We start from the raw sequence: 56627 nt of genomic DNA, 5'->3' as shown, positions 1-56627 counted from the left end.
AGCGTACGCCTGTTGCCCGCCCAGGCACTGACCCTCAATCGCCGCCAGGAACCTTGAGCATGCATGGCCTCAACCTTTCCGCCCTGGCGGTCAAGCACCGCGCCGTCACGCTGTTCCTGATCCTGGCGATCCTCGCCGCGGGGATTTTTTCCTTCGCCAAGCTGGGGCGCGCCGAAGACCCGCTGTTCACCGTCAAGGTCATGACCATCACCGCCGCCTGGCCCGGTGCCACGGCCCAGGAGATGCAGGAACAAGTGGCCGACCGCCTGGAAAAGCGCCTACAGGAACTGGACTACTACGATCGCGTGGAAACCATCGCCCAACCGGGGTTTGTGTCGATGCGCATGACCTTCCTCGAGTCCACACGCCCCAATGAAATCCAGGACCTGTTCTACCAGACCCGCAAAAAACTCAGCGACGAGGCTGCCAAACTGCCCAAGGGCGTGATCGGGCCGTTCTTCAACGATGAATATTCCGATGTGTACTTCGCCCTGTACGCCCTGGAAGCCGAACACCTGCCCCATCGCCAGCAGGTGCAGATGGCCGAAACGATGCGCCAGGACTTCCTCAGGCTGTCAGGGGTGAAGAAGGTCAATATTCTCGGCGAACAGGCGCAGCGGGTGTTTGTCGAGTTTTCCTATGAGCGCCTGGCGACCCTGGGGATCAAGCCCGAGCAGATCTTCACCGCCCTCGCCGCGCAAAACGCCGTGGCGCCGTCGGGGTTTGTCGAAACCGCCGGCCCCCGCGCCTATATCCGTATCGACGGCGCCTTCGACAGCCTGGCGCTGATCGAGAACGTGCCGCTGCCGGTGGACGGCAAAGTGTTGCGCATCGCCGATGTCGCCACCGTCAGCCGTGGCTATGAAGACCCGCCCAGCTACCGTATCCGGCACCAGGGCGACCCGGCCTTGATGCTGGGCATCATCATGGAGAAACACTGGAACGGCCTGGACCTGGACAAGAGCCTCAAGGCCCAGGAGGGCAAAATCCAGGCGGACTTGCCCTTGGGTGTCAACTTCGCAAAAGTCTCCGACCAGGCGAAAAACATCAGCCTGGCGGTCGATGAGTTCATGCTCAAATTCTTCGTCGCCCTGGCCGTGGTGATGGTCATCAGCCTGCTGGCCCTGGGCTTTCGTGTCGGTTTGGTGGTGGCGGCAGCCGTGCCGCTGACCCTGTCCATGGTGTTTGTGATCATGCTGCTGACCGGCCGCGAATTTGACCGCATCACCCTCGGTGCGCTGATCATTTCCCTGGGCCTGCTGGTGGACGACGCGATCATTGCCATTGAGATGATGGTGGTCAAACTCGAAGAAGGTTTCGACCGCATCCATGCTGCCACCTTCGCCTGGAGCTCCACCGCCGCACCAATGCTGACCGGTACCCTGGTGACGATCATCGGCTTTCTGCCGGTGGGTTTTGCCCGTTCGGGCGCGGGCGAGTATGCCGGCAATATCTTCTGGATCGTCGGTTTTGCCCTGATCGCCTCCTGGTTGGTGGCGGTGGTGTTTACCCCGTACCTGGGGGTCAAGCTGCTGCCCAATATCAAGCCGGTACCCGGCGGCCACGACGCGATTTACGCCGGCCCCTGGTACCAGAAACTGCGCCACCTGGTGCAAACCTGCGTGCGCCGGCGCTGGCTGGTGACCGGGCTGGTGGTGTCGGCCTTTGTACTGTGCGGCTTGGGCCTGGGCGTGGTGAAGAAGCAGTTCTTCCCCAACTCCGACCGCTCCGAGCTGATTCTGGAGGTGTACATGCCGCCGGGCAGTGCCTTCAAAAGCACCGAGGCGGTGGCGGCGCAGTTGGAAAAGGCGCTGCTGCAAGAGCCGCAGACCCGCATGGTCGATACCTATGTGGGCGGCGGTGCACCACGGTTTTTCCTGTCGCTGAACCCCGAGTTACCCGACCCGGCGTTCGCCAAGCTGATCGTACAAACCCCCGACGCCCATGCCCGGGACGCCTTGAAACTACGCATGCGCGAGCGTATCGCCAGCGGCGAATTCCCCGCCGCGCGGGTGCGGGTCACGCAATTGCTGTTCGGCCCGCCGGTGCCCTTCCCGGTGGTGTTTCGCGTGTCTGGCCCCGACGTGAATGTGTTGCGCAGCCTGTCCGAGGAAGTACGCCAGGTGGTTGCCGCCAACCGCCTGACCAAGGACGCGTTCCTCGACTGGGGCGAGCGCAGCAGCGGTTATCGCCTGGTGCTGGACCAGGATCGCCTGCGCCTGCTGGGTTTCACCCCCAACGAAGTGAAATCCCAGCTCAACGCCCTGCTCAGCGGCAACCCCATCACTGAAGTGCGCGAAGGCAACCGCACCGTGTCGGTGGTGGCCCGCGCCCAGGGCAGCCAGCGTGAAGACCTCGGCAACCTCGACAACATGACCCTGACCAACAGCGCCGGGGTATCGGTGCCCCTGGCCCAGGTCGGGCATTTCCAGGCGGTGATGGAAGAGCCGATCCTCAAGCGTCGCAACCGCGCGAGCACCGTCGAAGTGCGCGCCGACATCATCGACGGCGTGCAACCGCCCGACGTGGAGATGGCGGTCTACAAAGACCTGCAACCCCTGATCGCGCGGCTACCGGCCGGCTATCGCCTGGACATCGGCGGCCCGGTGGAAGAAAGCGCCAAGGCCAACGTGGCCCTGGCGGCACTGTTCCCGATCATGATCCTGCTGACCCTCACGGTGATCATGTTCCAGGTGCGCTCGTTCGGCGTGATGTTGATGGTCTTCGCCACCGCCCCGCTGGGCTTGATCGGCGCGGTGCCGACCTTGCTGCTGTTCAACCAGCCGTTTGGCTTCAATGCGATCCTGGGCCTGATCGGGATTGGCGGGATCCTGATGCGCAACACCCTGATCTTCACCGACCAGATCCGCCAGAACCAGGAACAGGGCATGGCGAGTGGCGAAGCGATCGTCGAAGCCACCGTACGCCGCGCGCGGCCGGTGATCTTGACCGCGCTGGCGGCAGCGTTGGCGTTTATTCCGCTGACCTTGTCGGTGTTCTGGTCGTCCCTGGCGTATGTGCTGATTGGCGGGGTGTTGGTGGGGACGTTATTGACGCTGCTGTTCTTGCCGGCGCTGTGCAGTTTGGTATTGGGGCGCACGACAACCCTGCACACATCATAAAAACCCCTGGGTGCGGGCGGGCCGCCGCTGGCGCGCTGAGCGCGGATTCAAATCCGGCAGTTCAAACCGACCGCACCCACCCGCCCTGCACCGAACGCACCCGATTGCGCCCGCTACTCTTGGCCTCATACAACGCCTGGTCGGCATCATTCAACCAACTGGTCGCATCACCGTGGGACGCTTGATACGGCGCCAGGCCAATGCTCAGGCTGGCGCGCAAGGTCGGATCCTGGGCGTAGCCCAGGGAGCTGAAGCGGTCGCGTAGTGCGTCCATCACTTCGGTGGCGTGGCCCAGGGGCATGTCCGGCAGGATCACGCAGAATTCGTCGCCGCCATAGCGCCCGGCCAGGTCGGTGGCGCGCAGGTTCTGGCGCAGGATCTTGCTCAGCTGGCGCAGCACGATGTCGCCGGTGACGTGACCATAGGTGTCGTTGATGATCTTGAAATGGTCGATATCAATCAGGGCAATCGCAGCGCCCTGCTGGCCGCCCCGGCAGCGTTCGAACTCGATTTCCAGGTGGTCTTTCCAGGCGCCATGGTTGAGCAGGCCGGACAGGCTGTCGGTGCGGCTCAGGGCCAGTAGTTCACGCTTATGCCGGGCCAGCGTGATGGCCTGGCGATAACAGATCCAGCCCAGGGCCAGCGGATAAAGCATCAGGATCGGCAAGCAGGCGTAAAGCTGGGCGGGCGTGGTCAGGGCGATATAGGCCGGGGCGAACAGCAGCAGCGCCACCCCGATGCCCAGTGCCTGGGCCACCCAGCCCATCAACATGAACCGCAGCCCACCGATGGCGACGTTGTTCATGGTCATCATCGACAGCGTGGTGACGCTGGGCAGCGGGTTGAAGTGCATGGCACCGACCCAGAAGCCGCCACAAAACGAGTCCACCAATAGATGACGGCGTTCGGCGCGCAGGGAGTTTTCGGCGCGGCGTGCCAGTTGGTAGGCCAGGTGCGGCCAGGCGAAGGCGTTGAGCAGCATCCAGGCCCAGACCCAGCCTGGCGGATCCAGCGGGTACATGCCGGCCAATACACAGACGAAACCGAGCGTGAGCCCCAGGGTCCGCGATTTGTACAGGCGTCTGGCGAGCGGAAGTCCTTTTCCTCCTGCGGCTGGCATGATCTGGCTGATCCTGGATGAATGCTGGAAGTCTATCAGGGGACCGGCAAATAGCCACTACCGCTCAGAGGGTTATCCCAGGCGTCCATCACCTTGCCAAACCCTTGACGCCAGGCGCCTAGCTGGAGAATCCACGGGCCAGTAACATCGCCACGGCCAGCAGCAACACCGCCGTGACCTTCTGCAACAGCACCCGCTTGCGCGGCGACTCGAGCACATGCTTGATGCGCTGGCCGAAGTAGCAATACAGGCAGCCGCTGGCGAACTGCAGGACCAGGAAGGTCAGGCCGAGGATCGCGATGTCGCCGGCGGCGCTGTCCTGCCCCACGGCGGCAAACTGCGGGAACACCGCGCTGAACAGAATGATCGCCTTGGGGTTGGACAGGCCGGTCAGCAAGCCCTTGCCGAACAGGCCACGGGGCGTCTCTGGCCCTTGCCCGCTGGTGTTGATCTGCACGCCGCTGCTGGTCCACTGTTTGTAGGCCAGGTACAGAATGTAAGCCACGCCCACCAGTTGGATGCCCTGGGTAATCAGCGGGTAGCCCTTGATCAGCTCGGAAAAGCCCACGGCAAAGATCAGGATCGAAATCAGGTACGACACACTGGCCCCGAACTGTGCCGGCAAGGAGTGGCGCAGGCCGTCCTTGAGCCCCAGGCTCAGCAGCAGCAGGGTCATGGGGCCGGGGCTGAAGGCCAGGGTGCTGCACAACACCAGGAAATACAGGAACGAAGACAGCGTAAGGGCAGTGACCATGGTGGGTAATTTCACGGCGGCAAGGAATGTTGCGCAGTCTAGGGCGCAGATCCGGCGCCGGGCAGGTAAACTCGGCGGTTATTCATGCAGGCTTTACCGGTAAAGTGACCGGCAAACTTCAGGACATCGCGATGGCCCTTCCGCAGATCCACTTTCATGAGCGCGCCCCCAAGGTCCAGCAGATCGTCGAGGCGTTCGCCCGTGCCATCGAACAAGGCGAATTGGCCGCTGGCAGCAAACTGCCGTCGGTGCGTGAGCTGGGGCAACAGTTGGGTGTCGGAAAATTCACCGTCAATGAAGCCCTGGACCGCCTGCGCGGCCAACACCTGCTGACCTCGCGCCAGGGCCGCGGGCACTTTGTGGCCCAGCGCCAGACGCAGCCATCGTCCAGCAACTGGGTGGACCTGCTGCCCCAGGATTTGCTCAGTGTGCTGCGCCGGCCGATGCTGACCGGCCAGGGCGAACTGCGCCCCGGTGGCGGCCACCTGCCCGAAGACTGGCTCGATTCCGAGACCATGCGCCAGGCCCTGCGCAGTGTGGTACGGGCCCCGTCCCTGCGGGTTGCCGGCATGGGCACGCCGGCGGGTTTCCTGCCGCTGCGCCAGGCCCTGCAACAAAAACTCCTGGGCGATGGGCTGGCGGTGCCGGTGGAACAGATCATCACCACCCCCAGCACCCTGCAAGGCCTGGACATGTTGATGCGCCTGCTGGCCCGCCCCGGTGACACGGTGTTGCTGGATGCGCCGTGCTACTTCAACTTCCACGCCAACCTGGCGTTGCATGGGGTCAAGGTGGTGACACTGCCGCGCGGCCCGGATGGTTTCGACCTGGCGGCCCTGGAGCAGTTGCTCAGCGAGGAACGGCCCAGCCTGTATGTGACCACCAGCATCCTGCACAACCCCACCGGCCATTCCTTCAGCGCGGCCCAGGCCTTTGGGCTGCTGCAACTGATGCGCCAGTATCACTGCCATATCATCGAGGACGACCTCTACGGCGACCTGCACCCCAACCCGCCGCCCCGCCTGGCGGCACTCGCCGGGCTGGAGCAGGTGACCTATCTGTCGGGCTTCTCGAAAACCCTCAGCGCCAATACCCGGGTCAGCTATGTGGTGGCGGCGCCGCAATTGGCGGCCAACCTGACCAACATGAAGTTGATGAGCGGCGGCGTGACCTCGGAGTTGTTCGAGCAACTGGTCTACCGCCTGCTCAGCGAAGGCAGCTATGCGCGGCACCGCAAGCGCATGGTCCAGCGCCTGCTGGAAGCCGGTGCGCGGGTGGAACAGTGGTTGCGCCGCTGTGGCTGTGAGCTGCCCATGGGGTATGAAGCGGGGATGTTTATCTGGGCGCGTCTGCCGGCCGGGGTCAAGGGTGAACAACTGGCCGAGGCCGGGCTCAAGCGCGGCATGGTGTTGGCGCCGGGGGCACTGTTTGGGTATGAGCCGGGGCTGCATGATTTTATGCGCTTCAATGTGGCGCATTGTGATGATCCACGGGTATGCAAAGCCATCGAGCAATTGTTGCGCTGATCCAGTGTGGGAGCGGGCTTGCCGTAATGCCGATCAGTCAAGCGAACGCAATGCTCAACGCAGTGAAGATCAAATGTGGGAGCGGGCTTGCTCGCGAAGACGTCGGCCCAGCAAACATTGATGTTGACTGACCCACCGCTTTCGCGAGCAAGCCCGCTCCCACAAGGGATGTGCGTCGGGGCAAAAGCTTGGGCCACACCACAAATCAAAGGTAGGAGCTGGCTTGCCTGCGATGGCGGTATACCGGCCGCCACAAATAGTGGCCGAACCACCGCTTTCGCGAGCAAGCCCGCTCCCACAGGGGATGTGCGTCGGGGCAGTAGTTTGGGCCACACCACAAATCAAAGGTAGGAGCTGGCTTGCCTGCGATGGCGGTATACCAGCCGCCACAAATAGTGGCCGAACCGCCGCTATCGCGGGCAAGCCCGCTCCCACAGGGGATGTGCGTCGGGGCAGTAGTTTGGGCCACACCACAAATCAAAGGTAGGAGCTGGCTTGCCTGCGATGACGGTATACCAGCCGCCAAAAATAGTGGCTGAACCGCTGCTATCGCGAGCAAGCCCGCTCCCACAAGGGATCTGCGTCGGGGCAAAAGCTTGGGCCACACCACAAATCAAAGGTAGGAGCTGGCTTGCCTGCGATGGCGGTATACCAGCCGCCAAAAACAGTGGCTGACCCACCGCTTTCGCGAGCAAGCCCGCTCCCACAGGGGATGTGCGTCGGGGCAGTAGTTTGGGCCACACCACAAATCAAAGGTAGGAGCTGGCTTGCCTGCGATGGCGGTATACCAGCCGCCAAAAATAATGGCTGAACCGCCGCTATCGCGGGCAAGCCCGCTCCTACAGGGGATGTGCGTCGGGGCAGTAGTTTGGGCCACACCACAAATCAAAGGTGGGAGCTGGCTTGCCTGCGATGACGGTATACCAGCCGCCAAAAATAGTGGCTGAACCGCCGCTATCGCGGGCAAGCCCGCTCCCACAGGGGATGTGCGCTTGACTGACTGGTATTAGGGATTGCCGGCGCCCAGAGTCGTGACAATTGAGTGCACACAAAAACGCAACACTGCACCGCTTCGAATGTGATGGTCGCTGCTGCCCAGGGTTTATATAGTCGGGTCCAACAGCCACCCGCCATGAGCCCCAGGGCCCATCACCAGGAAGCGCTCAATGACCGATCTTCACGACCTCACGGCCACGCAATTGCTGGCGCAGTTCGCCAGCCGCCAGCTCTCCCCCATCGACTACTACGACCACCTGCTGGGCCATATCGACCGCTGGGAGCCGCAGATCCGCGCGCTGTACGCCTTCGATCCACAGCAGGTACGCCGGCAAGCCCAGGCCGCCACCGAGCGCTGGAACAAAGGCCAGCCCAACGGCGTGCTTGATGGTGTGCCCGTGACCATCAAGGAACTGATAGCCACCGAAGGCACGCCGATTCCCCTCGGCAGCGCCGCCACCCGCCTGACCCCGGCCCTCAGGGACGCCCCGCCCGCCGCGCGGATGCGCGAAGCCGGGGCGATTGTGCTGGCCAAGACCACTGTCCCGGATTTCGGCATGCTCTCCTCCGGCTTGTCGAGCTTCCATGGCATCACCCGCAACCCGTGGAACACCGCCAACAACACCGGCGGTTCCAGCTCGGGGGCTGGCGCGGCGGCCGCCGCCGGTTACGGGCCGTTGCATATCGGCACCGATATCGGCGGCTCGGTGCGCCTGCCCGCCGCCTGGTGTGGCCTGGTGGGGTTCAAGCCGACCCTGGGGCGCATCCCGATCGACCCGTACTACACCGGCCGCACCGCCGGGCCCATGACCCGCACGGTGGACGACTGCGTCTTGATGATGCAGCACCTGGCCCGCCCCGACGCCCGCGACGCCACCAGCCTGCCGCCGCTCACCAGCGAGTGGAGCAACCAGCCGCTGTCGGTCAGGGGCCTGCGGGTCGGGCTGATGCTCGAGCCAGGTGCCGGCCTGCAACCGGAAGGTTTCGTGTGTGAGGCGGTGGAGCACGCCGCACGCCTGTTCGAAGCCCATGGCGCCAGGGTCACGCTGATCCCGCCGATCATGGACCGCGCCCAGCTCGACGGCCTCGACCAGTTCTGGCGCGCCCGGCAATGGGGCGACTTGTCGGCCTTGAGCAGCGAGCAGTTCGATAAAGTCTTGCCGTACATCCGCGACTGGGCCGCCCCTGGTGCCGACATCAGCGGCGTACAGGCGGTGCAGGGGTTCAACCAGACCTTCGAGATGCGCCGCCGCGCCGCCCAGGCCTTCAGCGACCTGGACCTGATCCTGTCGCCCACCAACCAGGTCAACGCGTTCCCCGCCCAATGGCCATCGCCGAGCAATGACCCGCAATTGCCGTTCGAACACATCGTGTTCACCGTGCCCTGGAACATGGGCGAGCAACCGGCGCTGTCGATCAACTGTGGTTTCGCCGCCGATGGCATGCCCATCGGCCTGCAGATGATCGCCCCCCGCTTTGCCGATATCTGGCTGCTGCAAATCGCAAAAACCTATGAGAGCTGGCGTGGCGCAATCCACCAATGGCCGAACCCGAACTGACCTTGACGCTGTAACTGAACTGCCCACCCACACGCCCGCTCCCTGGCCACAAGGCCGGGGCCTGGGCGACCTATAACTAAAACCGAGGGGCTGGTATGCACACTGAACAATTGACTCGCGAGGGTCCCGAGCACACACCCGAAACGCCATCGCCGGACGCCGGCCGCAAGAGCATCTTCGCCGTGGTGCTGGGCAATGCCGTGGAGTTTTTCGACTTTGGGGTCTACGCGACCTTCGCGGTGATGATCGGCCACACGTTTTTCCCGTCCGACAGCGCCTTCGTCAGCTTGATGCTCTCGGTCACCGCCTTTGGCATCGGCTTTATCGTGCGGCCCCTGGGCGCGGTGCTGATTGGCGCCTACGCCGACCGCGTCGGGCGCAAGCCGGCGATGCTGTTGACCCTGGTGATGATGGCGGTGGGCACCGGCAGTATTGCGATATTGCCCGGCTACGAGACCATCGGGATTGCCGCGCCGATCCTGCTGGTGGTCACCCGCATGATCCAGGGCCTGGCCTGGGGCGGTGAAGCCGGCCCCGCCACCACCTATATCCTTGAAGCCGCGCCAGCGCACAAACGCGGCACCTACGCCTGTTGGCAAGTGGTGGCCCAGGGTGTCGCCGCCATGGCCGCAGGGCTGGTGGGTTATACCCTGACCAAAGTGATGTCCCCCGAAGACCTCAACAGCTGGGGCTGGCGCGTGCCGTTCGTGTTTGGCCTGCTGGTGTTGCCGATTGGGATCTATATCCGCCGTAACCTGGCCGAGACCTTCCACGGCCAGGGCGAAACCACCAGCACCGGCGATCTGGTGCGCGAAGTCTGCGGCAAGCATCGGCGCGCGCTGGTCCTGGGTTTGCTGATCCTCTCGGGCAGCACCATCACCCAGTACTTCCTCAACTACATGACCACCTTTGCCCTGACAGAGCTGAAGTTGCCCACCAGTATTTCCATGCTCTCGACCCTGGTGGCCGGCGCGGCCATGGCGGTGTGCGCGGTGGCCGGCGGCATGTTGTGCGACCGTTTCGGGCGCCGGGTGATCCTGATGACGCCCCGGGTGGTGCTGTTGCTGATCCTGTTCCCGGCCTTGCAATTGATGACCGAACACCCCAGCCCGTCGACCTTCCTCCTGACCCTGGCAGTGCTCTCGGGCCTGCATGGCATGAGCGGCGCGGCGTTGATCGTGCTGTTGGTGGAGAGCTTCCCCAAATCCGTGCGCTCCACCGGTTTCTCCATCGTCTACGCGTTTGGTGTGGCGGCGTTTGGCGGCACTGCGCAGATCATCATCACCTGGTTGATCGGCACCACGGGCGACCCGATGTCACCGGTGTGGTACCTGCTGATCGCCAACCTGGTGTGCCTCACCGCTGCCTGGTTCGCCAAGGAAACCCGGCCCGTGCTGCCCGGCACCCCGGCCCGCGAAACCCGGCTCACAGAAGCCCCGGTTCGCTGAACAGCGCGTATGCACCCTTCATGTAGGAGCGAGCTTGCTCGCGAAGACCGTCAACGATAACGCGCGCATTCTGGATGCACGCGGCGGTCTCCGGCTTTTCGCGAGCAAGCTCGCTCCTACAGTTTCTTCTTTGTGTGGGGATTAACCATGTATCCACGTCTTTTCCTGGCCGCCACCCTGGCGACCGGCACCCAGGCTTATGCGCAAGAAAACGCCCAGGCCAGCGCTCCGGGCTTTATCGAGGGCAGCAGCCTGGACCTGAACCTGCGTCACTACTATTCCAACCAGCACACCCAGCGCAGCACCTACCTGAGCATCAAGAAACCCGGTGGCATCGAACGCACCCGCGTGCGCGAAACCTGGGTGCAGACCGCCATGCTCAAATACAGCTCCGGCTACACCCAGGGTGTGATTGGCGTGGGGGTGGATGTCGGCGTATTCAGTGCGGTCAACCTGCAGCGCGGGCATGGCAAGGTGGCCAATGGCGGCGACCGCGTGCTGGTGGACAGCGACGGCGATGCGATCCCGACCTGGAGCCGGCTGGGGGTGGGCGATGTGCGGTTGCGCCTGTCCAATACCGAGCTCAAGGCCGGGCGCCTGATGACCGACAACCCGATCCTGCGCTACAAGGACAACCGCGCCCTGCCCTCCAGCTTCCAGGGCGTGGGCCTGTACAGCAACGAACTGGAATGGCTGTCGATCCAGGGCGGCAGTTTCGACCGGGCCATCCCGCGCACCGGCACCGGCGCCGAGCGCCTGACCACCACCTTCGGCAACCGCGCCTACAGCGGCGCGCGCATCAGTTACCTGGGGGCCACGCTCAAGCCGGGCTACGGCCTGGAAGCCAGCCTCTACGGCTCGCGCTTCGAGGACATGTGGGACCAGTACTACCTGGGGCTGACCCATCGCATCGGCGACAAAAACACACTTGCCCTCAAGACCGCCCTGCACTACTACCACACCGAGGATTCCGGCCAGCAGCGCCTGGGCTACATCGACAACGACGCCGCCAGCCTGGCCGTGACTGCCAACCACCAGGCCCACAGCCTGACCCTGGCCTGGCAACAGGTGTTCGGCAACGAGTACTTCGACTATGTGTGGGAGTCCACCGGCAACTACATGGCCAACTCGCTGTACTCGGACTACAACGGCCCCAACGAAAAATCCTGGCAACTGCGCTACGACCTTGACCTGGCCGCCTACGGCGTGCCCGGCCTGACCGCCAGCCTGTGGCACGCCAAGGGCTGGGGCATCGACGGCACGCACTACGAGGGTGATCGCAACGGCCACAACACCGGCTACAACGTGCGCGGGCTGGACAACGCCAAGCACAACGAAAACGGCTTGATGCTGGCGTATGTGGTGCAATCGGGGAAGTTGAAAAACTCGGTCCTGCGCACCATCGTCTACAACCACCGCGCCAGTGGCGGGCAGATTGACGGCAGCTATGACGAATTCAGGATCGTCGGCAATTTCCCCATCAACCTGTTCTGACACCCGCCCGTCGGCATCAGCAGTTGCCGACGGGTAAAATTCAGAATTCTTACACCCTACATGCGACTGCTCCGGCATTGGCTCGCCGCCGCCCTTGGTAAAAAGCCTGTTCCCTATGGACGGTTACCCAGGAACGCGGATGAAACCTTTGAAAGCAGCAGCGCTTTGCCTCATCAGTGGATGGATGATGCTCTTGAGTTCTCCCGGCCATGCCGCGGCGCCCGGTATCGAATGGTTGGTGGATTGCCCGCGCCTGCCCGGGCGGGCGCTTGACCAGGAGGTGGTGGCGCGTACCCAGTGCGGCATCGTCACCGTGCCGCTGGACCACCAGGCCCCCGACGCACGCACCTACCGCCTGACCCTCACCCGGGTCGGTGCCCAGCAGCCCCTGGAGCGCCGGGGCGTGATCTTCGCGCGACCGGCCACGGCCCAGGCGAATTTGCATGGGGTGTTCGCGGTGCATCTGGCAACCGTCTGGAAGTACTACAACACCGAGGCATACCGCACGCTGACGCGCCTCTACGACGTCGTTGAACTAAGCCCGCGCAAGGGCGTGGCCAACGAACAATCGGCGTGGGACATGGAGTTTGTGCGCCAGCAACTGGGGGAGCAACGCGTCAGCTTCCTGGGCATTGCCCAGGGCAATCTGTTGGGTGCCGAGTACGCCCAATTGTTTGCCGACCGTGTCGAGCGCATGGTGCTGATCGAGCCCGACGCAAGCACCGCCCAGGCATCCGACACGCTGCCCGCCACCCTGCGGCTCAAGGGCCCCTATCTACAGAGCACCACCACCGATGCCAGCCAGTGCGTGAACCGCTGGGCCGGCATCTACCTGGCCCAGGGCAGACAGCCGCCGTCGTCGACCCGTTGCCTGGCCGATTAGTCCACCAGCGCGCAACGCTGCATGGCGCTGGCCAGCATGTCCTGGCATTTGAGGACCGCCACCGAGCGCGGTCGGTTGCGGTAGCCGCACAGGTCAATGCGAATCCGCCCCAGGTGCTCATCGGCAATTGGCACCGCCACCAGGCCATCACCCAGGTCGCGGGCATCGGCATCCACCTGGGGCAGGATCAAGACCGCCGCCCGTTGCCGGGCCAGGCTTTTCTGCACTTCCAGGGAGCTGGTGGTAAACACCGGCTGGATCGTCACCCCACGCTTTTTCGCCGCCGCCTCCAAGGCCTGGCGCACGCCGTACGCCGAGTCGGGAATGGCCAGGGGCTGGCCTTCAAGCTCGCGCAACTCAATGCTGTCGCGCTGGGCAAACGGGTGTTCGGCGCTGACCAGTACGCGGTGCCACAACTCGCATTGCGCGGTGACTTCCACATCGGCCCGCTCCTGCAGATAGAACGCCAGGCCCAGGTCGGCCTCGCCACTGCACAGTGCATCCAGAGTGGCCGAGGCGCTGGCGATCACGATATTGAACGTGACCTTGGGGTGCGCCCGGTAGAACGCCGCGAGTACCGGCGCCAGTACCGTGGAAACGATACTTTCTGACACATGAATGCTGATGTTACCCGCCACCTGGCTTTGCCGGCTGGCGATCACATCGCGCACCTGATCGAGGCCGCGCAGGGTACTGGTGACCTGCTCGGCCAGGCACTCGCCCTCTACCGTCAGGCGGATACCGCGCGGGCCGCGCTCAATCAGCGCGGCGCCAAAGAAGTGTTCCAGGTGTTCGATCTGCCGGCTGACGGCAGTGGGCGTGACGTACAAACGCTCGGCCGCCTTACGCAACGAGGCGCAGCGCGCCACCTCGTGAAAATACCGCAAGGCTCGTAATTGCATGCTCGGGTGCTCCTGCACAAAGACTGGAGCACCAAGGCACGCAATTACTGCGCCAGGCTCAATCTGCCTAACTCCACAACTCAACTGTAGGAGCTGGCTTGCCTGCGATAACAGTGGCTCAGGCAATATTTTCTCAGTTGATAAACCGCTATCGCAGGCAAGCCAGCTCCCACAGTTGATTTGAGTTGGCCTGCTAGTCCAAAGGTGGTTTACGACCTGTTTTACCTGAAAACGACCCCCGCCGTTGACGCCCCGTCCCAACCCCTATTAAGTGCTATTTATCCGCATTAATACGATAAATAGAAAACCATGCTCAGCCGCCCCCTGCGACGCAAACGCCAGAAGCTTTCCGATGTGATTGTCGAGTCGGTCAAGCGCTCGATCGTCACCGATGCCTTGAAGCCCGGCGACCGCTTGCCCACCGAGCGCGAGCTGATGGAGAGCTTCCAGTGCTCCAAGGGCTCGGCCCGCGAAGCGCTCAAGGCCCTGGAGGTCGAAGGCCTGGTCAGCACCCGCACCGGCCCAACCGGTGGCGCGTACCTGAACCAGGCCGGCACGGAGCCGGCCAGCCGTGCCTTGCGCAACTACCTGCACTTCCAGCACCTGGATGGCGAGCAGGTGTACCAGTTGCGCAAAGTGATCGAGGTGGAGCTGGCCGTGTCGGTGCTGGGGCGCCTGAGCGAAGACGACTATCGCGCCCTGCAAGACAACGTGGACTTTTGCAGCGCCCCGGAAGACAGCGAAGCCGGCCAGCGTGAGCAACGCCTGGCGGAACTGGAGTTCCACAATTTGCTGGCCAGGGCCTGCCCCAACCCGCTGCTGAGTTTCATGGCGCAGTTCCTCAACGACCTGCTGCGCGACCTGGTGGTGCTGAAAAAGGCCTACAAGCCCAAGCGCAAGCAGTTCGACGCGGCCAACCTGGACTATCACAAGCAACTGTTGAGCGCGTTTCGTGCCAACGATGAAGCGGCCGTGCGCAGCCTGATGCATGAACACATGTGCGACGCCGAACACCACATGACCGCGCTGGAAGGCCAGGTCAGCCCGCATTTTTTGCTGGAGTTCGACCACTCCTGAACACACCACAAATCCCTGTAGGAGCTGGCTTGCCTGCGATAGCGGTCGGTCAGGCAAATTTTCTCAACTGATCAACCGCTATCGCAGGCAAGCCAGCTCCTACAGTTTCAACCGTGTTTGACTTCAATAAAAAAGGCCTGCCCACAGGCCGTGCTCCACCGTATCGCCATTGCCACTCCTGCCAATAACTAAACCAGGGAGTCACCCCATGCAGCGTCGTACGTTGTTGAAAGCCAGCCTCACCGCCGCCGCCGCGCTCAGCCTTCCGCTGAGCGTGCGCGGGGCATTCGCCGCCGAACCGTTTACCTTTTACGGCCTCAAGTCCATGTCTGGCGCCTTTGCCAGCTATGGCAAGTTTGCCGACATGGGTTCACGCCTGGCCGTGGCGCAGTACCCCGAGCTCCTCGGGCGCCCACTGAACTACAAGGTGATCGACACCGAAGGCAACGCCGGCAAGGCGGTGCGCAAGGTCCAGGAGGCGATTGGCCAGGACGGCGCGCGGTTCTTCCAGGGCTGCACCCTGTCGTCCTCGGCGCTGGCGGTGGCCAAGGAAGTCGATAAGGTTGGCGGGGTGTTCATGACCCCGGTAGGCGCCGATGAAGTCACCGGCAAGGACTGCAACGGCGCGACCTTCCGCTGGTCGGTGCCCACCTATGGCGCGATCCGCGAAACCCTGGTGCCGCTGATCAAGCTGCTGCCCGAGGCCAAGCGCTGGTACACCATCACCCCCCAATACGTGTTCGGCGAAGCCTTGCTCGAAGGCGCCAAGAGCGTGCTGGCCGAAAGCGGCCTGGAGCACGTGGGCAACAGCTATCACTCATTGCAGGAACAGGAATTTTCCGGCTACCTGACCAACGCCATCGCCGCCCGCCCCGATGTGCTGGTGTTGCTGAATTTCGGCAGCCAGTCCTCCAACACCCTGCGCCAGGCCGTCAACTTCGGTATCAAGGAGCGCATGAAAGTGCTGCTGGTGTGGTCCGCAGGACTCGATCAGTTCCAGGAACTGGGCAGCGATGTGCTCGAAGGCGTGTACCTCGGCGCGCAGTACTGGCACCAGGTCGACACCCCGCTCAACCGCGAACTGGTCAAGCTGACCCAGGCCAAGTACGGGATCAACCCCACCTACCCGCTGGCCGCCGACTACATCAGCACCAAGGTCATGCTCGACACCATCAAGGCCACCGGCAGCTTCGACGGCCCCACCGTGGCCAAGGCCATGCAGGGCCTGAGCTACGACGGCCCGACCGGCAAGGAAACGATCCGCGCCGGCGACCACCAGGTGATCAAGGATTACTACCTGCTGGTGGGCAAGGCCACGGGCGACATGGCCGACAAGGATGACCTGGCCAAAGTCCTCAGCGCCGGCCAGTCGTTCCCACCGGTAGAAGCCACGGGCTGCAAGCTCGGCTGATCCGCCCACTTTCACCGGTAACACACGACAGGGCCGTTGACCGCGGCCGCCTGTTGGAGGATTCCTGCATGCTCAATCTTTACCTGTTCCAGATTCTCAACGGCCTGGGCCTGGGGATGATCTACTTTCTGATTGCGGTCGGGCTGACGATCATTTTCGGCCTGTTGAACTTCGTCAACTTCGCCCACGGCGCGTTCTTTTTGCTGGGCGCGTACATCTGCTACACCGTCGTCAGCCTCACCGAAAGCTTCTGGCTGGCCCTGCTGATCGCGCCGCTGGTGGTGGCCGCACTGGCGTGGCTGATCGAGCGATTATTGATCCAGCGCATCTACCACCTGCCGCACATGTTCCAGATCCTCGTGACCCTGGGCATTGCGTTGATCATCCAGGAAGCCAGCGTGATGATCTGGGGCCCGGTGGGCAAGAGCGTCGCCGTGCCGGAACTGCTGCGCGGGGTACTGGTGGTCGGCGACTTCGTGTACCCCTACTACCGCCTGTTTTTGATTGTGTTCTCGGGGCTGGTGGGCCTGGGCCTGTGGCTGCTGCTGGAGCGCACGCGCTTTGGCGCCCTGGTGCGGGCCGGCAGTGAAAGCACCGAGACGGTATCCCTGCTTGGCACCAATATTTTCCGCCTGTTCTCCATGACCTTCGCCCTTGGCGTGGCCCTGGCCGGGATCGCCGGGGTGCTGTTTGCCCCGTTGCGCGGTGCCCAGCCCTTTGTCGGCCCGGAGATCCTCGGCATCGCCTTCGTGGTGGTGGTGATCGGCGGCATGGGTTCGTTCGGCGGCGCCCTGGTGGGCGGCCTGCTGGTGGGCGTGGTGCAGAGCCTGATGACCACCCTGTGGCCCCAAGGCGCGAGCCTGATGATCTACGGCGCCATGGCCGTGGTGATTCTGGTACGCCCTTATGGCCTGTTCGGGAGAGCTTGAGATGAGTGAGAAAAACCCCCTGCCGTTCGCCAAGACCCAATCCAGGGCCATGTTGCTGTGGGTGCTGGCGGTGTTGATCGGCCTGCCGTTGATCCTGCCCTCGGCGACCCTGGCCACCGAGATCCTGATCTTTGCCCTCGCCGCCCTGGCCTGCAACCTGTTGCTGGGCTACACCGGGCTGCTGTCGTTCGGCCAAGGCATCTTCTTCGGCGCCGGTGCCTATTGCGCCGCCTTGCTGATGATCCACCTGCAACTGGGCCTGTTCAGCGCGCTGCTCGGCGCGGCCCTGGTCGGCGGGTTCCTGGCCTTCCTGGTGGGCGCCCTGGCGATCCGCCGCACCGGCATCTACTTCGTGATGCTGACCTTGGCCTTCAGCCAGATGGCCTACTTCCTGGCCTACACCCTGAGCGACTGGACCGGCGGCGACAACGGCCTGCTCAGTGTGCCACGCCCGGAAATCCGCATCGGTGACACGGTGCTGCTGTCCCTGGCCGACGCCCGGGTGTTCTATGGCTTTGTCGCGGTGCTGTTCCTGCTGATCTTTATCGGCGCACGCCGGGTCATCGCGTCACCGTTCGGCAGCACGCTGATGGCGATCCGCGAAAACGAAACCCGCGCCTCGGCCATCGGCTACGACACGCGCCACTTCAAGATCCTGGTGTTTGTGCTGTCTGGCGCGGTCACCGGGATTGCCGGGGCGCTGTACGCCATGCTCCTGCACTTTGTGCCGCTGTCCAATATCGACCTGGTGATGTCGGAGAACATCCTGATCATGACCATCGTCGGCGGCACCGGCTCGCTGTTCGGCTCATTGCTGGGCGCCGGCTCCATTGTGCTGCTGGGGGACTTTCTCTCCGACCTGTGGCCACGCTGGCTGATGCTGCTGGGGGTGATCCTGATCCTGGTGGTGATCTTTATGCGCGGAGGCTTGTGGGGCGGCCTGTCGGCGCTGTTCGAACGTGTGCGTGGCAGCCGCAAGGCCGCCGCCGTGACCAAGGAGGAGCTGCTATGAGCATCCTGTTGGAAACCAAAGACCTGGAACTGGCCTACGGCGCCTTCCATGCCGTCAACGGCGTCAATCTCAAGGTCGAGGCCGGTACCATCCACACCATCATCGGCCCCAACGGTGCCGGCAAGACCAGCCTGTTTCACTGCCTGACCGGCGAGCGCCAGGCCACCGCAGGCGCAATCCACTTCGACGGCCAGAACCTGATGCGCAAACCGGCCCACGGCCGTGTGGGCCTGGGCATGGCCCGTTCGTTCCAGCTCACCAGCCTGTTCCAGAACCTCAGCGTGCGCGAAAACCTGCGCCTGGCCGCCCAGGGCCGTGACGGCGCACGGGCCCTGAACTTCTGGCGGCGGGTGGATAGCCAGCGCGAACACCTGGAGATGGCCGACCAGGTCCTGGAGCGCCTGCAACTCACCGCCCGCGCCGAGACCCTGGCCGGTGAACTGTCCCACGGCCAGCAACGGGTGCTGGAGGTGGGCATGTCGATCTGCTCCAAGCCCAAGCTGTTGATGCTCGACGAGCCCACTTCGGGCATGGGCATCGACGACATCCCGATCATGACCCAACTGATCAGCGACCTGGGCCGTGACCATACGGTGCTGCTGATCGAGCACAACATGAGCATCGTCATGTCCATCAGCCAACGCATCACGGTGATGAGCCACGGGCAGATCCTGGTCGAAGGCACACCGGAATTCGTGCGCGCCGACGAACGCGTACGCACTGCTTACCTGGGAGAGGCCGCCTGATGCTGACCGTCGACAATATCCATTCCTACTACGACAAGAGCCACGTCCTGGAGGGCGTGTCCCTGACCGTCAACCCCGGCGAACTGGTGACCCTGCTCGGCCGTAACGGCGCCGGCAAGACCACCACCCTGCGCAGCATCCTGGGGATTATCTGCCCGCGCCAGGGGCAGATTCACTTCAACGGCAAACCGCTGGTGGGGCAGAAAATCTTTGAAATTGCCCGCCAGGGATTAGCGCTGGTGCCGGAGAACCGCGGGATCTTCCGCCTGCTCACGGTGGAAGAAAACCTGCGCATCGCCGTGCGCAAGACCAGCCGTTGGCAAATGGAGGACGTGTACGCGATGTTCCCGCGCCTCAAGGAGCGGCGCAAAAACGCCGGCCATGCGTTGTCCGGGGGCGAACAACAGATGCTGGCCATCGCCCGCGCCCTGCTCAACGATCCCAAGCTGCTGATCCTCGACGAACCCACCGAAGGCCTGGCCCCGGTGATCGTCGACGAACTGGTGAAGATCCTGCGCAAGATCAAGGAGGACGGCCTGCCGGTGTTGCTGGTGGAGCAGAACCTGTTGGTCTGCGACAAGCTTGCCGACCGCCACTACGTGCTCGAACAGGGCCGCGTGGTCTACGAAGGCAGCGCCGAGGCCTTTCGCGCCGACCCGACGATCAAGAACCGCTACCTGGCCCTGAGTGCCTGACCGGAGACTGCTGATGAATAGTTTTGCGCAACCGCTCAAGAGCAACGCCCCGCTGATCAACCGCGACCGCCTGTGGCAGTCGCTGATGGACCTGGCCCAACTCGGCGCCACGGCCAAGGGCGGCGTGTGCCGCCTGGCCCTGACCGACCTCGACCGCCAGGCCCGCGACCTGTTTGTGCAGTGGTGTACGGCGGCCGGGTGCAGCGTCACTGTGGATGCGATCGGCAATATTTTTGCCCGCCGCGCCGGACTTAACCCGGACCTGCCACCGGTGATGACCGGCAGCCATATCGACACCCAGCCCACCGGCGGCAAGTTCGACGGCTGCTATGGGGTGATGGCCGGCCTGGAAGTGATCCGCACCCTGAATGACTTGCAGATCCAGACCCAAGCGCCGATTGAAGTGGTGGTGTGGACCAACGAAGAAGGCTCGCGCTTCCCGCCGTGCATGATGGGTTCGGGAGTGTTTGCCGGCAAATTCGACCTGCAGGAGACCCTCGACAAACAGGACGAGCAAGGCCTGTCGGTGGGCGCCGAGTTGCAGCGCATTGGCTACGCCGGCCCGCGCGCGGTACTCGGGCACCCGGTGGGCGCCTATTTCGAGGCGCATATCGAGCAGGGCCCGGTGCTGGAAGATCAGGCCATCACCCTTGGCGTGGTCATGGGCTGCCTGGGCCAGAAGTGGTTCGACCTGACGTTCACCGGCGTCGAGGCCCACGCCGGCCCCACGCCCATGCGCCTGCGCAAGGATGCTTTGGTGGGTGCCGCGCAGGTGGTCAGCGCGGTCAACCGCATTGCCCATCAACAGCAACCTCACGCCTGCGGCACCGTCGGCTGCCTGACCCTGCATCCGGGCTCGCGCAACGTGATCCCAGGCCAAGTGCAGATGACCATCGACCTGCGCCACCTGCATGCCGACAAGCTGCAGGCCATGGTCGATGAAGTGCGCCAGGTGATCGAGGCCACAGCCCAGCAGCATGGCTTGAGCTATGAACTGACGCCCACCGCCGACTTCCCGCCGCTGGACTTTCATCCCACCTGCGTCAACGCCGTGCGCGATGCCGCCCAGGTGCTGGGCCTGAGCCACATGGACATTGTCAGCGGCGCCGGGCACGACGCAATTTTTGTCGCTGAACTGGGCCCGGCCGGGATGATTTTTGTGCCGTGCGAAGGCGGCATCAGCCACAACGAAATCGAAAATGCCGCGCCGGATGATTTGGCCGCCGGCTGCGCGGTCTTGCTGCGGGCCATGGTCAATGCAGCCCAGGGAGGTCCCGCAGCATGACTGATATCGCCAACCTGACGGCCGTGCAACTGCTGGCACGCTACCGCGATAAAAGCCTGTCGCCGGTGGAAGTGACCGAAGACACGTTGCTGCGTATCGAGCGCTACAACCCGGTGGTCAACGCGTACTGCCACGTCGACCCCGAAGGCGCCTTGAACGCCGCGCGAGCCTCGGAACAGCGCTGGTTCAAGGGCCAACCCTGCGGTGCGCTGGACGGGGTGCCGGCGTCGATCAAGGATTTGACCCTGACGGCCGGCATGCCCACGCGCAAGGGCTCACGCACCTCATCCGCCACCGGGCCGTGGGACGTCGATGCGCCTTTTTCGGCGTTTATGCGCAAGGCCGGTGCAGTGTTGCTGGGCAAGACCACCACCCCGGAATTCGGCTGGAAAGGCGTGACCGACAACCCGCTGTACGGCATCACCCGCAACCCCTGGGACACGCGCACCACGGCCGGTGGTTCGTCCGGCGGCGCGGGCGCGGCGGCGGCGCTGAACCTTGGCGTGTTGCACCAGGGCAGCGATGCCGGCGGCTCGATCCGCATTCCCTGCGCCTTTACCGGCACCTTCGGCATCAAGCCGACCTTTGGCTACGTGCCGCAATGGCCGGCCAGCTCGATGACGATCCTCTCGCACCTGGGACCGATGACCCGCACCGTGGAAGATGCCGTGCTGATGCTACAAACCGTGGCCCAACCGGATGCCCGGGACGGCCTGATCGGCGCGCCGCGCAACACGCCATGGCTCACGCCGGGCACGGACCTCAAGGGCCTGCGCATCGCCTACAGCCCTGATTTTGGCTACGTGGACGTCGACCCGCAGGTGGCCAAGGTGGTCGTGCAGGCAGTCGCGGGCCTGGTGCAACTGGGGGCGCATGTGGAACAGATCGACCCGGGGTTCAGCGACCCGCTGGAGGTGTTCAACACCCTGTGGTTCGCCGGCGCGGCGCGCCTGACCGGGCAGTTGAGCGGCGCCCAGTGCGATCTGCTCGACCCCGGCCTGCTGCGCATTGCGCAACAGGGCGAACGCCTCAGCCTGGGCGACTTCAACGCGGCCCTGGAAGCCCGGGCGGCATTGGTGGCGCGCATGGCGGCGTTCCATGAGCACTACGACCTACTGGTCTCGCCGATGCTGCCGATCACCGCTTTTGACGCCGGGCATAACGTGCCACCGGGCTCTGGGCTGGGCGAATGGATGGAGTGGACGCCGTTCAGCTATCCGTTCAACCTCACCCAGCAACCGGCGGCCTCGGTGCCGTGCGGGTTGGCGGCCAATGGATTGCCGGTGGGCTTGCATGTGGTGGGTGCGCGGTTTGCCGATGAGCAGGTGTTGCGGGTGTGCCAGGTATACGCCCAGGCATTCCCGACCCAGCACTTGCAGGCGCCGAAAGACTTGGGCTGACTCCCAAGCAAATGGGGGGGCTGGCTTGGCTGCGATGCGCATGGGTATCTACACAATTTTTTGATGGTTCTTGGGGTTGTGTACATATCCGTTGCTGCGGTCACGGCCACTTAGGGTTCCGCCCTTACAGCGGCTCACTTTTGAAAAGCGCGAAAGTAACCAAAGCGCTCTTGCCCCACCACTCGGTGCCTCGCCTAGGCTCGGCATGCCCGCAGTCAGGCATTGCTCTGTGGGCCCGCCGCGATCGGCCATCCATGGCCGTGTCGCGGCTACCCCGGCATCCTGCCGGGGTGCCCACTGCGCAATACCTGCCTGCGGCCATCGTGGTTTGACGGGGCGCCTGAGATCAAAAGCCAGATCAAAAGCAGGGCAACAGCAAAGCCAGAGCGCGAAGCTGCATTCCCCTGTAGGAGCGGGCTTGCCTGCGATGGCGGTGTATCAGTCGATGAATCTGTTGGCAGACCTGCCGTCATCGCGGGCAAGCCCGCTCCTACAGGGGTACGTGCACGCTTCGATAACCAGGTCGGCTGTCAGGCCGCCTCGCTTTGCTTGTGATTTTGATCTTAAGCGCCCCGTTAAACCACGCTGGCCGTCATCCGATATTGATTTGGGGGGTAACCCGGCAGGACGCCGGGTTAGCCGCGCTGGGCCAGGGATGGCCCATCGCGGCGGCCCCCCAAATCAATGTCGGATGACGGGCACACCGAGCCTAGGCGAGGTGCCGAGTGGTGGGGCAAGAGCCCTTTGCTTACTTTGGGGCTTTTCCAAAGTGAGCCGCCGTAAGGGCGGAACCCTAAGTGGCCATGACCGCAGCAACGGATATGTACACATACTCAGAAGAACGAGTTGTCTGGATCCCCATACGCATCGCAGCCAAGCCAAGCCAGCTCCCACATTGAAGCGCATTTCACAGACTGATCTGCGATTGTCACACTACAATGCCCCTCCACCCCCTCCGGAGCCGACATGGACATCGAACTGGCACGCACTTTCCTCGAAATCACCCGCTGCGGTAGCCTGGCCGCAGCCGCCGAGAAGCTGCACGTCACCCAGACCGCCATCACCGCTCGCGTGCAAAAGCTCGAAAGCCAGCTCGACAGCACCCTGTTTGTGCGCAACCGCGCCGGGGCGCGGTTGACGGCCGATGGCGAGGCGTTTGTGGTGTATGCCAATCAACTGGTGCAAACCTGGGAAGCGGCGCGCCGTGACCTGCCGTTGCCCGAGGGTTATCGCAATGTGTTGCATATCGGCGGCGAAGTCAGCCTGTGCAACCCGTTGATGCTCGGTTGGGCCAAGGCCCTGCGCGAACACATCCCCAGCCATGCGCTGCGCACCGAAGTGCGTGACGGTGAATACCTGTTGCGCCAGCTGGAGTTGGGCGTGCTGGACGCCGCGCTGGTGTTCCAGCCGCAGTACTGGCCGGGGTTGCAGGTGGAGCAGGTGCTGGAGGAAAAACTGATCCTGGTGCGCCTGGCCAGCCGTCCCGATCCCTATGTGTATATCGACTGGGGCCCGGGCTTTCGCCAGCAACACGACGCCGCCCTGCCGGACAAGGCCCGCGCCGCCGTGAGTTTCAACCTCGGGCCGCTGGCCTTGCAGTACATCCTGGAAAATGGCGGCAGCGGTTATTTCCGCACGCGGGTGGTGCAGAGTTACCTTGAAAGCGGAGTGATGGAACGCGTGCCCAAGGCCCCGGAGTTCAGTTTCCCGACTTACCTTGTGTACTCGCGCGAGCGTGATTCGGCGATCCTGCAACAGGCCCTGGTGCTGCTGCGCGGGGTGGTCAAGGCCGAGAGCGATTGGTCACAGCGTTGGGATCCGGTGCTTTGAACCGGTGCCCATGTTAGCCTCCTGATGTTTTCTCCTGGTCCCACCTGCCGATGAACAAGAAAAAATCCGTCACCATCAGCGACATCGCCAAACGGGTCAACATGACCACCATCACGGTGTCGCGGGCGTTGAGCAAACCTGACCTGGTCAAGCCCGCCACCCTGGCGCGGATCCTTGAGGTGGCGCGTGAGCTGGACTACGTGCCCAACGCCTTCGCCCGCGGGCTCAAGCGCAGCGAAAGCCTGATCATCGGCGTGATCACCGCGTCAGTGGACAACCCGTTCTACAGCGAAATGATCAAGGCGATTTCCCGCGAGGCGAAAAAGCACGGCTACACCATCATGCTGGTGGACACCGACGAGCTGGAGGAATTGGAAAGCAAGGCCGTGGACACCCTGCTCGGTTATCGCGTGGCGGGGATCATCCTCTCGCCGGTCTCCGACGAGCCCGACTACCAGCCCGATTACCTGGAGCGCCTGGGCAACGGCAAGACCCCGGTGGTGCTGCTCGACCGCACGATCCACGACAGCCCGTTCAGCCGCGTGGTGCTGGACAACTACCACAGCGGGATCGAGGCCGCGCAGTACCTGTTGCGCCACAACCCCGCGCTCAAGCGCCTGCTGGTGCTGACCGGGCCCGAGCATTCGCGCATCACCGTAGAGCGCCTCAAGGGCCTGCGCGAAGTGCTCGCCGAGCATCCCCAGGTGCAGGTCCAAGTGTGCGCCGGCGACTACACCTTGATGCCCTCCTACCTGCACACCCTCGACTACCTGGCCGCCCACTGCGCACCGGATGCGATCATGGGCTTCAACCAGTTGATCACCCTGGGCGCCCTGCGCGCCTTGCGCATGCACAATATCCCCCACGACAGCCTGACCATCTGCGGCATCGACCGCCTGCCGTTTGCCGATATCTTCGGCGTGCCGATTGCCTGCGTGGCCCACGATGCGTCGCTGGCCGGCAGCAGTGCGGTGCGCCTGTTGCTCGACCGCCTGCAAGACCCGTACAAGCCACGGGACAAGGTAGTGATCGCCGGCAAACTGGAGAACGGCTAGCGGCTGGTATAGCCGCCGTCGATGGGCAGGCTGACCCCGCTGATCATGCTCGCCGCCTCGCTCAACAGGAACAGCACCGGCAACGCCACTTCGTGCGGCTGGGCGAAGCGTCCCAAGGGTATCGCCGCGAGCGCCGGGTCGCGCTTGGCCGGGTCGGCCCAGGCCTGTTGCGCCATGGGCGTGAGGGTCACGGTGGGGTTGACGCTGTTGACCCGGATCCCGAAACGCCCCCATTCGGCACATTGCACACGGGTGATCGCATCCAGCGCGGCCTTGGACGCGCAATAGCCCAGATGATCGTCCAGCGCCACCAGCGAGGCCTGGCTGGAGACGTTGACGATACTGCCGGCGATGCCTGCCGCGATCATCGCCGCCGCCACCCGGCTGGCGACTTGCGCGGCGGCGCGGGCGTTGACGTTCATCACGTGGTCGAAGGCGGCGCTGCTGATCGCCGCTGCCGGCTCCAGGCGCGAGATCCCGGCGCAATTGACCAGGCCGTGCATCGGCGGCAGGTCCTTGAGGGCCAGGTCCAGGGCGGCGCTGTTGGCGATGTCCAGGCACAGGGTTTCACAGCCCAATAGGGACAGGGCCTGGGCGTCACGGCCGATGGCGCAGACCTGGGCGCCGCTGGCGATCAGTTGCAGGGCGATTTCCCGGCCAATGCCGCTGGTGGCGCCGGTGACGAGGATGCGTTGGTGGGTGAAATCGAAGGTGGTGGTCATCAATGAATATCCCAAAGCAATAGAGAGCCCATGTGGGAGCTGGCTTGCCGGCGATGGCGGCGTGTGCGCCAACACATTGGTGACCGATACACCGCTATCGCAGGCAAGCCAGCTCTCACATTTTGGTCCGTGTTCACTTAACTCGTTTGCAGGCTGTGCATCACCGGCTTGAGTGCCGGATACAGCTTCAGGTAGTCGGCAAACGCCCGGTCATACGCCTGTACATTCTCAGCCCCAGGCTCAGCCCGCAGCTCCAACTGCACCCACCCCTGCGCCATCTGCCCCTCGTCCACCAACCCCACCGCATGCGCCGCCAACAACGCCGCGCCCAGCGCCGCCTCCACTTCCTGGACGATGGTGTACACCGGGTAACGGGTGACATCCGCGATAATCTGCATCCACAAATCCGAATGGCTCGCGCCACCCACCACGATCAGCCGAGGGTCCAGGGAGTGGGCGCCGCGCATGCCCGCCTCGATGTTGTGCCGCAGGGCAAAACTCACGCCTTCGAGCACCGCGCGGTACAGGTGGATGCGGCTGTGATACAGGTTCAGGCCAACAAAACTGCCGCTGGCCTGGTCATCCCACACCGGGCTGCGCTCACCCATCAGGTACGGCAAAAACAACAGCCCTTCACTGCCCGCCGGGATCTGGCGCGCGCTCTGTTCCAGCAGCCACAGGCTGTCCTGGCCGGTGTCCCGCGCCTGTTGCTCCTCGGCCTGGCAGAACTGCTCGCGAAACCAGCTCACCGAGGCCCCGGCGGTAATCGCGCCGCCAAAGATGTACAGGTCCTGCTGGCCGTTGTAGACATGGGGCATGCTCACCAGGCCATGCCGGGCATCCACCTGCTGGTTGAGGTAGCCCCAGCACATGCTGGTGCCGATCATCGCCACGTGGTTGCCCGGCTGGGTGACACCGGCCGCCAGGGTCGCCATGGCCGCATCGACGCCCCCGGCCAGCACCGGCATGCCCGCCGCCAGGCCCAGGCGTTGTGCCCATTCCGGCAGCAGGCCGCCCACCACTTCGCCCGAATACAGCAAGCGCTCGGGCATCATCGCCAGCGGGATATCCAACGCCGCCAGCATCTCGGCCGACCAGCCGCGCGCGGCCACATCGTAGACCCCACCGATATTGCCGGCGCTGCTGTGATCCACCGCCACCTCACCGGTCAGGCAGTAATTGATGTAGCTGTTGGGCGGCAACAGGTAGCGGGTGTTGGCCCAGACCTCGGGCTGGTGCTGCTTGAGCCAGAGCATTTTGGTGAAACCGTAGTAGCTGTCCAGCGAGTTGCCGGTGACCGCGAACAGGCGCTCCAGGTCGACCTGCTCGCGCACCCAGGCCACCTGCTCGCCGGCGCGGCGGTCCATCCAGATCAGGCAGGGGTGCAACGGTTTCATGGCGCCATCCACGGCTATCCCCGAGCCGCCGTACAGGCTGCTGATGCACAGCGCCTTGACCTGTTCTTTGGCGACCCCGGACTTGCCCATGCACTCGGCCACACAGGCCTGCACCGCGTCCAGCCAGACCTGTGGCCATTGCTCGGCCCAGCGCACTTTTGGCGTGTCCACGCGATAGCCCTGGCTGTGCTGGGCGATGATCCGCCCCTCGCCATCCACTAACAGCGCCTTGGTGCTCTGGGTGCCAATGTCCACGCCAATCACGTATTTCATACTCATTGCCCCGGCTTGAGCAGCACCTTGATCGACTTCACCGAGTTGGCCAGGTCGAACGCTTCGGCCCAGTTATCCAGGGGGAAGTCATGGGTGACGATGCCCTTGGACGTCACCAGGCCACGCTCGAACAGGTCGATGGCCACCGGGTAGCAATACGGCCCCAGGTGCGCGCCGCGTACGTCCAGTTCCTTGCGGTCGCCAATGATTGACCAGTCGGCACTGGTCTCGGCGCCGAACACGCTGAACTCGACAAAACGCCCCAGCTTGCGAATCAACTCCAGGCCCTGGGTCACGCCGGCCGGCACGCCGGTGGTCTCGATATACACGTCGCAGCCGTAGTTGTCGGTCAGGCCATTGATGATCGCGCGGGCGTCGTCCCGGGCGGGGTTGATCACTACATCGGCGCCGTATTTTTTCGCCAACGCCAGGCGTTCGTCGACCATGTCGATCACCACCAGTTTTTTCGGGGTCTTCAGCGCGGCCACCTGCACCATGCACAGGCCCAGGGTACCGGCGCCGGCAATCACCACCACGTCATCGAGTTGCAGGTCGCCACGGTTGACCGTATGGATCGCGCAGGCCATGGGCTCGATCAACGCCGAATCCTCCAGGGACACCGCCTCGGGAATCTTGTGCACGATGGCGGTCTTGGGGATGCGCATGTACTGGGCCATGCCGCCTTCGGCCACTTCGCGCTGGAAGCCGAAGATGTTGTGCACCTCGCACATCCAGTACTTGCCGGACTTGCAGAAGCGGCACTTGCCACAGGGCACGATCTGCTCGGCGATCACCTTGTCGCCGACCTTGACCTCGAAGTGTTCCTCGGCGCCCTCGCCCACTTGCTCCACATAGCCGAAAAACTCATGCCCCGGCACCACCGGCGCCTTGACCCACGGGTTGTCGCCGCCCCAGAACATCGCCGCGCCCGAGTGGCATTTGCAGTCACTGGCGCAGATCCCGCAGGCGGCAATGCGGATCACCAGTTCATTGGGCCGCGCCTGGGGTTTGCTGATGCGCTCCAGGCGGTAGTCTTTGGGGCCGTGGCAGACGACGGCTTGCATTTGGCTGTGCTTATCCATGAGGTACTGACCTTTATTGAAGATGAGAGAGCCCGTCGCGGCCACGGCGGCCGCGTTGAGGTACTGCGTTTTTTTACTTGTGGCGCTGACGGCTGATAAAGATCGCCAGCAAAATAATTGCGCCCTTGATCACGCTCTGCACATAGGGCGAGACCCCGAGCATGTTCAGGCCATTGTTCAACACGCCCAGGAGCATGGCGCCAAGCAAGGTGCCGACAATCACCCCGCGCCCACCGGCAATCGAGGCACCGCCCAGGACCACCGCGGCAATCGCATCCAGCTCAAAACCGATGCCGGCGTTGGGCTGGCCGCTCATCAGGCGTGAGGTCAGCACCAGCCCGGCAATCGCTGCGGTCAAGCCGCTGATGCCATACACCAGCAATTTGAAACGCGCCGCACGCACCCCGGACAGGCGCACCGCTTCTTCATTGCCGCCAATGGCGTAGATGTAGCGACCGATGCGCGTGTGTTGCAGCAGCACATAGGCCACGAGGTAGGTGACCAGCATGATCAGGATCGGCACCTGGATCCCCAGCAGGCTGGCGCGACCAAAGAAGCCGAACCACTCCGGCAGCCCGGAAATCGGGTAGCCATCGGTGTACATCAGGCCAAAACCCCGGGCGATGCCCATGGTCGCCAGGGTGACGATGATCGGCGGCATATGCAGGTACGCCACGAACAGCCCGTTGCCGATACCAAACGCCACGCCAATCAGCAGCCCGGCGCCAATCGCCAGGCCCGGCGGCAGGCCCGCGACCATCAGCCCGGCGGTCAAGGTGCCGGACAAGGCCATCACCGGCCCCACCGACAAGTCGATGCCACCGGTGAGGATCACGCAAGTCATGCCCACCGCGATGATCGCGTTGATCGACACCTGGCGGGCGATGTTGGACAGGTTGCTGGCGGTGAGGAAGTTATCGCTGGCCACGATCATCACCGCCGTGACCAACAACAGCCCGATAAACGGATAAAACGCCGGCGAGCGCACCAGCCGCGCCAGGTTCGGGCGTAGCCCCTGGGTGCCTGCGCGGTTAATGGACGTATTCACTTGAGCCCCCTGTTGCATGGCGCATGACCTCTTGTGGGTTGACGGCAGACGCTTCCAGTACCTTGACGATGGCGCCCTTGTGGAACACGGCGACGCGGTCGCACATGCCGATGATTTCCGGCAGTTCGGAGGAAATCATGATGATTGCGTAGCCTTGCTCGGTGAGTTTGCGCATCAGCGCGTAGATCTGCGCCTTGGCGCCGACGTCGATGCCACGGGTGGGTTCGTCGAATACCAGCACGTCGCAGTGATGGTTGATCCAGCGCGCGATCACCACTTTTTGCTGGTTGCCGCCACTGAGGTTGAATACCCGGCTTTCGCCGCTCGGCGCCTTGATCGACAGCTGCTGCATCAGCTCATCGACACTGGCGCACTCCTTGCCCTTGTCGATCAGGCCGCTGGCGCCCTGGTACTTGTGCAGGTTGTTGATGGAGATGTTTTCACGAATGCTGAAATCGGTGATCAGGCCCTCGCTCTTGCGGCTTTCCGGCAACAGGCCGATCCCATGGGCCAGGGCCTGGGCCGGGTCGTCGAGGCTGACCTTTACCCCGCGCAGCCAGACGTCCTTGGTCACCGACGCCAGCGCGCCCATCATGCCCAGGGCCAGCTCGGTGCGGCCCGAGCCGACCAGCCCGGCAAAACCGAGGATCTCGCCCTGGTGCAGTTGGAAGCTATTGTGCGGGCCATTGCGCTTGAGCTGGATGTCCTTGACCTCCAGCAGCAATGGCCCGCGCTCGGTGCTGGGTTTGGCTGGGAAACTGCACTCCAGGCGCCGGCCGACCATCATTTCCACCAAGCGGTCGATGTCGCTGTCGGCCACGTCGGTGACGCCGGCATTGCCGCCGTCGCGCAACACGCTGATGCGGTCGCACACCTGGAAAATTTCTTCCAGGTGATGGGAGATGAAAATCACCGCCACACCCTGGCGCTTGAGTTCGCGCATGATCTCGAACAGCAGTTCGGCCTCGCTTGGCGTGAGGGTCGCGGTGGGTTCATCGAGCACCAGTAGCCGCGCATCCAGGGCCAGGGCCTTGGCGATCTCGACAAACTGCTGCTCGGCCACGCTCAGGTGCTTGACCGGGCATTGCAGGTCGATGCTCACCCCAAGCCGTTGGAACAGTGCCTGGGCGGCTTGCTGCATATCGCGCTTGCGCAGCAGGCCGAAGCGGTTGTTCAGTTCATGGCCGAGGAAGATGTTTTCTACCGCCGTGAGGTAGGGAATCAGGCTGAACTCCTGGAACACAATGCCGATGCCGGCGGCAATCGCATCACGATAGGTCGCGAACTGCTGCGCCTGGCCATCGATCAGGATGCGCCCTTCGTCCTGGTGCTCGACCCCGCCGAGGATTTTCATCAGGGTCGATTTACCCGCGCCATTTTCCCCGAGCAAGGCATGAATCTCGCCACGCTCCACTTGCAGGTTGATGGACTTGAGGGCCTGCACCCCGGGGTAGCGTTTACAGATGTTTTCCAGTTGCAAAAGACTGCTCATGCCGCCGACCTCTCGTTCAGAAGGGAGCCCCGCGCCCCACGATTGACGCGGGGCGTGGACGGTTTACCAACTGAAGTCCTTGGCCTTGGCCTGGTCGATCAGGGCGATATCCACCGGGATACTGGCGGGCACGTGTGAGCCCCACTTCTTGGCCAGGGCAATGCCCAGGGCCAGGCGGATCTGGTCGCGCGGGTACTGCGCCGAGGTGGCGATGAACTTGCTGCCCGGCTTGAGGATGGCCTTGATCGCTTCCGGCGCACCATCGACGCTGACCAGCTTGACGTCCATGCCGCTGGCCTCGATGGCCGACAGTGCGCCGAGGGAGCCGTTGTCATTGACGCTGAAAATCCCCTTGAGGGTGGGCTGGGCCTGGAGCATGTTTTCGGTGACGGTCAGCGCCTGGTCACGCTCTTGCTTGCCGTTCTGGATGCTGACGATCTTGATATCCGGATGCTTGGCCACGGCCTCCTTGCAGCCGCGGACCCGCTCCAGGATCGGCACCACGGCAATGCCGTCGAGGATCGCGATATTGCCTTTGTCACCGATGTTCTTGGCCAGGTATTCACAGGCCTGGAAACCGGCGTCGAAGTTCTTTGACCCGACGAAGGAATCCAGCGGGCCATCGGCCTGGGCATCCACCGCCACCACTACGACACCTGCTGCGTGGGCCGACTTGACGGCGGACTGCACGCCAACCGAATCCGTGGGGTTGATCAGCAGGATGTCTATGCCCTTTTGCAGCATGTCCTCGACGTCACTGACTTGCTTGGACACATCGTGGCGGGCATCGGTGATGATCAATTGCGCACCGATGGTCGCCGCCGCTTCTTGCAGGGCGTCTTTCATGGTGACGAAGTACGGGTTGTTGATTTCCTGGAAGGATGCGCCGATGCGCATGGGGGCAGGTTTGGTGTCGGCCAGGGCGACGGTGGAGATGCTTAAAGCCAACAAACACAGGGTTTTGCGAAGCATTTTCATGGCGTGGGTCTCTGTTTTGTTTTTATTTTTAGAGCAAATGTTATCGTTAACATTTTGCCAGAAGCTAACAAGGAAATGAGGCTGGCGCAAGCCCCTTGCGCTTTCCCTGTAGGAGCCGGCTTGCTGGCGATGGTCTTTCACGATGACGGGGCATTATTTGACGTTGTGGGTGTTCTGGCTGGCGCCATCGCCGGCAAGCCGACTCCTGCAGGGGCAAGCTCAGTTCGCAAAATCGGCAGGCCGGGCTAAGCTCACTCACCAATAAAAAATACAACAGGCTGCGCCATGACCCATCCCACCGAGGCCTTTCGCCACCGCTACCGTGCCGCGGTCCACCCGCGCTACAACCCGTGGCTGCATGCCGGTTTTGTGCTGATCTACGGTTTGTCCTGCATCCTCCTGGCCTGGGGCAGCACCCAGCACATCCAGGCCTGGGAATGGCTGACCATTCCCCTGACACTGGTGTTTTTCAATCTGTGCATCTACCTCGTCCACCGTCACCTCGGCCATCATAAACACGGCCTCGCCAAGCTGTTCTATGCGCGCCATACCGGCGACCACCACAGCTTTTTCACCCCAGGCCATATGACCTATGACAGCCCCAGGGACTGGCGGGTGATCCTGTTTCCGGCCTGGTTGATCGTCCTCCACAGCCTGGCCATCACCCTCCCCGCCTGGTGGCTGCTCAAGCAGTTCAACCCCAACGTCGCCGGGTTGTTCGCCGGGTGCATGATCCTCGGTTACCTGCTCTACGAAACCTTCCACGCCTGCGAGCACCTGCCTGCCGCGCATCCCCTGGCCCGCTTGCCGTGGATCCGGCACATGCACCAGCTGCACGCACTGCATCACCGCCGTGAGTTGATGCAAGGGCGCAACTTCAACATCGTGCTGCCGCTGATGGACTATCTGTTCGGCACGTTGCACTGGGAGCCCGCCACACCCTCCTCCAAAGACCCGCGGGAAGCACCATGAGCCAAACAATCCGTCATCTGCTGTTGCTGGTGTTGATCCTTGTCGCCGCCTTTTTGCTGCTGATGCCCACCGAGGTGCAGCCAGTCAATTGGGCTGCGCCCAAGGCGCCATCCATGCAGGATGGGCCCTACAGCGAAAACCAGCGCCTGAAGGATGTCCAGCGGGTTGGCGCCCAGGGCATCGCCGGGCCCGAGGCGTTGCTGGTGGATGCCCAGGGTTTACTGGTCACCGGCCTGCATGACGGGCGAATCATCCGCACCGCGCCAGACAGCAACACCCTGGACGTGCTGGTCAACACCGGCGGCCGCCCGCTGGGCCTGGCGCAACACCCGGACGGGCGCCTGATCATTGCCGATGGGGTCAAGGGCCTGCTGGCATTGGACGGCCAGCGCCAACTGAGCACCCTGAGCACCAGTGCCAATGGCCTGCCCTTCGGCTTTACCGATGATGTAACGGTGGATGCTGCCGGGCGCTACGCCTACTTCAGCGACGCGTCGAGCCGCTGGGGCTATGGCCAGGATGGTGAAGCGGTGATCGAGCATGGTGGCGATGGCCGGTTGTTGCGTTATGACTTCAGCAACGGCCAGACCGAGGTACTGCTGGACCACCTGCAATTTGCCAACGGCGTGGCGCTGGGGCCGGATGAAAGCTATGTGCTGGTCAATGAAACCGGGGCCTATCGCATCAGCCGCTTTTGGCTCAAGGGCGACAAGGCTGGCACCCACGATCTGTTCATCGACAACCTGCCGGGGCTGCCGGACAACCTCACCTTCAACGGCCGGGATCGGTTCTGGGTGGCGCTGTATTCGCCGCGTAACCCCCTGCTCGACGGCTTGGCCGGTTACCCCGCGATACGCAAGATGATGGTGCGGGCGCTGATGGTGGTGCCCAAGCCCATCGAGCGCAAAGCCTTTGTACTGGGGTTGGATGTGCATGGCCAGGTGGTCGCCAACCTGCAGGATGGCAGCGCGGGCAACTACTCACCCATTACCAGCGCCCGCGAACACGGCGAATGGCTGTACCTGGGCTCACTGAAGAACACCAGCATGGCCCGCTTGCCGCTGAAACTGGCCCTGTAGAAGCTGGCTTGCCGGCGGGCGCCGGCAAGCCGCTTTCTGGTTAGCGCACGATGGTCTGGCTGCAGATATGCCCCAGGCTTACGTACTGCGTGATATTGCCGCCTACACCAACACCCGGGAACTCCTTGAGCTCGATGCGCCAGCCGCCCATGTTGAACCAGGTCCGCCAGTTGTAGGTCTGGCCGGACGAGCTGTCCGGGTAGACCACATTCAGATCGCCGGAGCAGGTGCCCAGGTCGACGTTGCCGGAGGCCGCGCCGGTGATACCGGTCTTGGCCTCGTAGTCGACCCAGTGGTAGTTGATGGTGTTATCGAAGCGTTTGTCGACCCGCAGCACCGGGGTCACGCCGCGCAGCGGCTCACCGGTGCTGTCCGACCATTGGGTGCTCCAGCTCAGGCTACGGGAGGCCTGGGTGGCCAGTTGCATAATCGAACTGGGAATGCGCACCACGTTGTCGCCATTCACATTGTTCTGGTTCAGTCGTGGTGCCGAGCCAAAGGACAAGATGTATCGCGCCTGCGGGTTGAGCGCCACTGCCGGGTTGGCCCGTACCCGCACCTTGACGGTGTAGCCAGGCGTGAGGTTGGGGTACGTGGAGGTGTTGTTTGGCTGGATCACCACCCAGTTATTGCCATCGAAGCGCTCGAAAATCCACTGGTTGCGGGTGCCCGCGCCGTCATCGCCAAGGAACATGCCCACGCCCTGGCCGCGCAGCGCGGTGAAGTCGAAGTAATCGACATCGTTGACGCTGTCGAGGTTACCGGCCACCTGGTTCAGCGCGTCTGGCAAGGCGAACGCGGTTTGCGCGGTGTCGTTGGGCTCGAAGGCGTCGATGTTGCTGTCCACCGCCACGCCAAAACTGAACTGCGAATTGCTCGCGGTGTTGGCCACCATGTACCAGTAGTAATCGCCGGCAGGCATCACGCCGTTGAGGTATTCATCGGCGCTGCCGGCGTTATCAGAGGTGCCCGCCAGCGTCAGGTTACCCTGGCCGTCATCATGGAACAGGCTCAACGACATATCGGTACCGGCGCTCTGGTTCAGCAGCTGAACCTGGATGCGCGCGCTTTGCGCGAGGTTGAAGTGGTAGGCCACTTGCGCCCCGGTTTCCACACCGCTGACGGTGTACAGGGTGTTGATATCCAGGGTTGGGAACAAGGGAGTGAAAGCGGCAATCGCTGCACCTTGCAACTGCTTCTCGCCAGGTTTTTTCAGCTCATCAACCCGCGTGTCCACCGGCACGCTGCTGGCTGCGGCCTTGCTTGCCAGCGCCTTGGCCTTGCCCGCCTTGGCCGCCTTGGCCGCCTTGAGTTTTTGCGTAAGTTCGGCCGAAAGCTTCGAGGACTCAACCTTGCCCCCCACTTTGAGCGCCTGGTCCACCGCTTGCTTGACCGCCTGGGCGGACAGTTTGGCGGGGGCTTGCGAAGGGTACTGCTCGGCCAGGGCAAAGGCCGAAACGAAGCAGGAGGCCGCCATGGCCGCGCCCAGCATAAAGGCTTTTTTCGATTTCATTTTTTATCCATCCATAGTTAAAAAATTGTGGCGTCGGTGCGCGGTGAAATCCGTTCACCTGGGATGGACTGTAGGATATGACTGTATACATGTACAGTATTTTTTAAGATGAATGTGCGAAAGACCGTCACCGCCAAGGCAATTTTTTCACATCGATTTCACTGGCCGACCACGCCCCTGCCCCTACATTGCCCGGCAACACAAACAGCTGTACCTCAGGTGCCAGGGTGAAGAGCGTGGTTGAAATGAATTGCCCGGATGAACGCCGGGCGAAAACCCTCAAGCAGTCAGGGCTGCGTTTCGGTGCGCTGATCGCCCTGAGCCTTGTAGTGATGGGCGCCATGCTCTGGCCCACCACGCCGCAGAACCTGGGCGTCGACAATCGCCTGGTCACTTCCGGGGCCCTGGCAGCCTGGCGCAGTGGCAACCTGATCGTGCTGGTGCGCCATGAAGAACGCTGCGACCGCTCCAGCAACCCGTGCCTGGGCCCTGTCGATGGCTTGACCCGCCCCGGCAGTGTCTCGGCAGTGGCGGTGGGTAGCGCATTCCATACCCTGGGCATGTCCCACAGCGATGTGTTGAGCAGCCCCACCACACGTACCGTGCAAACTTCGCAGTTCATGTTCGGCGACGTCCACGTGTTACCCGACCGCTTGACCTTGTGTGGCACCGCCCTCGCGCATGACCTGCCGGCACGCAAGATTGCCGGGCGCAACCTGTTGCTGGTCACCCATAGCGAATGCATCGGCGACCTGGAGCGGGTGCTGGGCTACCCCCACGCCGACGGTGCCGAATACGGCAGCTCGCTGTTTGTCCGGGTCGGCACCAACGGCAAGCTCAAGGTACTGGGCGTCTTGAACAGCCAGGGCTGGGCCGCCGCCCTTGGCCACCTCTAGCAGTCAGCTCACAATATCGCTGCGCCGCAACTCTCCCTGCACCTGCAGCAGGAAGGGCGCCTCGGTAGGCTTTCCAGCAATCTGCAACGTGCTCATGTTCGACTGGCGGTCATAACTGACGATGGCTTCGCCGCTCGCCCCAGAAAACCTGCTGACAAACTGCAACGGTCTGCCGCCCAACTGCGCGGTGATCCCTGACACATCGACTTTGTCCTGGCCACTGACAAAGTCCTGGACCCGGTCCGGTGCCGCAGCATTGGACTCGTTGATTTTTCCATAGACGAAGGTGTCGTTGCCCTTGCCGCCCCACAGCGTGTCGGCACCTTCAGCGCCGTAGAGCACATCGTTCCCGTCACCACCGCGCAACTGGTTATTCGCTGCGTTGCCCACCAGGCAATCGTTGCCTTTGCCACCCGTGGCATGCTCGATCGTGACGCCATAAGCAATGCAAACGTTGCCTTTAAGGCCACCCACATCGGAAAACGTCCCCGCCTTGAGGCTGATTTTCTGGTCCTGCTCATAACCCGAAAAGTCCAGCGTGTCGGTCCCGCCGCCATCCCAAATAGCAGCGACCATCTTGTCGTTCTTGCGGTGGATACTCAGGAAGTCACGCTGGGTATTGGAGTTGAAACCGTAGGTGGTGTCGTCATTGCGCGTCTTGAGATTGGCGCCATATCGGGACTGGTAAGCCGTTATATCGTCCAATTGTGGCGCCGATGAACGAAAGCCGTCATGCCGCATGTAGGCGGTGCGCTCGCCCCTGTAGCTCATGCCGGTGTGGCTTTGCGAATCTTCGTGGGAGTCGAGTTGGTTGCGCGTGAAGCTGCCGTCATAGCGCCCAGGATGCTGTAACCCCATCGCATGCCCCAGTTCATGGACAATCGTGTGCCGGCCGGCATCGCCAAGGGCTGCGTTGGCAACGCTGTGCTCCTCAGGCGTGTTTACAAACCACACCTCCCCCCCACGGCCACTGCCCGGCAGCACCGCATGGGGGTTACCGCTCTGGGAACGGCCGTTGCGGTCGACCTTTTGCCCATAGTTGCCAATGCTGATATGCCCTTCGCTTTTTGCCGTCCTGGGCCCTTCGCTGAACTTCATGTTCGCCACATCTGCAATCGACTCAAGGCTGCGCCGGGTCTGCTGCCTCTGGTTCTCGAGGATATGGCTGAACCCGGTCTTGTTCTGCCAAACCTGCTTGGGGTCGGCGGGCGGGGCGCGGAACTCGTAGGAAACCAAGCGCGTGCCATCAGCGTTCGTGTCCGGCCAGCCCGAACTGGAACGCCACAGCGACTTGGCCGCATCCCCCGTGGTCTTGGACGCCAGCCCATTGTGCTGGATGCCATTGCCACGATCATCGCGATGGCGAAACTGATCAATCGTCTGGAACAGTGGACTTCCTTGCATTGCGGGGGTCGACATGGCTCTGGCTCCTGGGTCGTTTCAGATCCGAGAGGCACCGTTGCGTGCGCTCTACCGGCCGAACCTTGAAGGAGCCTGGCTGGCTGCGGTATCACGAAAAGTCTGCATTTGTTATGGGAAACAGCGACGCGCAGGCTGGTTGTTTCAAACAAAGACCGTCATCACCCCGGCAACGGAATCACCCGCAACGGCCTGACCGACTTGTAGGAAAAGCTCGAATAGATTTCCTTCACACACGGCAATGTCTGCAACACCTCCCGGGCAAATTCGCCGAAGGACTCCAGGTCCTTGGCCACCACTTCCAGCAAAAAATCATAGCGCCCGGACACGTTATGGCAGGCGACGATTTCCGGGATGTCCAGCAACCGCTGTTCAAACGCCCGGGCGATTTCCTTGGAGTGGGTGTCCATCATGATGCTGACAAACGCCGTGACCCCATAGCCCAGGGCCTTGGGCGAGAGAATCGCCTGGTAGCCGCCGATCACGCCGCTGTCTTCCAGGTTCTTGATCCGGCGCCAGCACGGCGAGGTGGTCAGGGAAACGCGCTCGGCCAGTTCGGCAACGGTCAGGCGCGCGTTGCCTTGCAGGGCGTTTAACAGGGCTTTGTCGGTACGGTCCAGGCTGCTGGGCATGTCTTGCCTCAAATTGTTATTTTTATGGGACTTCATCCTTCGCCAGCGGTTTTTCTCGGCAAAGTAGGCAACGTTCGGCCTCGGTTATGAGCATAGCATTGTAGGAAATAAGGAGCGTCCGACATGCACAATAAACACAATACATTCGGCTTTTCTACCCGCGCCATTCACTACGGCTACGATGCGCAAGACCATCACGGGGCCCTGGTGCCGCCGATCTACCTGTCGGCGACCTTTGCCTTCCCGACCGCCGAATACGGCGCGGGGTGTTTTGCCGGTGAAGAAAGCGGGCACTTCTACACGCGCATTTCCAACCCGACCCTGGCGCTGCTGGAGTCACGCATGGCCACCCTGGAGGGCGGCGAGGCAGCAGTGGCATTCAGTTCCGGCATGGGCGCGATTGCCGCGACCTTCTGGACCCTGCTGCGCCCCGGCGATGAGGTGATCGTCAGCCAGACCTTGTACGGCTGCACTTTCTCCCTGCTGCACCATGGCATCGGCCAGTTCGGCGTCAAGGTGCGCCATGTCGACCTGTCGGACCTCGACGCCCTGCGCGCCGCACTCTCCCCCGCGACCCGCATGATCTACTGCGAAACCCCGGCCAACCCCAACCTGCAATTGATCGACATTGCCGCCGTGGCCAAGATCGCTCACCAGCAACCCAACATTACTGTGGTCATCGATAACACCTACTGCACCCCGTACCTGCAACGCCCGCTGGAAATGGGCGCCGATGTGGTGGTGCATTCGGCCACCAAGTACCTCAGCGGGCATGGCGATATCACCGCCGGGATCGCCGTCAGCCGCCATGACCTGGCACAACGCATCCGCCTGCAAGGCTTGAAGGACCTGACCGGTGCCGTCCTGTCGCCCCAGGACGCCTTTTTATTGATGCGCGGCCTCAAGACCCTGGCCCTGCGCATGGATCGCCATTGCAGCAATGCCCAGGCCGTGGCCGAAGCCTTGCAGGCGCACCCGGCGGTCGCGTCGGTAACCTACCCCGGCCTGCGCTCCTTCCCACAATACGAGTTGGCGGCGCGGCAGATGAAACTCTCGGGTGGCATGATTGCCTTTGAACTCAAGGGCGGCATCGCCACCGGCAAGCGCTTCATGAACGCGCTCAAGCTGTTCAGCCGCGCGGTCAGCCTGGGCGACGCCGAATCCCTGGCCCAGCACCCGGCGAGCATGACCCATTCCACCTACACCCCAGAGGAACGTGCCCATCACGGGATTGCCGAAGGGCTGGTGCGTTTGTCGGTAGGGCTGGAGGATATTGCAGACCTGCTGGCCGATATCCAGCAGGCGCTGGCGCATTGCGTCAAGCGTGCGCCGGCGAGCAAACCGGCGACCCATTCTGTGTAGGAATGGGGGTCACTTCACCAGCCGGGTTTCCTTCGAAGGCCGGTAGCCGAAGTAGGCGCTGTAGCATTTGCTGAAGTGGCTGGGCGACACGAACCCGCAGGCCACCAGCACATCGACCTGGGACAGTTCGGTGTGCTGCAGCAGGCGCCGGGCCTCGGTGATGCGCAACTCCATGTAATAGCGCTGCGGTGTGGTGCCCAACTGCTCGCGAAACAGGCGCTCCAGCTGGCGCCGCGAACGCCCGGCATACACCGCCAGTTGCTCCAGGGCCAGGGGTTCTTCGAGGTTGGCATCCATCAGGCGCACCACCTCGCGCAGCGGCGCACTGACGCAGATATTTTCAGCGGGCTTGATCCGCCGGTAACGCGACTCCTCGAACGCCAGGATATCTTCGATACCTTCCACCAGCGCCTTGTCGTGCAGGCTCTTGATCCAGTCCAGGGCCATATGGAACGCACCGGATGGGCTGGATGCGCTGAGACGGTCACGATCGATCACATAGGGCTCGCTGCTGACTTCGGTGGCCTTGGCGATTTCCGTCAGGGCCGGGCGATGCTCCGGATGAATGGCACAGCGATAGCCATCCAGCACCCCGGCCTTGCCCAGGAACCACGCCCCGTTCCATAGCCCGGCGAGGATCACGCCCTGCTGCGCGGCGGCCTTGAGCAGTTCGATAAAGCTTTCACCGGCCTTGAGCTGGGTCCGATAGCCACCGCAGATCACCAGCAGGTCGAGCTCAGCCAGCGCGCTGTGCTCAAGGCGCGCGTCCGGGCGAATCACCAGGCCCAGGTCGCTGATCACCTCCTGCTCGTCCAGGCCGAAGGTGCGCGAGGTGAACAGCCCAGGACGCAGCAGGTTGGCGGTGATCAGAGTGTCCAGCGCCTGGGTGAAGGCCGGCAGGGAAAAATGTTCCAACAGCACAAACCCCGCGCGAACCAGGCGTGGGGCCTGGCCCGGGGCTTCGTTCAGGTAGCGCAGGTTCTTGCCTTTCATCCCGCCGCTAAATTGCCGTCTTTCCATGAGTGTTCAACCTGTCTGCGGCGCTGTATGAGGCGCCATCGCCGGCAACAGCTTAGGGCTTGATGTTTTTCAACTGGTTGAGCAATTCGAGCAGTTGCTGCAATTGCTCTTCGCCGAACTGTTCCTGGATCTTCTGGTAGTTGCTTTCCATCCCCGCGCTCATCTCGACGAAGCACTGTTGCCCCTGCTCGGTGAGGTTCACGAACACGCGGCGCTGGTCTTCGCTGGACTTGCGCCGGCGCACGATGCCGTCGCGTTCCAGGCGCGTCAGCACGCCCGTCATGCTCGGCTTGAGGATGCAGGCCAGGTGCGCCAGTTGATGGCTCTCCAGTTCGCCTTGCTGGCGCAGGATCCGAATCACCCGCCACTGCTGTTCGGTCAATTGATGTTCATTGAGCAACGGGCGGAAAAACGCCATGGCGGCTTCACGGGCCTGCAGCAGGGTCAGCGTCAGGGAAGGTCTGGGAGTGGACATGGCTCACGCGCATAAGAGATCGAAGCGTCGAAGCTTAGGGTCGGCTCCACGGGCATGCAAGCCGGCCGCCGCACAAACTCGTTAATCTCGATACGAATTATTTTATGACGGCGCAAATTGTCTACCCAGAATAAATATAACATGTTAACAATATGCCACTCCCTTCAGTGATCCGAAGGGCGATACCTACAAAAACAACAAAAGGATTCTGTCATGCATTTGCGCCTCCTTCCCCTGGCGGCCAGCGCCGGCCTGTGCGCTACGTTCAGCCCCCTGAGCGCCTACGCCGAGTTTATCCAGGACAGCAAGGCCAGCCTCGACCTGCGCAATTTCTATATGAACCGCGACTTTCGCCAGACAAACGCGCCGCAGAACAAGGCCGATGAGTGGGCCCAGGGCTTTGTGCTGCGCCTGGAGTCGGGCTACACCGAAGGCCGGGTGGGCTTTGGCGTGGATGCCCTGGGTGAACTGGGGGTCAAGCTCGATTCCAGCCGTGATCGTCGTGGCACCGGCCTGCTGCCGTATGGCGCCAGCCAACAGCCCGTCGACAACTACAGTGAACTGGGCCTGACGGCCAAGGTGCGAGTGTCGAAAACCGTGCTCAAGGCCGGCACCCTGCAGCCGCAGCTGCCGGTGGCCGCCTATAACGACACCCGGCTCCTGCCCTCGACCTATACCGGCGAGCTGCTCACCTCCCAGGACATCGCCGGCCTGACCCTGAACCTGGGCCGCCTGGAAAAACAAAACCTGCGCGATTCTTCCAGCAACGACCAGATGAGCTACGCCGGCGTCGACAGCAGCCACCTGGACCTGGCCGGCGGCACCTATGCAATCACCCCGCAGTTGGCGACGACTTACTACTACGCACAGATGCAGGACATCTACCGCCAGCACTTCATCGGCCTGGTGCACGACCTGCCGCTGAGCAACGGCATGAGCCTGCGCAGCGACCTGCGTTACTTCGATACCCGCGAGCAAGGCAGCCATGATTTGCGTGGCGCATCGCGAGTGGACGGCGGGCGCATCGACAACCGGTTCTTCAACGGCATGCTGAGCCTGTCGACGGGGGCCCACAAGTTTGGCCTGGGCTATCAGAACCTCTCGGGCGACGGCGATTTCGCCTACCCCGGCATGGACCCCTATTCGGTCAACCTGGTAACCATCAACGTCTTCACCAAGGCCCAGACCGATGCCTGGCAGGCGCGTTACGACTACAACTTCGCCGCCCTCGGCCTGCCGGGGCTGACCTTCATGACCCGCTATGTGGATGGCAGCCACGTGCAGACCGCCAGCGTGCGTAATGGCCGCGAATGGGAGCGCGATACCGACCTGACCTACACCGTGCAGAGCGGGCCACTGAAAAACGTCAACGTCAGGCTGCGTAACGCGACCCTGCGTTCGAGCAACGGCCTGACCAGCGATATCGACGAAAGCCGCATCATCGTCGGCTACAGCCTGGCGCTGTGGTGATCAACGCAGGCCTGCCTGGCGCAGGCGGTACTCCCCCGGTGTCATGTGCGCATAGCGCTGGAAGAACCGGCTGAAATAAGCCGGGTCCTTGAACCCCAGCTGATAGCAGATTTCATTGGCTGAACCGCCGGTAAACAGCAGCAGGCGCTTGGCTTCCTGCATCAGCCGTTCAAGCACCAGGCGCTTGGACGGCAGGTCGGCAATGCGCCGGCATACGTCGTTGAGCCGCGCCTCGGTCACGCCGATTTGTTCGGCGTACGCCGACAGCGGCCAATGCCGCAAATAGTGGTCTTCGATCAGCTCATTGAAGCGGTGGAAGATGCGCAGGTCTTCATGGCGCGCCGGGCGTGCTTGCAGGGAGTTGGCGCACAGGCGCAGCAGGCTGATCATGATCAACCGCGTCAGGCTTTCCAGGGCCGCCGCCCGCCCCGCGCCGGTGCTGTTGATCTCGCCGCTCAACTCGTCGAACAGCCAGTCCAGCCGCTTGATCTCGGGCTCGAACTCAGGTGCCAGGCGGGCCAACGCCACGCAGGCGGGTGGGATCTGTGGGCCGGGCGCCAGGCTCGGGTCGGCATCGACCAGCGCCCGCACCCACTGCTGGCGCACGGTCAGTACGTGGCCATCGGCGTCGGCTTCAGTGACAAAGGCATGGGCCACCGTGGGCGGCGTGAGGAAAAACATCGGCCCCGATTCCAGGTACTGCTGATCGTCGAGGTAGACCCGCACGGCGCCGCTCTTGACGTAATGCACCTGGAAGAACCGGTCATGCCGATGCACGGGCATGTTGCGCCCGAAAAAACCCGCCAGGTTGCCGAGCCGATCGTAATGCACGTCGGCATCGCTGTAGCGCTGGTCGTAGACCTGGCCGATGTTGATGTTGGGGATCGGTTTCACAGGCTTCTCTTTATTGTTTTTTGCACCCGATGATTTTGCCACGCTTGACGATAGTTAACATATTAATTATAACGTTAACACATTAACGAACTGCCTTTAGAGCAGTCGCCATCGCCAGGAGAAATCCATGAGCCGTACCCTGCATGATGTTGCCAGCGGCACCCTGTTCGGCGTCGCGCTGAACTACCAGGGCTTGCTGAACCAGCGTCTCGCCGAATTCGAGCAGCCGCCGTACCAGAAGCCCCCGGTCAAGCCGGTGCTGTTTATCAAGACCCCCAACACCCGCAACAGCCATGACGGCATCGTGCACCAGCCCCACGGCGAGCGCCTGCAACCGGGCCCGGCCCTGGGCGTGGTGATCGGCAAAAGCGCCAGCCGCGTCAGCGTGGAAAATGCCCTGGAGCATGTGGCGGGCTATGTCATCGTCAATGAGTTCAGCCTGCCGGAAGACAGCTACTACCGCCCCGCCGTCAAAGCCAAGTGCCGCGACGGGTTCTGCGCCCTGGGCCCTGAACTGGTGGCCCGCGAACAGATCGCCAACCCCCATCAGTTGAGCCTCAAGCTGTTGGTCAACGGCGAGTTGCGCCAGCAGAACACCACGGCCAATTTTGTCCGCGACATTCCCCGGCTGATCGCCGAGATCAGCGAATTCATGACCCTGCATGCAGGCGATGTGCTGATCACCGGCACGCCCGAAGGCCGGGTGGATGTGCAGCCCGGCGACACCGTCGAAGTCCAGATCAGCGGCCTGGGCCGCCTGGTCAACCACATCCAGGCCGAGGAACAGCCATGAAGCACGCGCGTATCCGTTTTGAAGGCCAGGTCCATCAGGTCCACGTCGAAGATTTCAATGCTGTGCGCCTGGCCGATGGTCGGTTGCTGGCCGAAGACCAGGTGCAGTGGCTGCCACCGGCCACCGGCAATATGTTCGCCCTGGGCCTGAACTACGCCGACCATGCCGCCGAACTTGCCTTCGCCCCGCCGACCGAGCCGCTGGCATTCATCAAGTCGCCGGGCACCTACACCGGACACAACCAGATCACCTGGCGCCCGGACAACATCGCCTACATGCACTACGAGTGCGAGTTGGTGGCGGTGATCGGCAAGCCGGCGCGCAACGTCAAGCGCGAGGACGCCCTGGAGTACCTGGCCGGCTACACCGTGTGCAACGACTACGCGATCCGCGACTACCTGGAAAACTACTACCGCCCCAACCTGCGGGTGAAAAACCGCGACGCCACGACCCCGGTCGGCCCGTGGATGGTCGACGTGGCCGATGTGCCGGACCCAGGCAACCTGACCCTGCGCACCTGGATCAACGGTGAGTTGCGCCAGGAAGGCAGCACCCGCGACATGATTTTCGATATCCCCTACCTGATCGAATACCTGTCCAGCTTCATGACCCTGCAACCCGGCGACATGATCGCCACCGGCACCCCCGAAGGCCTGGCCGACGTGGTGCCAGGGGATGAAGTGGTGGTGGAAGTGCAAGGCGTCGGCCGCCTGGTCAACCGAATTGTCAGCGAGGCGGACTTTTTCGCCGCCCGGAAAGAGGCTTGAACCCCATGATCAAACACTGGATCAACGGCCGTGAGGTCGAAAGCAAAGACACCTTCATCAACTACAACCCCGCCACCGGCGAGGCGATTGGCGAAGTGGCCAGCGGTGGCGCCGAAGAAGTCGCCCAGGCCGTGGCTGCGGCCAAGGAAGCCTTCCCCAAGTGGGCCAACACCCCGGCCAAGGAGCGCGCGCGCCTGATGCGCAAGCTCGGTGAGCTGATCGAGCAGAACGTGCCACACCTGGCCGAACTGGAAACCCTGGACACCGGCCTGCCGATCCACCAGACCAAGAACGTGCTGATCCCACGGGCTTCGCACAACTTCGATTTCTTCGCCGAAGTCTGCACGCGCATGGACGGCCACAGCTACCCGGTGGACGACCAGATGCTCAACTACACCCTGTACCAACCGGTAGGTGTGTGTGCGTTGGTGTCGCCGTGGAACGTGCCGTTCATGACCGCCACCTGGAAGACCGCACCGTGCCTGGCCCTGGGCAACACGGCGGTACTGAAGATGTCCGAGCTGTCGCCTTTGACTGCCAACGAACTGGGGCGCCTGGCCCTGGAAGCGGGGATTCCCAAGGGCGTGCTCAACGTGATCCAGGGCTACGGCGCCACCGCCGGCGATGCCCTGGTGCGTCACCCGGATGTGCGGGCGATTTCCTTTACCGGCGGCACCGCCACCGGCAAGAAAATCATGCAGACCGCCGGCCTGAAAAAGTACTCCATGGAGCTGGGCGGCAAGTCACCGGTGCTGATTTTTGAAGACGCCGACCTCGAACGGGCCCTGGATGCCGCGCTGTTCACCATCTTCTCGCTGAACGGCGAGCGCTGCACCGCCGGCAGCCGGGTGTTCATCCAGCAGAGCGTGTACCCGCAGTTCGTCGCCGAGTTCGCCGCCCGCGCCAAACGCCTGATTGTCGGTGACCCGCAAGACCCGAACACCCAGGTGGGCTCGATGATCACACAAGCCCACTATGACAAAGTCACCGGTTACATCAAGATTGGCCTCGAAGAAGGCGCCAACCTGGTGGCAGGCGGCCTGGAGCGGCCGGCGAACCTGCCGGCGCACTTGGCACGCGGGCAGTTTATCCAGCCGACCGTGTTCGCCGACGTCAACAACAACATGCGCATCGCCCAGGAAGAAATTTTCGGCCCGGTGGTGTGCCTGATTCCCTTCAAGGACGAAGCCGAGGCCCTGCAACTGGCCAACGATACCGAATATGGCCTGGCGTCCTATATCTGGACCCAGGACATCGGCAAGGCTCATCGCCTGGCCCGTGGCATCGAGGCCGGCATGGTGTTTATCAACAGCCAGAACGTGCGCGACCTGCGTCAGCCGTTCGGCGGGGTAAAGGGCTCGGGGACCGGTCGCGAAGGCGGCCAGTACAGCTTCGAAGTGTTCGCAGAAATCAAGAACGTGTGCATCTCCATGGGCAGCCATCACATCCCGCGCTGGGGCGTGTAACTGTGGGAGCGGGCTTGCCCGCGATGCTCGTCAACGATAACGCTGACTTTCAGGGTTAACGCGCTGACCTTGGGTTTTTCGCGAGCAAGCTCGCTCCTACACAGTCCGTAGCGCACCAACAAGAATAATGAAATCAGGAGAATGATCATGGGTGAAGTAGTCCTGGCGGCGAAAATCTGCCACGTGCCTTCCATGTACCTGTCGGAACTGCCGGGCAAGCACCACGGTTGCCGCGCAGCAGCGATTGCCGGGCACAAGGAAATCGGGCGCCGCGCCCGTGAACTGGGGGCCGACACCGCCGTGGTATTCGACGTGCACTGGCTGGTCAACAGCGGTTACCACGTCAACAGTGGCGAGCGATTCCAGGGCACCTACACCAGCAACGAACTGCCGCACTTCATCAAGAACATGGAGTACGCCTACCCCGGCTGCCCGCAGCTGGGCGAGCTGATTGCCGCCGAAGCCAACCTGGCCGGGGTGCGCACCATGGCCCACAACATCCCGAGCCTGGAGCTGGAATACGGCACCCTGGTGCCCATGCGCTATATGCACATGGACGTGCCCCAGGAGCAGAAATTCAAGGTGATCTCCATCGCCGCCTGGTGCGCCTGGCATCGCCTGGAAGACAGCTTCGCCTTCGGTGCCGCCGTGCGCCGGGCCATCGAGAAGAGTGATCGCAAGGTGCTGGTGCTGGCCTCCGGCTCCCTGTCGCACCGCTTCTCCGACGACCGCGAAGCCGAAGCCAACATCCACAACTGGACCCGCGAGTTCGACAAGCAAGTGGACATGCACGTGGTGCAGATGTGGCGCGAAGGCCGCTTCAAGGAGTTCTGCGCGATGCTCCCGGACTACGCCGAACACTGCTTTGGCGAGGGCAAGATGCACGACACCGCGATGCTCCTGGGCTTGCTCGGCGGGCCTGAGTACAACCGCCCGGCAGAGATCATCACCGAGCCGTTCGGCAGCTCCGGCACTGGCCAGATCAACGCCATTTTCCCGATTTAACACGGTAGGAGCCGGCTTGCCGGCGATCGCGGTGTGCCTGGCACCCACGCGCCTGCAGTCCGGCCGCCATCGCCGGCAAGCCGGCTCCTACAAGGAGAGCAAAATGCCGCATTTCATCGCCGAATACACCGACAACCTCGAACACCAGGCCGACCTGCCGGGGCTGTTTGCAAAGGTCCACCAGGTGCTGGGAGACAGCGGCGTGTTCCCCCTGGGCGGCATCCGCAGCCGCGCGGTGCGCCTGGACACCTGGCGCATGGCCGATGGCAAGCACGACTACGCCTTCGTCCACATGACCCTCAAGGTCGGCCACGGTCGCGACCTGCCTACCCGTCAGGCGGTGGCTGAAGCCCTGTTCAGGGTGATCACCGAGCACTTCGCCGCCCTGCAGGCACAACGGCTGCTGGCCCTGTCCTTCGAGATGGTCGAGTTGCACCCGCAGTTGAATTTCAAACAGAACAACGTCCACGCGTTTTTAAGCAACCAGGCGGGTTGACCCCGCCTCCCCCAACGGCCTCTCAGACAAAAAGTACAACATCATGAGCACAGCCAATACCGCCCACAGCGTCACCCTTGCCGAGCATGATCGCACCCACAGCACCGTCACCTGGCGCCTGATGCCGTTGCTGCTGATCTGTTACCTGTTTGCCCACCTGGACCGGATCAACATCGGGTTCGCCAAGATGCAGATGAGCAGCGACCTGCACTTCAGCGACACGGTGTATGGCTTCGGTGCCGGTCTGTTCTTTATCGCCTACGCGCTGTTCGGCGTGCCCAGCAATATCGCCCTGGACCGCGTCGGGCCACGGCGCTGGATCGCCTGCCTGATGGTGGTGTGGGGCATCCTGTCCACCAGCATGCTGTGGATCGAAAGTTCCACCGGCTTCTATGTCCTGCGTTTTTTGCTGGGCGTGGCCGAGGCGGGTTTCTTCCCGGGGATCCTGGTGTTTCTCAACCGCTGGTACCCGGCGCGCCGACGCGCGCAGATCACCGCCCTGTTCGCCATCGCCGTGCCCATGGCCGGGGTGATTGGCGGGCCGCTCTCGGGGGCGATCCTGGAAAACTTCCACGACTTTGGCGGCATGCGCGGCTGGCAGTGGATGTTCCTCATCGAAGGCGCCCCCGTGGTGCTGCTGGGCCTGGTGGTGCTCAAGTACCTGCCGGACAGTTTTGAAACGGTGAAGTGGCTGGAGCCTGCGCAAAAGCAACAATTGCGCGAGCAACTGAGCACCGAGGAAAAGCGCAAGTCCATCACCTCCTTCGGCGGCATCCTGCGCGACCCGCAAGTGTGGCTGCTGGTGGCGATTTACTTTGCGGTGATGCTGGCGGTCAACACCCTGGCGTTCTGGATGCCCACCCTGATCCATGGCGCCGGCATCGGCCGCGACAGCCAGGTCGGCCTGCTGAGCGCCGTGCCGTATCTGGCCGGCTGCTTCTTCATGATCGGCTGCGGGCGCTCTTCGGACCGCAACCGCGAACGCCGCTGGCACTTGTGCGTGCCGCTGCTGATGGCCGCCGCCGGGATTGCCGTGGCTGGCCTGGCACCGGGCAACTCGCTGGTGGTGATGGGCGGCCTGATCGTCGCCGGCATGGGCGCCAGCGCCGCGCTGCCGATGTTCTGGCAACTGCCGCCGGCCTTCCTGTCCAACTGCACCCAGGCGGCCGGGATCGCCATGATCAGCTCGTTTGGCAGCATCGCCTCGTTCCTTGCGCCCTACCTGATCGGCTGGATGCGCGACACCACCCAGAGCGCCAGCCTCGCGCTGTACGTGCTGGCGCTGTTTATCGCCCTTGGCGGCCTGCTGGTGTTGCGCACCAACGCCGCCATCGTCAACCCTCAGTAAGAGACCCTTGTCATGCTCGATCCACAGCTCATCCTGCAAGCCGCTGCCCAACTGGACCATGCCGAACGCAGCCGCGAACAGGTACGCCAGTTTTCCCTCGATCATCCGGCGATCACGATCGAGGACGCCTACGCCATCCAGCGCGCCTGGGTCGCCCAGAAGATCAAGGGCGGGCGCAAGCTGGTCGGGCACAAGATCGGCCTGACCTCGCGGGCGATGCAGGTGTCGTCGAACATCACCGAACCGGACTACGGTGCGCTGCTCGATGACATGCTGTTTGAGGAAGGCACCGACATTCCATTCGAGCGCTTTATCGTGCCGCGGGTCGAGGTCGAACTGGCCTTCATCCTCGGCAAGCCGCTCAAGGGCCCCAACTGCACGATTTTCGATGTGCTCGACGCCACCGAGTGGGTGATCCCGGCCCTGGAGATCATCGACGCGCGCATCCAGCAGGTCGACCCGCACACCAAGGCCACGCGCAAGGTGTTCGACACCATCTCCGACAACGCCGCGAATGCCGGCGTGGTCATGGGCGGCCGCGCGGTGCGGCCAACCGAGATCGACCTGCGCAAAGTGCCGGCGGTGCTGTATCGCAACGGCGTGATCGAAGAGTCCGGGGTCTCGGCCGCCGTGCTCAACCACCCGGCCAAGGGCGTGGCGTGGCTGGCGAACAAGCTGGCGCCCTACGACGTCACCTTGCTGCCAGGGCAGATCATCCTCGGCGGCTCGTTTACCCGGCCGGTGGCCGCCAGCCCGGGCGATACCTTCCATGTCGACTACGACATGCTCGGCTCGATTTCCTGCCGCTTCGTCTGACACCTGGAGGACTGATTCATGGACATGCCTGTCAACCGCTTCAAACAGCGGCTCACCTGCGGGGAGCCGCAGATCGGCCTGTGGCTGGGCCTGGCGCACGCGTACTGCGCGGAACTGGCGGCCAATGCCGGTTTCGATTGGCTGCTGATCGACGGTGAACACGCCCCCAACGACTTGCGCGGCATGCTCGGCCAATTGCAGGCCGTGGCGCCCTACGCCAGCGAGGCGGTGATTCGTCCGGTCATTGGCGACACCGCATTGATCAAGCAGGTGCTGGATATCGGCGCGCAAACCTTGTTGGTGCCGATGGTCGAAAGCGCCGCCCAGGCCCGGGAACTGGTGCGCGCCATGCGCTATCCACCCCAGGGCATCCGCGGCGTGGGCAGCGCCCTGGCGCGGGCTTCACGCTGGAACAGCATCGACGGCTACCTGGACCAGGCCGACGCACAGATGTGCCTGCTGGTGCAGATCGAAAGCTTGCAAGGGCTGGCCAACCTCGACGCGATAGCGGCTGTCGAAGGCGTGGATGGCGTGTTTATCGGCCCGGCGGACTTGAGTGCATCCATGGGCCACCGGGGCAATCCGGGGCACCCTGACGTGCAAGCGGCAATCGAAGATGCCATTGCGCGGATCCGCCAGGCGGGCAAGGCGGCGGGGATTCTCAGTGCCGATGAGAAACTCGCCCGGCGGTACATCGAGCTGGGCGCGGGGTTTGTCGCAGTGGGGGTGGATACCACGGTGCTGATGCGTGGGTTGCAGGGATTGGTGGGCAAGTTCAAAGACAAACCCGCGCCAGCGAGCACTGGCGGCGTGTACTAATCACCTTCAAACGCCGCAGGACCCAATGTGGGAGCGGGCTTGCTCGCGAAAGCGGTGTGTCAGTCAATATATTCGGTGACTGAACCACTGCTTTCGCGAGCAAGCCCGCTCCCACATTTTGGATGTGTGGTGTTTGAGAGATCGTGTTTCAGCGCCTGATGTTTTTCAGCTCATCGAGCAACCCCAGCAAGGTCTGCAACTTCTCCTCCCCCAACTGCTCCTGCAAACGCTGGTAGTTGGCCTCCATGCACTGGCTCATGGACGCAAAACTCGCCCGGCCCTTGTCCGCCAGGGTCACCAGTACCCGTCGCTGATCCTGCTCGGCCTTGCGCCGATGGATCATCCCCGCCGCTTCCATGCGTACCAGCACGCCAGTCATGCTCGGCTTGAGGATGCAGGCCAGTTCCGCCAGTTGGTAAATCTCCAGTTCGTCGTGTTGATTGAGGATGCGGATCACCCGCCATTGCTGCTCGGTCAGGCCGTGTTCGTTCAGCGAGGGGCGGAAAAAACTCATGGCCGCTTCGCGGGCCTGTAACAGGGTGAGGGTCAGGGACTGCCGGGGTTTGAGCATAGAGTCAGGGTCACGTGATATTTAGTTAATGTTTTAACGAAACTCTAACATCCCCGCTCCACGCTCGCGCTATAACTTAAGGGTCGCGCACGTCCATGGCGCGCTGAATCAAAAGCCCCGGCAGGCAGGATCAAGACATTGATCGCGCCAAGGCCCCTAATGAAGACATCTGCTTTAGAGCCTTCCTTCACTTTTCAGGCTGCGCCATGATCACTATTGAAACCCCCACGTATTACACCGCTACCAAGAAGTACAACCTGAGCTTTCCCACCCTGGAACAGGACATCGAGGCCGACGTCGTGGTAATTGGCGGCGGCTTTTCCGGGATCAACACGGCTCTGGAACTGGCAGAAAAGGGCATCACCAATATCGTCGTACTGGAAGCGCGCTACCTGGGTTTTGGCGGCACCGGGCGCAATGGCGGGCAGATCATGGCCGGCATTGGCCACGACCTCGAGAAGATCAAGCAAGACGTCGGCGAGGACGGCCTGCGCCAGGTGTTCGAGATCAGCGACCTGGGCGCCGACATCATCAAAGACCGGATCGCCAAGTACAACATCGATGCCGACTTTTGCCACGGCTACGGCTATATGGGCTTCAACGCCCGCCAGGAAAAAACCCTGCGGGCCTGGGAAAAAGACTTCAAGTCGATCAACAGCAAGCACGAAATCCGCTTCCTCGGCGGCTCCGACGTGAAGCAGATCATCGGCTCCGACGCCTACGGCAGCGCCCTGCTGCATATGGGCGGCGGGCATGTGCATTCGCTGAACCTGCTGCTGGGCGAAGCCAGCGCCCTGGCTGGCCTTGGCGTGCGGATCTTCGAGAACAGCCCGGCGCTGGAAGTCAGCTATGGCGAGCGCATCACCGTGCGCACCGGACGCGGCTCGGTCAAGGCCAGCAAGCTGTTGTGGGCGTGTGACAGTTTTCTCAACAAGCTGGAGCCGGAGCTGCATCGCTCGACCATCAACACCTACGCGTTCCAGATGATGACCGAGCCGTTGAGCGAAGAGCTGATCCAGCGGATAAGCCCGATTCGCGGGGCCTACAGCGATATCCGCCCGGTAATCGACTACTACCGCGTGACCAATGAAAACCGCCTGCTGTTCGGCGCCGCCACGCCATTGGTCGAGCACATTCCCGGCGATTTGAAAGCCTGGAACCGCAAGCTGATGCTGAAGATTTTCCCCTACCTCAAGGACGTGAAGATCGACCTCGCCTGGGGCGGCCCGATGGCCTGCAGCCCCAACCTGTTCCCACAGATCGGCACCTTGCCGGGGCGCAGCAATGCGTTCTTTGTCCAGGGTTACTCGGGCTTTGGCGTCACCCCCAGCCACATCATCTGCAAGGTCCTGGCCGAAGGCATGAGCGAAGGTTCGGCGCGCTATGACCTGGTCAGTTCGATCCACCGCCCGACGATCATCGGTAAGGACGCGATCCGCCCCTTGCTGCTGACCGCCGGCAAATCCTGGCACCAACTGTCCGGTTACTGGAATGGTCGCCGCTAACCCCGTTTTTATCCCTATGGAGCAACTGCCATGACCCTCGTCACCCTCAAGAAAGATATCCAACTGTCTGAACTCGATGCCTGGGGCACCGTTGCCGATCTCGGCAGCGAAATCCTCGCCGGCGAACTCAAGGCCTTCGGCAAAATGACCTTCGGCGCGCCGACCGACCCGGTCAGCAGCGCCTACTTCGGCACCACCCAGGGCAAGTTCCGCATGGTCTACCCCTTTAACGAACAGGCCACCGTGGTCACCGGCGAGGTGCGCCTGACCGACGAGTCCAGCGGCCAAACCACCACCTACAAGGCGGGCGACAGCTGGTTCGTGACCAAGGGCACGCCAGTGCTGTGGGAAGTGCTCAGCGCAAGTTTCGTCAAACATTACTTCGCGGTCGTATGAACGGAGGCCGGTGATGACTCACCCATCTGACTGGATCACCGTCGGCGCCCTCGCCGATGGCTTTGCCCCCCAGGCCTTTATCCTGCCCAACCTGGCAGACCTGGACGGCAAGACGTTCACCCTGCACTTCGCCAATGGCTGGCAGATAGCGCATCATTTCGCTCAGCAGAGCCTGTCCTGGAGCGCCCTGGACGGGCACTCCAGCGGCACGGCGCCCTACCGTGCCACGTCGATCCGCCCCGGCCTGTACCTGGTGGACTTCATCAAGCATGAAGGCGGGCAGGACTGGTCCATCAGCCTGGTGCTCGACACCCACAGTGCCTCGTTCACCGCCGTCATCGGCCGCCTGCCCTCCCCGGCAGACACCGCCGAGGGCCTGTATAGCCGCGCCCTGGCGGGCAAGCCGTTAACCGCGGTGGCCGTGGACTTCCTGCATGGCAGCCTCGACCGCCCGTGGCAGGAAGGCTTGTGCCCCCACACGCCGACACGCGAGTTGGTGGGCCTGCGCAACCAATACCGCTACAGCCCGAGCGAGGTCTACGAGCACCTCTACCTCAACGACCAGTTCTATGCCTGGCAGTGCCTCAAAGGTGTCGAGCAAGGCCTGTGCGACACCGATCGCTGCCATTACTACAAGATTGCCGATGAGCTGTACCTATTTGTCTGGCGCGAAAAAATCATTCCCACCCTGGGCCTGGTGCTGATTGACCTGCAACAGCACCGCAGCGACGGCAAGATCTTCGGCTATGCAGGTTCCTCGTTCGATGCGCTATCGAACTTCCCCATCAGTTCCTATTGCCAGGTGCTCAACCGCACGGAGTATGCCGATGACTGAGCCACGCACGGTGCTGATCACCGGGGCCGGCACCGGTATCGGCGCCGCGTGTGCCCGGCTGTATGCGGGCGAAAAGGCACAACTGGTACTGATCGGCCGGCGTCGCGAACCGCTGGAGCAGGTGGCCGCAGACACCGGCGGGCTGATCCTGGTGGGCGACGCGGCCTGCCCCGTGACCTGGGAAGGGTTCATCACGCAGATCCGCCAGCGCTATGGGCGTCTCGATGTGCTGCTGGCCTGCGCCGGCGGCCATGGCGTGGGCAGTGCCACGCAAACCCCACCGGCCACCTGGGAAGCAGCGTTGCGCAGCAATCTCGACAGCGCCTTCTACAGCGCGCGGGCCTGCCTGCCGCTGTTGCTGGAAAGCGCCGGCAATATTGTGCTGATCGGCTCCATCGCCTCACTAGCGGCAGGCCCCGAGGTGTGCGGCTACACCACCGCCAAACATGCGCTGCTGGGGCTCAACCGCTCGTTGGCCCGGGATTACGGGCCGCGCGGGGTGCGGGTCAATGCGGTGTGTCCGGGCTGGGTGCGCACGCCCATGGCGGATAAGGAAATGCAGCCGTTGATGCAGGCCTATGACGAGAGCCTGCAGCAAGCCTATGCCCGCGTGTGCGCCGATGTACCGCTGCGCCGCCCGGCCAGTGCCGACGAGATCGCCAAGGTCTGTCGCTTCCTGGCATCGGCTGACGCGTCGATCATCACCGGCGCAGCCCTGGTGGCCGACGGCGGTTCAAGCATTGTCGATGTGCCGACACTGGCCTTCGCCCATCTGGAGCCCACTCATGCCCCATGACCTGGACTTCAGCGGCCAAGTGGTTCTGGTCACTGGCGGCGCCCAGGGCATCGGTCGTGGGATTGTCGAAGGGTTTGCCAGGCGCGGCGCCCAGGTGCTGATTGCCGACCGTCAAGTCGCCACGGCCCAGGCCCTGGCTGACGAACTTATAGCCCATGGTTGCCAAGTCGCGGCCGTTGGTATCGACCTGGCGGATGCCAGCGCGGTGTTCGCGCTGATGCAACGCCAGGAACGACTCGACGTACTGGTCCACAACGCCGGGTACTTCCCGCTGACCTGCTTTGAGGACATCACCCCGGCCATTCTCGAACGCACCCTGGCGGTGAATCTCTCGGCCCTGTTCTGGCTGACCCAAGGCGCCCTGCCGATGTTCCGCCGCCAGGGCCACGGCTGTGTACTGGTAACTTCATCAGTGACCGGCCCCAGGGTGGCGTACCCCGGGCTGAGCCACTATGCGGCGTCCAAGGCCGGGGTCAACGGCTTCATTCGCAATGCTGCGCTGGAACTGGCGGGGTTGAATGTACGGGTCAACGGGGTTGAACCGGGCATGATCGCGACACCGGCAATGAGTAACCTGGGAGATGGCCAACTCAACGCCAGTATTGCCAGCCGCGTGCCGTTGGGACGCTTGGGCAGCGCCGCCGATATCGCCGGGGCCATGCTGTTTCTGGCTTCGGGGCTGGCCACCTATATCACCGGGCAAACGCTGGTGGTAGATGGCGGCTCAACCCTGCCGGAAGTCTGAAACCCAACCTGTAGGAGCCGGCTTGCCGGTGATGGCAGTCTGTCAGCCGGCTCCTACGTTCAATCTACTGGGCGGGTCAGATCCTGTTCAGGCCATTCGGCTGGATCGAAACGCCTTGGGTGACTGCTCGAACTGCTTCTTGAACGAGCGGCTGAAATGCGCCGAATCGGTAAAACCCCACTTATAGGCAATCGAGGTAATCGATTCGCTACGCAGGAACGGGTTGGTCAAGTCATCGGCGCTGCGCTTGAGCCTTGCGCGCTGGATGTAGCGGCAGACGCTGTCGTCCTGTTCTTCGAAC

52 protein-coding genes and 1 pseudogene (2 of these 53 only partly in view) are annotated in these 56627 nt (G+C 63.0%); 36 read left to right on the top strand and 17 right to left on the bottom strand.

All coding sequences use genetic code 11. The features are described from left to right. Window positions 1-57 carry the end of an efflux RND transporter periplasmic adaptor subunit gene (locus HBO11_RS02985; RefSeq protein ID WP_169957175.1) on the top strand. Its footprint begins 1056 nt before the window's first position, so only the last 57 of its 1113 coding nucleotides appear in the window; its start codon lies beyond the left edge, outside the window; the stop codon is at window positions 55-57. Between the two features lie 2 nt (window positions 58-59). Continuing rightward, window positions 60-3122 carry an efflux RND transporter permease subunit gene (locus HBO11_RS02980; protein WP_169957174.1) on the top strand — a complete coding sequence of 1021 codons (3063 nt, stop codon included), beginning with the start codon at window positions 60-62 and terminating at the stop codon, window positions 3120-3122. Window positions 3123-3183: 61 nt separating this feature from the next. On the opposite strand, the gene HBO11_RS02975 is transcribed toward HBO11_RS02980, so the two are convergent. Both HBO11_RS02975 and HBO11_RS02970 read right to left on the bottom strand, forming a co-directional pair. After that, complete coding sequence (locus tag HBO11_RS02975) at window positions 3184-4242, bottom strand: diguanylate cyclase (RefSeq protein WP_169957172.1); 1059 nt, start codon at window positions 4240-4242, stop codon at window positions 3184-3186. Window positions 4243-4360: 118 nt separating this feature from the next. Further along, entirely contained in the window at window positions 4361-4996 is a 636-nt protein-coding gene (locus HBO11_RS02970) for a LysE family translocator (protein WP_169957171.1), read from the bottom strand. A gap of 131 nt (window positions 4997-5127) precedes the next feature. On the opposite strand from HBO11_RS02970, the gene HBO11_RS02965 reads away from it, so the two are divergent. The 6 genes and pseudogenes from HBO11_RS02965 (at window position 5128) to HBO11_RS02945 (ending at window position 12902) form a co-directional block, all read left to right on the top strand. Further along, window positions 5128-6522: a PLP-dependent aminotransferase family protein gene (locus HBO11_RS02965; protein ID WP_169957191.1), complete on the top strand. Its 1395-nt coding sequence runs from the start codon at window positions 5128-5130 to the stop codon at window positions 6520-6522. A gap of 1166 nt (window positions 6523-7688) precedes the next feature. Next, window positions 7689-9077: an amidase gene (locus tag HBO11_RS02960; protein WP_169956847.1), complete on the top strand. Its 1389-nt coding sequence runs from the start codon at window positions 7689-7691 to the stop codon at window positions 9075-9077. Between the two features lie 95 nt (window positions 9078-9172). Further along, the gene (locus HBO11_RS02955; protein ID WP_262380942.1) at window positions 9173-10525 is read left to right on the top strand and encodes a citrate-proton symporter; all 1353 of its coding nucleotides are present in this window, start codon (window positions 9173-9175) and stop codon (window positions 10523-10525) included. Window positions 10526-10559: 34 nt separating this feature from the next. Beyond that, window positions 10560-10649, top strand: a pseudogene (locus HBO11_RS28790) (outer membrane lipoprotein carrier protein LolA); the annotation flags it as partial. A 23-nt stretch (window positions 10650-10672) separates the two neighbouring features. Next, window positions 10673-12019: an OprD family outer membrane porin gene (locus HBO11_RS02950; protein WP_169956849.1), complete on the top strand. Its 1347-nt coding sequence runs from the start codon at window positions 10673-10675 to the stop codon at window positions 12017-12019. 187 nt (window positions 12020-12206) lie between these two features. After that, on the top strand, window positions 12207-12902 hold the full coding sequence (locus HBO11_RS02945) for an alpha/beta fold hydrolase (protein ID WP_169956850.1): 696 nt from the start codon (window positions 12207-12209) through the stop codon (window positions 12900-12902). On the opposite strand, the gene HBO11_RS02940 is transcribed toward HBO11_RS02945, so the two are convergent. Then, window positions 12899-13804, bottom strand: coding sequence for a LysR family transcriptional regulator (locus tag HBO11_RS02940; protein WP_169956851.1), 906 nt, complete (start codon window positions 13802-13804; stop codon window positions 12899-12901). The two genes, HBO11_RS02945 and HBO11_RS02940, sit on opposite strands and share 4 nt — an antisense overlap. 309 nt (window positions 13805-14113) lie before the next feature. On the opposite strand from HBO11_RS02940, the gene HBO11_RS02935 reads away from it, so the two are divergent. The 10 genes from HBO11_RS02935 (at window position 14114) to HBO11_RS02890 (ending at window position 25244) form a co-directional block, all read left to right on the top strand. Then, the gene (locus HBO11_RS02935) at window positions 14114-14881 is read left to right on the top strand and encodes an FCD domain-containing protein (protein ID WP_057441603.1); all 768 of its coding nucleotides are present in this window, start codon (window positions 14114-14116) and stop codon (window positions 14879-14881) included. A gap of 208 nt (window positions 14882-15089) precedes the next feature. Beyond that, the gene (locus HBO11_RS02930; protein ID WP_169956852.1) at window positions 15090-16292 is read left to right on the top strand and encodes an ABC transporter substrate-binding protein; all 1203 of its coding nucleotides are present in this window, start codon (window positions 15090-15092) and stop codon (window positions 16290-16292) included. Window positions 16293-16360: 68 nt separating this feature from the next. Further along, a complete protein-coding gene (locus HBO11_RS02925) occupies window positions 16361-17221 on the top strand; it encodes a branched-chain amino acid ABC transporter permease (protein ID WP_169956854.1) in 861 nt (286 codons plus the stop codon). 1 nt (window position 17222) lies between these two features. Next, window positions 17223-18233, top strand: a complete 1011-nt coding sequence (locus HBO11_RS02920) for a branched-chain amino acid ABC transporter permease (RefSeq protein WP_169956855.1) — start codon at window positions 17223-17225, stop codon at window positions 18231-18233. Then, a complete protein-coding gene (locus HBO11_RS02915; protein WP_169956856.1) occupies window positions 18230-18979 on the top strand; it encodes an ABC transporter ATP-binding protein in 750 nt (249 codons plus the stop codon). The genes HBO11_RS02920 and HBO11_RS02915 overlap by 4 nt, the downstream gene beginning before the upstream one ends. Beyond that, the gene (locus HBO11_RS02910) at window positions 18979-19674 is read left to right on the top strand and encodes an ABC transporter ATP-binding protein (protein WP_169956857.1); all 696 of its coding nucleotides are present in this window, start codon (window positions 18979-18981) and stop codon (window positions 19672-19674) included. Before HBO11_RS02915 ends, HBO11_RS02910 begins: the two co-directional genes overlap by 1 nt. A gap of 13 nt (window positions 19675-19687) precedes the next feature. Then, a complete protein-coding gene (locus HBO11_RS02905; protein WP_169956858.1) occupies window positions 19688-20959 on the top strand; it encodes a Zn-dependent hydrolase in 1272 nt (423 codons plus the stop codon). Next, a complete protein-coding gene (locus HBO11_RS02900; RefSeq protein ID WP_169956859.1) occupies window positions 20956-22359 on the top strand; it encodes an amidase in 1404 nt (467 codons plus the stop codon). The genes HBO11_RS02905 and HBO11_RS02900 overlap by 4 nt, the downstream gene beginning before the upstream one ends. 966 nt (window positions 22360-23325) lie before the next feature. Beyond that, the gene (locus tag HBO11_RS02895; RefSeq protein ID WP_169956860.1) at window positions 23326-24189 is read left to right on the top strand and encodes a LysR family transcriptional regulator; all 864 of its coding nucleotides are present in this window, start codon (window positions 23326-23328) and stop codon (window positions 24187-24189) included. Between the two features lie 50 nt (window positions 24190-24239). Beyond that, window positions 24240-25244, top strand: a complete 1005-nt coding sequence (locus HBO11_RS02890; RefSeq protein ID WP_169956861.1) for a LacI family DNA-binding transcriptional regulator — start codon at window positions 24240-24242, stop codon at window positions 25242-25244. Here HBO11_RS02890 and HBO11_RS02885 read toward each other — a convergent pair. The 6 genes from HBO11_RS02885 to HBO11_RS02860 all read right to left on the bottom strand — a co-directional run bounded on the left by HBO11_RS02885 (window position 25241) and on the right by HBO11_RS02860 (window position 32236). Then, entirely contained in the window at window positions 25241-25966 is a 726-nt protein-coding gene (locus HBO11_RS02885; RefSeq protein ID WP_169956862.1) for an SDR family oxidoreductase, read from the bottom strand. The genes HBO11_RS02890 and HBO11_RS02885 overlap by 4 nt on opposite strands. 137 nt (window positions 25967-26103) lie before the next feature. Next, window positions 26104-27636: an FGGY-family carbohydrate kinase gene (locus HBO11_RS02880; protein WP_169956884.1), complete on the bottom strand. Its 1533-nt coding sequence runs from the start codon at window positions 27634-27636 to the stop codon at window positions 26104-26106. A gap of 2 nt (window positions 27637-27638) precedes the next feature. After that, the gene (locus tag HBO11_RS02875) at window positions 27639-28718 is read right to left on the bottom strand and encodes an alcohol dehydrogenase catalytic domain-containing protein (RefSeq protein WP_169956863.1); all 1080 of its coding nucleotides are present in this window, start codon (window positions 28716-28718) and stop codon (window positions 27639-27641) included. 73 nt (window positions 28719-28791) lie between these two features. Beyond that, window positions 28792-29784, bottom strand: a complete 993-nt coding sequence (locus HBO11_RS02870; RefSeq protein ID WP_169956864.1) for a ribose ABC transporter permease — start codon at window positions 29782-29784, stop codon at window positions 28792-28794. Further along, window positions 29750-31258, bottom strand: a complete 1509-nt coding sequence (locus HBO11_RS02865; RefSeq protein ID WP_169956865.1) for a sugar ABC transporter ATP-binding protein — start codon at window positions 31256-31258, stop codon at window positions 29750-29752. Before HBO11_RS02865 ends, HBO11_RS02870 begins: the two co-directional genes overlap by 35 nt. Window positions 31259-31321: 63 nt before the next feature. After that, window positions 31322-32236: a substrate-binding domain-containing protein gene (locus tag HBO11_RS02860; protein ID WP_169956866.1), complete on the bottom strand. Its 915-nt coding sequence runs from the start codon at window positions 32234-32236 to the stop codon at window positions 31322-31324. A 285-nt stretch (window positions 32237-32521) separates the two neighbouring features. Between HBO11_RS02860 and HBO11_RS02855 the strand changes: the two genes are divergently transcribed. Then, window positions 32522-33208 (top strand): sterol desaturase family protein, encoded by a 687-nt coding sequence (locus HBO11_RS02855; RefSeq protein WP_169956867.1) that lies wholly within the window; start codon window positions 32522-32524, stop codon window positions 33206-33208. Continuing rightward, window positions 33205-34287, top strand: coding sequence for an SMP-30/gluconolactonase/LRE family protein (locus tag HBO11_RS02850; protein WP_169956868.1), 1083 nt, complete (start codon window positions 33205-33207; stop codon window positions 34285-34287). Before HBO11_RS02855 ends, HBO11_RS02850 begins: the two co-directional genes overlap by 4 nt. Window positions 34288-34327: 40 nt before the next feature. On the opposite strand, the gene HBO11_RS02845 is transcribed toward HBO11_RS02850, so the two are convergent. Next, window positions 34328-35800: a hypothetical protein gene (locus HBO11_RS02845; RefSeq protein ID WP_169956869.1), complete on the bottom strand. Its 1473-nt coding sequence runs from the start codon at window positions 35798-35800 to the stop codon at window positions 34328-34330. A gap of 245 nt (window positions 35801-36045) precedes the next feature. Between HBO11_RS02845 and HBO11_RS02840 the strand changes: the two genes are divergently transcribed. After that, the gene (locus HBO11_RS02840) at window positions 36046-36696 is read left to right on the top strand and encodes a histidine phosphatase family protein (protein ID WP_169956885.1); all 651 of its coding nucleotides are present in this window, start codon (window positions 36046-36048) and stop codon (window positions 36694-36696) included. Between the two features lie 3 nt (window positions 36697-36699). Here the strand turns inward: HBO11_RS02840 and HBO11_RS28755 are convergent, their stop codons facing one another. Beyond that, complete coding sequence (locus tag HBO11_RS28755; protein WP_169956870.1) at window positions 36700-38115, bottom strand: M10 family metallopeptidase C-terminal domain-containing protein; 1416 nt, start codon at window positions 38113-38115, stop codon at window positions 36700-36702. A 161-nt stretch (window positions 38116-38276) separates the two neighbouring features. Further along, a complete protein-coding gene (locus HBO11_RS02830; protein ID WP_169956871.1) occupies window positions 38277-38747 on the bottom strand; it encodes an Lrp/AsnC family transcriptional regulator in 471 nt (156 codons plus the stop codon). A gap of 123 nt (window positions 38748-38870) precedes the next feature. On the opposite strand from HBO11_RS02830, the gene HBO11_RS02825 reads away from it, so the two are divergent. Then, on the top strand, window positions 38871-40109 hold the full coding sequence (locus HBO11_RS02825; RefSeq protein WP_170058776.1) for a methionine gamma-lyase: 1239 nt from the start codon (window positions 38871-38873) through the stop codon (window positions 40107-40109). A gap of 9 nt (window positions 40110-40118) precedes the next feature. Here the strand turns inward: HBO11_RS02825 and HBO11_RS02820 are convergent, their stop codons facing one another. Both HBO11_RS02820 and hpaR (HBO11_RS02815) read right to left on the bottom strand, forming a co-directional pair. Next, window positions 40119-41129 carry a GlxA family transcriptional regulator gene (locus tag HBO11_RS02820; protein WP_169956873.1) on the bottom strand — a complete coding sequence of 337 codons (1011 nt, stop codon included), beginning with the start codon at window positions 41127-41129 and terminating at the stop codon, window positions 40119-40121. A gap of 52 nt (window positions 41130-41181) precedes the next feature. Continuing rightward, window positions 41182-41604 carry a homoprotocatechuate degradation operon regulator HpaR gene (gene hpaR, locus HBO11_RS02815; RefSeq protein WP_169956874.1) on the bottom strand — a complete coding sequence of 141 codons (423 nt, stop codon included), beginning with the start codon at window positions 41602-41604 and terminating at the stop codon, window positions 41182-41184. 213 nt (window positions 41605-41817) lie between these two features. Here hpaR (HBO11_RS02815) and HBO11_RS02810 point away from each other — a divergent pair, with 213 nt between their 5' ends. Next, window positions 41818-43074, top strand: a complete 1257-nt coding sequence (locus HBO11_RS02810) for an OprD family porin (RefSeq protein ID WP_169956875.1) — start codon at window positions 41818-41820, stop codon at window positions 43072-43074. Here HBO11_RS02810 and hpaA read toward each other — a convergent pair whose 3' ends face one another. Beyond that, window positions 43075-43968 carry a 4-hydroxyphenylacetate catabolism regulatory protein HpaA gene (hpaA, locus tag HBO11_RS02805; protein WP_169956876.1) on the bottom strand — a complete coding sequence of 298 codons (894 nt, stop codon included), beginning with the start codon at window positions 43966-43968 and terminating at the stop codon, window positions 43075-43077. Between the two features lie 127 nt (window positions 43969-44095). Here hpaA and HBO11_RS02800 point away from each other — a divergent pair, with 127 nt between their 5' ends. From HBO11_RS02800 to hpaI, 8 genes are all read left to right on the top strand, one after another. After that, window positions 44096-44761, top strand: a complete 666-nt coding sequence (locus HBO11_RS02800) for a fumarylacetoacetate hydrolase family protein (protein WP_169956878.1) — start codon at window positions 44096-44098, stop codon at window positions 44759-44761. Beyond that, window positions 44758-45528 carry a fumarylacetoacetate hydrolase family protein gene (locus HBO11_RS02795; protein ID WP_169956879.1) on the top strand — a complete coding sequence of 257 codons (771 nt, stop codon included), beginning with the start codon at window positions 44758-44760 and terminating at the stop codon, window positions 45526-45528. Before HBO11_RS02800 ends, HBO11_RS02795 begins: the two co-directional genes overlap by 4 nt. Window positions 45529-45533: 5 nt before the next feature. Continuing rightward, window positions 45534-46994, top strand: coding sequence for a 5-carboxymethyl-2-hydroxymuconate semialdehyde dehydrogenase (gene hpaE / locus HBO11_RS02790; RefSeq protein WP_169956881.1), 1461 nt, complete (start codon window positions 45534-45536; stop codon window positions 46992-46994). A 147-nt stretch (window positions 46995-47141) separates the two neighbouring features. After that, window positions 47142-47999, top strand: a complete 858-nt coding sequence (gene hpaD, locus HBO11_RS02785) for a 3,4-dihydroxyphenylacetate 2,3-dioxygenase (protein WP_169956882.1) — start codon at window positions 47142-47144, stop codon at window positions 47997-47999. Between the two features lie 103 nt (window positions 48000-48102). After that, entirely contained in the window at window positions 48103-48495 is a 393-nt protein-coding gene (locus HBO11_RS02780; RefSeq protein ID WP_169956111.1) for a 5-carboxymethyl-2-hydroxymuconate isomerase, read from the top strand. 43 nt (window positions 48496-48538) lie between these two features. Then, complete coding sequence (locus HBO11_RS02775; RefSeq protein ID WP_169956109.1) at window positions 48539-49843, top strand: MFS transporter; 1305 nt, start codon at window positions 48539-48541, stop codon at window positions 49841-49843. Window positions 49844-49855: 12 nt separating this feature from the next. Next, the gene (gene hpaH, locus HBO11_RS02770; protein ID WP_169864354.1) at window positions 49856-50659 is read left to right on the top strand and encodes a 2-oxo-hept-4-ene-1,7-dioate hydratase; all 804 of its coding nucleotides are present in this window, start codon (window positions 49856-49858) and stop codon (window positions 50657-50659) included. Window positions 50660-50677: 18 nt separating this feature from the next. Next, window positions 50678-51478: a 4-hydroxy-2-oxoheptanedioate aldolase gene (gene hpaI, locus HBO11_RS02765; protein ID WP_169956107.1), complete on the top strand. Its 801-nt coding sequence runs from the start codon at window positions 50678-50680 to the stop codon at window positions 51476-51478. A gap of 148 nt (window positions 51479-51626) precedes the next feature. Here the strand turns inward: hpaI and hpaR (HBO11_RS02760) are convergent, their stop codons facing one another. Beyond that, the gene (gene hpaR, locus HBO11_RS02760; RefSeq protein WP_057441661.1) at window positions 51627-52049 is read right to left on the bottom strand and encodes a homoprotocatechuate degradation operon regulator HpaR; all 423 of its coding nucleotides are present in this window, start codon (window positions 52047-52049) and stop codon (window positions 51627-51629) included. A 206-nt stretch (window positions 52050-52255) separates the two neighbouring features. On the opposite strand from hpaR (HBO11_RS02760), the gene HBO11_RS02755 reads away from it, so the two are divergent. Genes HBO11_RS02755 through HBO11_RS02735 form a run of 5 tightly spaced genes read left to right on the top strand, consistent with a single transcriptional unit; the run spans window position 52256 to window position 56326 of the window. Beyond that, on the top strand, window positions 52256-53554 hold the full coding sequence (locus tag HBO11_RS02755; protein ID WP_169956105.1) for an FAD-binding oxidoreductase: 1299 nt from the start codon (window positions 52256-52258) through the stop codon (window positions 53552-53554). A 30-nt stretch (window positions 53555-53584) separates the two neighbouring features. Further along, window positions 53585-53950 carry a cupin domain-containing protein gene (locus HBO11_RS02750; protein ID WP_169956103.1) on the top strand — a complete coding sequence of 122 codons (366 nt, stop codon included), beginning with the start codon at window positions 53585-53587 and terminating at the stop codon, window positions 53948-53950. A gap of 13 nt (window positions 53951-53963) precedes the next feature. Next, entirely contained in the window at window positions 53964-54785 is an 822-nt protein-coding gene (locus HBO11_RS02745) for a molybdenum cofactor biosynthesis F family protein (RefSeq protein WP_169956101.1), read from the top strand. Further along, window positions 54778-55581, top strand: coding sequence for an SDR family oxidoreductase (locus tag HBO11_RS02740; RefSeq protein ID WP_169956099.1), 804 nt, complete (start codon window positions 54778-54780; stop codon window positions 55579-55581). Before HBO11_RS02745 ends, HBO11_RS02740 begins: the two co-directional genes overlap by 8 nt. Further along, window positions 55571-56326, top strand: a complete 756-nt coding sequence (locus tag HBO11_RS02735; RefSeq protein ID WP_169956097.1) for an SDR family oxidoreductase — start codon at window positions 55571-55573, stop codon at window positions 56324-56326. Before HBO11_RS02740 ends, HBO11_RS02735 begins: the two co-directional genes overlap by 11 nt. 87 nt (window positions 56327-56413) lie before the next feature. Here HBO11_RS02735 and feaR read toward each other — a convergent pair whose 3' ends face one another. Continuing rightward, window positions 56414-56627, bottom strand: partial view of a transcriptional regulator FeaR gene (gene feaR, locus HBO11_RS02730; protein ID WP_169956095.1) — the 3' portion only. It continues 722 nt past the right edge of the window; the window shows 214 of its 936 coding nt (coding positions 723-936); its start codon lies beyond the right edge, outside the window; its stop codon occupies window positions 56414-56416.

The sequence above is a fragment of the Pseudomonas sp. WS 5010 genome (assembly GCF_012985565.1).
In the GTDB taxonomy this organism is placed as follows: Bacteria; Pseudomonadota; Gammaproteobacteria; order Pseudomonadales; family Pseudomonadaceae; genus Aquipseudomonas.
This window is presented reverse-complemented; position numbering and strand designations above follow the sequence as displayed.

Bases quoted from the DNA above. Each gene is read 5' to 3' on its own strand.
- HBO11_RS02980 (WP_169957174.1), top strand. From the start codon at position 60: ATGCATGGCCTCAACCTTTCCGCCCTGGCGGTCAAGCACCGCGCCGTC.
- HBO11_RS02975 (WP_169957172.1), bottom strand. From the start codon at position 4,242: ATGCCAGCCGCAGGAGGAAAAGGACTTCCGCTCGCCAGACGCCTGTAC.
- HBO11_RS02970 (WP_169957171.1), bottom strand. From the start codon at position 4,996: ATGGTCACTGCCCTTACGCTGTCTTCGTTCCTGTATTTCCTGGTGTTG.
- HBO11_RS02965 (WP_169957191.1), top strand. From the start codon at position 5,128: ATGGCCCTTCCGCAGATCCACTTTCATGAGCGCGCCCCCAAGGTCCAG.
- HBO11_RS02960 (WP_169956847.1), top strand. From the start codon at position 7,689: ATGACCGATCTTCACGACCTCACGGCCACGCAATTGCTGGCGCAGTTC.
- HBO11_RS02955 (WP_262380942.1), top strand. From the start codon at position 9,173: ATGCACACTGAACAATTGACTCGCGAGGGTCCCGAGCACACACCCGAA.
- HBO11_RS02950 (WP_169956849.1), top strand. From the start codon at position 10,673: ATGTATCCACGTCTTTTCCTGGCCGCCACCCTGGCGACCGGCACCCAG.
- HBO11_RS02945 (WP_169956850.1), top strand. From the start codon at position 12,207: ATGCTCTTGAGTTCTCCCGGCCATGCCGCGGCGCCCGGTATCGAATGG.
- HBO11_RS02940 (WP_169956851.1), bottom strand. From the start codon at position 13,804: ATGCAATTACGAGCCTTGCGGTATTTTCACGAGGTGGCGCGCTGCGCC.
- HBO11_RS02935 (WP_057441603.1), top strand. From the start codon at position 14,114: ATGCTCAGCCGCCCCCTGCGACGCAAACGCCAGAAGCTTTCCGATGTG.
- HBO11_RS02930 (WP_169956852.1), top strand. From the start codon at position 15,090: ATGCAGCGTCGTACGTTGTTGAAAGCCAGCCTCACCGCCGCCGCCGCG.
- HBO11_RS02925 (WP_169956854.1), top strand. From the start codon at position 16,361: ATGCTCAATCTTTACCTGTTCCAGATTCTCAACGGCCTGGGCCTGGGG.
- HBO11_RS02920 (WP_169956855.1), top strand. From the start codon at position 17,223: ATGAGTGAGAAAAACCCCCTGCCGTTCGCCAAGACCCAATCCAGGGCC.
- HBO11_RS02915 (WP_169956856.1), top strand. From the start codon at position 18,230: ATGAGCATCCTGTTGGAAACCAAAGACCTGGAACTGGCCTACGGCGCC.
- HBO11_RS02910 (WP_169956857.1), top strand. From the start codon at position 18,979: ATGCTGACCGTCGACAATATCCATTCCTACTACGACAAGAGCCACGTC.
- HBO11_RS02905 (WP_169956858.1), top strand. From the start codon at position 19,688: ATGAATAGTTTTGCGCAACCGCTCAAGAGCAACGCCCCGCTGATCAAC.
- HBO11_RS02900 (WP_169956859.1), top strand. From the start codon at position 20,956: ATGACTGATATCGCCAACCTGACGGCCGTGCAACTGCTGGCACGCTAC.
- HBO11_RS02895 (WP_169956860.1), top strand. From the start codon at position 23,326: ATGGACATCGAACTGGCACGCACTTTCCTCGAAATCACCCGCTGCGGT.
- HBO11_RS02890 (WP_169956861.1), top strand. From the start codon at position 24,240: ATGAACAAGAAAAAATCCGTCACCATCAGCGACATCGCCAAACGGGTC.
- HBO11_RS02885 (WP_169956862.1), bottom strand. From the start codon at position 25,966: ATGACCACCACCTTCGATTTCACCCACCAACGCATCCTCGTCACCGGC.
- HBO11_RS02880 (WP_169956884.1), bottom strand. From the start codon at position 27,636: ATGAAATACGTGATTGGCGTGGACATTGGCACCCAGAGCACCAAGGCG.
- HBO11_RS02875 (WP_169956863.1), bottom strand. From the start codon at position 28,718: ATGGATAAGCACAGCCAAATGCAAGCCGTCGTCTGCCACGGCCCCAAA.
- HBO11_RS02870 (WP_169956864.1), bottom strand. From the start codon at position 29,784: ATGCAACAGGGGGCTCAAGTGAATACGTCCATTAACCGCGCAGGCACC.
- HBO11_RS02865 (WP_169956865.1), bottom strand. From the start codon at position 31,258: ATGAGCAGTCTTTTGCAACTGGAAAACATCTGTAAACGCTACCCCGGG.
- HBO11_RS02860 (WP_169956866.1), bottom strand. From the start codon at position 32,236: ATGAAAATGCTTCGCAAAACCCTGTGTTTGTTGGCTTTAAGCATCTCC.
- HBO11_RS02855 (WP_169956867.1), top strand. From the start codon at position 32,522: ATGACCCATCCCACCGAGGCCTTTCGCCACCGCTACCGTGCCGCGGTC.
- HBO11_RS02850 (WP_169956868.1), top strand. From the start codon at position 33,205: ATGAGCCAAACAATCCGTCATCTGCTGTTGCTGGTGTTGATCCTTGTC.
- HBO11_RS02845 (WP_169956869.1), bottom strand. From the start codon at position 35,800: ATGAAATCGAAAAAAGCCTTTATGCTGGGCGCGGCCATGGCGGCCTCC.
- HBO11_RS02840 (WP_169956885.1), top strand. From the start codon at position 36,046: ATGAATTGCCCGGATGAACGCCGGGCGAAAACCCTCAAGCAGTCAGGG.
- HBO11_RS28755 (WP_169956870.1), bottom strand. From the start codon at position 38,115: ATGTCGACCCCCGCAATGCAAGGAAGTCCACTGTTCCAGACGATTGAT.
- HBO11_RS02830 (WP_169956871.1), bottom strand. From the start codon at position 38,747: ATGCCCAGCAGCCTGGACCGTACCGACAAAGCCCTGTTAAACGCCCTG.
- HBO11_RS02825 (WP_170058776.1), top strand. From the start codon at position 38,871: ATGCACAATAAACACAATACATTCGGCTTTTCTACCCGCGCCATTCAC.
- HBO11_RS02820 (WP_169956873.1), bottom strand. From the start codon at position 41,129: ATGGAAAGACGGCAATTTAGCGGCGGGATGAAAGGCAAGAACCTGCGC.
- hpaR (WP_169956874.1), bottom strand. From the start codon at position 41,604: ATGTCCACTCCCAGACCTTCCCTGACGCTGACCCTGCTGCAGGCCCGT.
- HBO11_RS02810 (WP_169956875.1), top strand. From the start codon at position 41,818: ATGCATTTGCGCCTCCTTCCCCTGGCGGCCAGCGCCGGCCTGTGCGCT.
- HBO11_RS02800 (WP_169956878.1), top strand. From the start codon at position 44,096: ATGAGCCGTACCCTGCATGATGTTGCCAGCGGCACCCTGTTCGGCGTC.
- HBO11_RS02795 (WP_169956879.1), top strand. From the start codon at position 44,758: ATGAAGCACGCGCGTATCCGTTTTGAAGGCCAGGTCCATCAGGTCCAC.
- hpaE (WP_169956881.1), top strand. From the start codon at position 45,534: ATGATCAAACACTGGATCAACGGCCGTGAGGTCGAAAGCAAAGACACC.
- hpaD (WP_169956882.1), top strand. From the start codon at position 47,142: ATGGGTGAAGTAGTCCTGGCGGCGAAAATCTGCCACGTGCCTTCCATG.
- HBO11_RS02780 (WP_169956111.1), top strand. From the start codon at position 48,103: ATGCCGCATTTCATCGCCGAATACACCGACAACCTCGAACACCAGGCC.
- HBO11_RS02775 (WP_169956109.1), top strand. From the start codon at position 48,539: ATGAGCACAGCCAATACCGCCCACAGCGTCACCCTTGCCGAGCATGAT.
- hpaH (WP_169864354.1), top strand. From the start codon at position 49,856: ATGCTCGATCCACAGCTCATCCTGCAAGCCGCTGCCCAACTGGACCAT.
- hpaI (WP_169956107.1), top strand. From the start codon at position 50,678: ATGGACATGCCTGTCAACCGCTTCAAACAGCGGCTCACCTGCGGGGAG.
- hpaR (WP_057441661.1), bottom strand. From the start codon at position 52,049: ATGCTCAAACCCCGGCAGTCCCTGACCCTCACCCTGTTACAGGCCCGC.
- HBO11_RS02755 (WP_169956105.1), top strand. From the start codon at position 52,256: ATGATCACTATTGAAACCCCCACGTATTACACCGCTACCAAGAAGTAC.
- HBO11_RS02750 (WP_169956103.1), top strand. From the start codon at position 53,585: ATGACCCTCGTCACCCTCAAGAAAGATATCCAACTGTCTGAACTCGAT.
- HBO11_RS02745 (WP_169956101.1), top strand. From the start codon at position 53,964: ATGACTCACCCATCTGACTGGATCACCGTCGGCGCCCTCGCCGATGGC.
- HBO11_RS02740 (WP_169956099.1), top strand. From the start codon at position 54,778: ATGACTGAGCCACGCACGGTGCTGATCACCGGGGCCGGCACCGGTATC.
- HBO11_RS02735 (WP_169956097.1), top strand. From the start codon at position 55,571: ATGCCCCATGACCTGGACTTCAGCGGCCAAGTGGTTCTGGTCACTGGC.